Genomic DNA, 57,671 nt, shown 5'->3' with positions numbered 1-57,671 from the left:
GACGCGCCGGCGGATCACCTCGCCGCGCGCGCCATCGCGGGTCGGCATGGGCGACTGGAACGGCAGCAGGATCTGCTGGCTCGCGCCCTTCAGGTAGGCACGCCAGAAATCTTCCTGGCGGCGCGCTTCGGGAGACGCGAGGAAGCGCTGCTGCCAGGCGACGTAATCGAGGTAGCCCAGCTGTGGCGCACCGGTCCCGGCGATCGTGCCGGTGCCGGCCGCCAGGACGTCGTAGGCGTCCATCAGTTGGTCGAAGAACAGCACCAGCGACCAGCCGTCCGCAATGATGTGATGGATACTGACCTGGACCACGCAGGTGTCGTCCCCGTCCTGCGCCACCAGCAGCGACACCAGCGGCAGGCGGCCGGTATCGAACGGTCTCGCACCGTGTTCGCGCAGCAGGGAAGCCAGCGCGACGTCGGCGTGGGGCCGGCCGCGCAGGTCGTGCCATGCAATTTCGCACACCGGCTCCGGCTGTACCTGCTGGCGCACCGCATCTTCGTACACTTCGATCACGGTGCGCAGGATGTCGTGGCGGCGCGCCAGCACGTCGAACGCGGCGCGCGTCAAGCCGGGTTCGATGCGGCGTGCCATGCGCACCGCCCCGACGATATTGTTGTCCGCCGCATCCTCCTGTATCTGGCCTGCGAGCCAGATGCGCTGCTGCGCAGCCGACAGCGGCGCCGGCCCGGCGCTGGCCTCGTGCCGGAGCCGGTCGCCCGCGCCGCCCGCGTCGAGAGCCGCGGCCAGGCCTGCGATGGTCGGGTTGGCGAATACCTGGCGCACGCCAATGACGAGGCCGGCCCGCTGCGCGGCCAGATGGATCATCTGGGTCAGCAGCAGCGAGTGGCCGCCGATGTGGAAGAAGTTCGCCTCCGTGCTGACGCGCTCGCAACCGAGCAGCTGCTGCCAGATCGCGGCCAGCGCGCGCTCGGTCGGCGTTGCCGGGGCGACGAAGGTTCCCGTTTCCTGCATGTCCGGCTCGGGCAGCGCGCGCTTGTCGATCTTCCCGTTCGGCGACAGCGGCAGCGCATCCATGACGACGAATACGCCCGGCACCATGTAGTCGGCCAGCGTCTCGGACAGCGCCGCGCGCAGGCGCGCCCCCAGCGCCGCGCCGTCGGCGCCGGCCTCGCGCGCCGCCACGTAGGCCACCAGCCTACGCCCGCCTTCCTCGCCGTGCGCGACCACCACCGCCTCGGCGACCCCGGGCTGGGCCGACAGCCGGGTTTCGATTTCTCCTAGTTCGATGCGGAAGCCGCGGATCTTGACCTGGTCGTCGGCGCGGCCGAGGAAGGCCAGGGTGCCGTCGTCCAGCCAGCGCACCATGTCGCCGGTGCGGTACAGGCGCTCGCCCGGCATGAAGGGATCGTCGACGAATTTCAGGGCCGTCAGCTCGGCGCGGTTCAGGTAACCGCGCGCCAGCCCGGCGCCGCCGATGTACAGCTCGCCCACCGCGCCCACCGGCAGCAGCCTGCCGCTGGCGGACAGCACGTGCAGCCGGGTATGCGACACCGCCCGCCCGATGCCGGGGATGCCCTCGACCGGACCGGTGAACATGGCGCCGGTCGAATAGGTCGTGTCTTCCGACGGACCGTACAGGTTCCACACTTTCCTGCAGCCGGTGCCCGCGAACAGGCCGTTGAGCAGCTTTTGCGGCAGCGGTTCGCCGGCCAGGTTGATCACTTCGGCCGAACGCGGCACCCTACCCCGCTCCAGCAGCATCTTCATTGCCGACGGCACCGTGTTGACCAGGCTGACGTCGCAATCCTCCTCGAGCAGGGCCAGCGCGTCGCGCACCACCACGCAGCGGTGGCCGAAACTGAGCGGCACGAAGACTTCGAACACCGACAGGTCGAAATTGAGCGAAGTGCTCGCCAGCACCGCGCGCAGCTCGGCCGCGCTGAAATGCGCGTGCGCCCAGTCCAGCAGCGCCACCGTGTTGCGGTGCTCGATCATCACGCCCTTGGGCACCCCGGTCGAACCCGAGGTGTAGATCAGGTAGGCCAGGTGCGCCGGCGTGACGCCCACCGCCGCGGCGTCCGGATCGGCTTCGCTCCGGCCGGCGAAGTCGTCGTCGCGGTCCACGCACAGGGCCAGCGCGCCGCCCAGCGGCAGCGTGTCCAGCAGCCGCGCCTGGGTCAGCACGACGGGTGCGTTACTGTCGCGTACCATGAATTCGAGACGCGCGCGCGGATAGGCCGGGTCCAGCGGCACATAGGCGCCGCCGGCCTTCAGGATGCCGAGCATGCCCGCCACCATGTCGGCCGAGCGCTCGACGCACAGGCCGACCAGGGTGTCCGGCCCCACGCCCTCGGCACGCAGCCGGTGCGCGATGCGGTTGGCCCGTGCATTGAGGGCGCCGTAGCTCAGCGCCTCGCCCTCGCACACCACCGCCACCGTCGCGGGCGCGCGTCTGGCCTGCTCCTCGAACAACTGGTGGATGCACTGCGCCGGCGGCGCGGCGCCGCCAGCGGCGTTCCAGCCGCGCAGGCGGTCGCGGTCGGCCGCGGTCAGCATCGCCAGTTCGCCGACCGGCATGGCCGGTGCGTCGGCAATCGCCTGGAGCAGGACCGTGAAGCTGGCGGCCATGCGGACAATGGTCGCGGGGTCGAACAGGCTGGCCGCGGAGTTCCAGGCCAGCACCAGACCCTCCGCGGATTCGGCGGCGGTCAGCTCCAAGTCGAACTTGGCCGGCACGTGCTCCACGGGCAGTGCCTTGACCTCCAGTCCCGGCATACGCAGCGCCGCGGCATCGTCGTCGCGCATCGAGAACATGACCTGGAACAGCGGCGCGTGCGAGGGGCTGCGCTCGGGCTGGAGCGCATCGACCAGTTGCTCGAACGGCAGGTCCTGGTTGGCGTGGGCATCCAGCAGGGTCGCGCGCGCCTGCCGCAGCAGCGCGCCGAAATCCTCGCCCGGAGCGATCGCGGTGCGCAGTACCAGCGTATTCACGAACAGCCCGACCAGGCCCTCGGTGTCCTTGTGCGTACGCCCGGCAACGGGGCTGCCCATGACGATATCGGTTTCGTTGCTCCACCTTCCGAGCAGCAGGGCGAACGCGCCCTGGAGCACCATGAACAGCGTGGCGTCGTTCGCCTTGCCGAGCGCTTTCAGGCGCGCCAGCATGGCGGGACCGACATGCTCGACGTGCTGCTGGCCGCGGAAGTCCTGCTGCGCCGGGCGCGGCTTGTCGAGCGGAAGGTTGTGCACCCGCGGCAGCCCGTCCAGGCGCGCGCGCAAGTGTGCCAGTTGCGATGCCATGCGCGTACCCCGTGCCTGGCTACGCTGCCATTGGGCATAGTCGGCATACTGGACCGGCAGCGGCGGCAGCGGGTCGGTGCCGCCCGCGCAGTGCGCGGCGTACAGCACGCGCAGTTCGCGCACGATGACGCCGACCGACCATCCGTCGGCCGCAATGTGATGCAACGTCACCAGCAGCACGTGCTCGCCGGGCCCCAGCCGCAACAGGCTGGTACGCAGCATCGGGCCGCTCGCCAGGTCGAACGGGCGCGCCGCCTCGCAGCGTGCCAGCCGCGCCGCTTCTGCGGCGGGGTCGGTGCAGGCCGAAAGGTCGTGCATGTCGAGTGCGACCGGATGCGGCTGCAGGACTCGCTGCGCCAGCCCCGTTGCGCCATCGTCGTAGACGGTACGCAGCACCTCGTGGCGGCCGACGATGCCGTCCAGCGCCCGCCGCAGCGCACGCACGTCGAGCGCCCCCTCCAGGCGCAGTGCGGCGGGCATGTTGTAATGGCCCACGTCGGGCGCCAGTCCATGCAGGAAGTGCATGCGCTGCTGCATGGGCGACAGGGCCAGCGGCACCTCGCGTCCTGCAAGCGGGATCGTCTCGTGCGCGTCCTTCCGGCTGCCGTCGATGAAGGCGGCCAGCCGGTCCAGCCGGGGATGCTCGAATACGGCGCGCAGCGCCAGCCGTACATGCAGCTGGCCGGCGACCGCCGCCGTCATGCGGGTGGCCAGCAGCGAGTGGCCGCCGATGTGGAAGAAGTTCGCCTCCGTGCTGACGCGCTCGCAACCGAGCAGCTGCTGCCAGATCGCGGCCAGCGCGCGCTCGGTCGGCGTTGCCGGGGCGACGAAGGTTCCCGCTCCCTGCATGTCCGGCTCGGGCAGCGCGCGCTTGTCGATCTTCCCGTTCGGCGACAGCGGCAGCGCATCCATGACGACGAATACGCCCGGCACCATATAGTCGGCCAGCGTCTCGGACAGCGCCGCGCGCAGGCGCGCCCCCAGCGCCGCGCCGTCGGCGTCGGCCTCGCGCGCCGCCACGTAGGCCACCAGCCTGCGCCCGCCTTCCTCGCCGTGCGCGACCACCACCGCCTCGGCGACCCCGGGCTGGGCCGACAGCCGGGTTTCGATTTCTCCTAGTTCGATGCGGAAGCCGCGGATCTTGACCTGGTCGTCGGCGCGGCCGAGGAAGGCCAGGGTGCCGTCGTCCAGCCAGCGCACCATGTCGCCGGTGCGGTACAGGCGCTCGCCCGGCACGAAGGGATCGTCGACGAATTTCAGGGCCGTCAGCTCGGCGCGGTTCAGGTAACCGCGCGCCAGCCCGGCGCCGCCGATGTACAGCTCGCCCACCGCGCCCACCGGCAGCAGCCTGCCGCTGGCGGACAGCACGTGCAGCCGGGTATGCGACACCGCCCGGCCGATGCCGGGGATGCCCTCGACCGGACCGGTGAACATGGCGCCGGTCGAATAGGTCGTGTCTTCCGACGGACCGTACAGGTTCCACACTTTCCTGCAGCCGGTGCCCGCGAACAGGCCGTTGAGCAGCTTTTGCGGCAGCGGTTCGCCGGCCAGGTTGATCACTTCGGCCGAACGCGGCACCCTACCCCGCTCCAGCAGCATCTTCATTGCCGACGGCACCGTGTTGACCAGGCTGACGTCGCAATCCTCCTCGAGCAGGGCCAGCGCATCGCGCACCACCACGCAGCGGTGGCCGAAACTGAGCGGCACGAAGACTTCGAACACCGACAGGTCGAAATTGAGCGAAGTGCTCGCCAGCACCGCGCGCAGCTCGGCCGCGCTGAAATGCGCGTGCGCCCAGTCCAGCAGCGCCACCGTGTTGCGGTGCTCGATCATCACGCCCTTGGGCACCCCGGTCGAACCCGAGGTGTAGATCAGGTAGGCCAGGTGCGCCGGCGTGACGCCCACCGCCGCGGCGTCCGGATCGGCTTCGCTCCGGCCGGCGAAGTCGTCGTCGCGGTCCACGCACAGGGCCAGCGCGCCGCCCAGCGGCAGCGTGTCCAGCAGCCGCGCCTGGGTCAGCACGACGGGTGCGTTACTGTCGCGCACCATGAATTCGAGACGCGCGCGCGGATAGGCCGGGTCCAGCGGCACATAGGCGCCGCCGGCCTTCAGGATGCCGAGCATGCCCGCCACCATGTCGGCCGAGCGCTCGACGCACAGGCCGACCAGGGTGTCCGGTCCCACGCCCTCGGCACGCAGCCGGTGCGCGATGCGGTTGGCCCGTGCATTGAGGGCGCCGTAGCTCAGCGCCTCGCCCTCGCACACCACCGCCACCGTCGCGGGCGCGCGTCTGGCCTGCTCCTCGAACAACTGGTGGATGCACTGCGCCGGCGGGGGTGCGGAGGCCGGGTTGAAACGGTCGAGCAGGCACGCGCGCTCTTCCGGCGGCATGACCTCGATGGTGCCGAGCGGCGCGTCGGCCATGGCGGGCAGCATGTCGAGCATGTGCGACAGGCGCTCCGCGGCCAGTGCGATATCGGCGGCGCTGAAGTAGCCGAGATTGTAGTCGAGCTGGATCTCGGATTCGGCCTGGTCGCCGTATTCCCAGATGGTCGCCATGAGAGGCGTCGGCTCGTGGTTGTGGCTGAGGTAGACCAGCGTGGCCGGGACCCCGTCGATCGCCAGCTTGCTGTCGAGCTTGAGGTAATTGAAGCCGATGTCGTACAGCGCCCGGCTGCCTCCCTGCAGCCCGAGGTCGCGCACGATGTGACCCAGCGGATAGCGCTGGTGGCGCAGGTCGCGCCGCAGGCGTTCGGACAATGCGCCTACCAGTGCGCCGAAACTCGCCTGCGGGTCGGCCTGCACGCGCACCGGGCTGATACTGGTGAACACGCCGATCATCTGTTTGTACGCATGCGCCGGGCGGTTATGCACCGGCATGCCCAGCACGAAGTCGCTACGATCGCAGCAGCCGTACAGGTAGGCGGACAGCAGCCCGGCGAATACCGGCGCGCGCCCGACGCCGAGCCGGTGCGCCATCGCGTCCACGGCATCCGACTGGGAAGCGGACAGTGTCAGCACGTGACGCGCGCTGGTATCGGCGGCGGCGCCCGGCAAGGGCGACAGCAGTCGTTCGGGCACGCCGGCCAGGCAAGCCTGCCAGTGCGCCCGGTCGGATGCGCAGCGCTCGCCGTTGACGTAGTCCTGGTCGGCCGCGGCCACCGCGGGCCACGCCAGCGGATCGGCTGCTTCCAGGGCGCCGTCGCTGTAATACTTGCCCAACTGGCGCGCCCAGTTGGCGAAGCCCCACCCATCCATCGCCAGGTGGTGTGCGAAACCCACATACCAGTATTCCGCCGCGCCGATCTTCAGCAGTGCGGCGCGGAACAACTCGGCGTTCTCGAACGGGACGGGGGTTTCGAACAGGTCCGCCAGCCATTGCCTTGCCGTCGCGGCCGGATCAATGGCGCAGCTGAAGTCCGTCAGCGGCAGGCCGGTGCTGCGTTCCGCGCTGAGGATCTGGACCGGCTCGCCGCCGTCGCTGAGGATACGGATTCCGAACGCGTCGTGCCCCAGTACCAGGCGGCGATGGGCCTCGGCCATGCGCGCCGCGTCCACCCGGCCGAAGCGGATGAAACCCCCCACGTTGTACAGCGGGCTGGCCGGATGATGCAGTTGGTCGAAATAGATGTCCGCCTGGCTCAGCGTCAGCGGAAAACGGGCATGTGTAGTGGTCATGCAAACCTCGAAGTCTGATGAAGTTGATGCGATTGATGGAAAGCGGCGCGCCGGACGGCGCGCCCGGCGGCACTCGCTCAGGCGGCGGCCGACACGCTGCCGGCTAGCGCGGCCTTGGTGCGCGTGGCGCCGGAAACCAGTTCGACCCGCGCCAGCCTGCCGTCTTCCATGACCAGTACCTTGTCGGCAACGTCGAAATAGCGGTCGTCATGGCTGATGACCACCACGGCCTTGTTGCGCGCCCGTAGTTCGGGCAACAGGGTCTGATAGAACACCTGCTTGAACACGGGATCCTGGTCGGCGGCCCATTCGTCGAACAGGTACAGGCTCTTGTCCTCGAGCAGCGAAACCAGCAGCGCCAGGCGCTTCTTCTGCCCGTCCGACAGCGCCAGCGTGGAGAAACGGCCGTCCTTGATCGTCACCTTGTGGTCCAGCTGAAGCGCCGACAGGTAGCCCATGACGCGCTCTTGCACCTGGGCGCCGCCGAGGCCCAGCAGGCGGTCGAACAGGTAGTAGTCGGTGAAGATCGCGCCGATCTGCTGGCGGCAGCTGACCAGTGTGCGCGGATCGACCTCGACGTCGCCGAAGCGGATGCTGCCCGACTGCGGCAGGTAATGCAGCGTCATCAGCTTGCTCAGCGTGGACTTGCCGGAACCGTTGCCGCCGACGATGAAGGTGACCTGCCCCCGTTCCAGCTCCAGGCTGACCGGCCCCACCTGGAAGCCGCTTCCCTCGCCCGCATGCGGGTGCTGGTAACACACGTCCTTGAAGACGATCGACTGCCAGTCGAAATCCAGCACCGGGTGCTGCTCGGCCTCTTCCTCGGGCAACTCGTCGAGGATCTGGGTCACCTTGTTGAGCGAGACGCGGGCCACGATCACCTGCGGGATGAAGTTCAGGATGCTGGTGACCGGGCCGGTCACATACAGCAGGGCCATGATCACGCCCAGCAGCTCGGTGCTGCTGACGCTGTGATAATTGACGAACACGAAGGTCACTGCACCGATCACGAAAAAGCTGATCAGGTCACCATAGTTCATCGCGGCGCGCACGATGGTGAAGCCGCGCTTGTCATACTGGAGGATCTTGCGTTCGTGCTCGATCAGCAGTTCGTCGAAGAAGCTGGCGCGCTTGTTCTGGTTCAGCTTGAGCTCCTTGGCGCCGTAGATCAGCGCACGGATCGACTCCTGCAAATCATCGGCAACATGGCGCGAGCGCACGAAGTAGCGGTTACCGAAGTACATCGGAATCTGGTAGCTCACGACGCCGAACACGATCGCCCCCATCACGAACCAGAACACCGCCGCGTTCATGTACAGCAGGAAGCCGAGCATGCCGACCAGAGTGACGATGCTGATCAACAGGTCGGGCAGCATGCGCGCCCCCATGACGATGCGGGCGACGTCGGTAGTCAGCGCGGCGATCAGCTTCGGCGACCCCATGCGTTCGAGTTGGACGATGGGCGCGCTCGCGATCCGGTGGTAGATCCTGATGCGCAGGCTGGTGGCGACGTCCATCGACACGCGCAGCAGCATGATCTGCGAGAACGAGCGCGCGAACAGGATGAATGCGCAGGTCAACAGGAATACCGCCGCCAGCCGGTAATGGGCGACCTCGACCCCGGCTATGGTCTCGACGCTGCTGCCGGCCGTGGCGTAGCGCCCGGGATCAGGCGCCAGGCTGTCGAGCACGGTAGGTATCAGGAAGGCGTAGCAGACGCCGGCAAGGGCGCCCAGCACGATCGAGAAGAACACCTTGTTGGGTGCTTTCTGGCTGAAAGCATCGAACAGCTTCATATCGGTTCCTTGTTCAGCGCAGCGGCGCCAGTGTCAGCACGGCTTGCGCGCCCGCTGATGCGCTGCCGCCCAGATTGAAGTAGCGGCCCTGCCCGAACGGTTCCACCATGTCGTCGTAATGCGCGCTCAGCGGATGGCCGGACTGGCCAGTCGAATTGATGTACAGGTGGCGGCCGGTCCCGGGCTGGATAATCTGGCGGAAAGCGGCGCCGAAGCCCTGTACATAGCCCTTCGATTCCTCGAAGTTGGCATTGGCCGCGTTGACCGTTGCCGGAGCGCCGCCGCTGGCCATCTTGCGGGTGAATACCATGTCGAGCAGCTTGACGTCGCTGAACGGCGTGTGCCTGAACCACGTGGTGTGCAGCGCACCCCAGCGCCAGCCGTCCATGTCGCTGCCTTTCAGGCGGGTGAGTTCGTCCAGCGCCGTGTCGAGCGAGGCGGAGAGCGCGGCGGCGCAGGACGGTGCCGCCCCGGCCTGCCCGCACCATTGGCGGCGCCCGTCGGTCAAGGCGGTGCGCAGCGTCTCGGCGCTGGCGTTGGCCACCACCGCGCTGAGATAGCTCTCCCTGCCTTCCTGGTTCCAGTAACCGGCCAGGTGCGCGCCGAACAGTTCGCGTCGCAGGTGCCGCGTCCACGACATGTAGATCGACGCGGCCTGGCTGTCCAGCCCCATGCTGCCGTCCCATGCGGCCAGGTAGCGCAGCGCGTCGCGCTGGCGCTGGGTGCGCGGCTGGTACGCAGTCAGGATCGGCAGCAGTTGCTGCGCCTCGCGGTTCTGCTGGTCCGACTGCATCTTTTCCATGTAGGCCAGGCTGATCGGGCGGCCGGTGGCGATCTCCTGGTCCAGCATCTGCTCGATGCGCTCGGCGCGCGCCGGCGGCGCCCAGTCGTTCGAGATGAAGTATGGGTAATCCGGGCCGACCACTTTGTTATTGGCCGAGACGATGTAGCCGCGCTCCGGGTTGAAGCTCTGCGGCATGGCGGCGGCCGGGATGAAGCCGGTCCAGCCATGCGCGCCGGCGTCGGCCACCGGCAGGGAGCCGTTGCCGGTGGCGCGCACCGGAACGTGCCCGGCCCCGACGTAGCCGATGTTGCCGGACTGGTCGGCATACAGTATGTTCAGCGTCGGCGCCACGTGCAGTGCGAGGGCCGCCTTGAAGGAAGTCCAGTCGCTCGCGTAGCTGAGGCGGAAAAAGGATTCATAGGTGGTGTCGCCGGCGTCGAGTGCGGTCCAGCGCAGTGCGACCGGCTGGTCGAACACATTCAGCATGTCGCTGACGATCGGCCCGTGCTCGGACTCGCGCACCTGGATCTTGAGCGGCGCCAGCGCCTCATGCAGGCTTACCGGGAAGTCGGCCTTGACCTTCACGATCTCCTCACGGGCGGCGAAGCGCTTCCAGCCTCCGGCGCTGCGATAGCGGCCCGGGTCACCCACGTCCACCTGTTCGACGAACAGATCCTGGACGTCGGCCATCATGTTGGTACCGCCCCACGTGATGCGCTGGTTCTTGCCGAACAGGACGATGGGAAGGCCGACCAGCGACATGCCGCTCGCCTGCAAGCGCCCGCCCTGCTGGCTGACGGCATACCACAGCGACGGCATCTGCAATCCGAGGTGGGGATCGTTGGCGAGGATCGGCTTGCCGCCCTCGGACAGGCGGCCGGCAGTGACCCAGGCGTTGCTGCCGACAAAGCGGCCGCCGATCTGGATATCCTGCTCCATGCGCTGCCGCAGGTCGAGCAGACCGGCCAGCGCCTTGCTGGTGCGCGCCTTACCCTCTGCGCCGAAGGGATCGGGTACGGTGGTCGGCGCGCCCTCGGGATACGGGCCGAACAGCGCCTGCATCTGGCTGGCGTCGAGCGCCTGGCCGGCCAGGTAGCGTTCGATCTCCTGGTTCAGGTTGCCGCCGAGGTTCAATGCGAACACCTTGATCCAGGCCAGCGAATCGATCGGCCGCCATCGTTCGGGACGGGCACCCAGTAATGCGAACTCGGGCGGCAGCGGCGCCCCCGAGTCGAGCAGTGCGTTGATGCCGTCGGCGTAGGCGGTCAACGAGGCGCGTGCCTCTTCGCTGAGAGCGGGCCAGGCGGTTTCGGCGGCGCGGTAGAGGCCCAGCGTGCGCAGCCAGATGTCCTGGCGCACCGCCTTGCGTCCGAACAGTTCGCTCAAGCGTCCCTGTGCAATGTGGCGCTGGAACTCCAGTTGCCACAAGCGGTCCTGCGCATGCGCATAGCCCATCGCGAAGTACACATCGCGTTCCGAACCGGCCTTGATGTGAACCACGCCATGGGCGTCGCGCGTCATGGTGACCGGCGCGGCCAGCCCCTTCGTCCACACGGTACCCCTGACCTGCGGTTTACTGGATTGGAAATACCACGCCGCGGCGGCACCCAGCGCAAGTATGGGCAAAAGCACCCAAGCAAGAAATCGAAAGAGCAGCGGATAAGCACGAAACACGTTCAATCCTCGTTCAAGTGGCATGCGTGGAGCACGGCGCGGAGATGCGGCTGGGCGGCGTGCGGTGGTGTCGAGATGAAGTCCTGCTGCCGACGGCATGTCGGCGCGGCCGGCGATCAGTGTTGCTGCTGTTCGACTTCGATCCAGCATGCGAAGATCGGGTGCCCGTCGATGATCATTGGCGGCCCGGCGCGGTGGCAGTGGAAACCCGCGCGGCGCAGCAGGCGCTCGATGCCGACCGGCGACACCGTGATCAGGCGCTTGGCACCGTGCGCCGCGGCGCAGGCGATCGACTCGCGTAGCAAGTTGACCGCAATTTCGGACGAGAACTGCGACAGCGCCGAGGTAGCGGTGCGGCTATTGAAATCGACAGCGGCAAAGCGCGACAGTTCCCAGACCTCGTCGTTGCAGGGCAACGGCATACCGTTCAACAGTTGCGGGAAAATATCGCCGAGCAGGTAGGGGCTGCTGGTCGGCAGCAGGCGGGCGCAGCCGTTGACCGCCCCTTGATCGTCTTGCGATACAACGTAGACCGTATCGGGGCGATCGAACTGGTCGAGCTCTTCACCGTACTTGGTCTGCAGTTCCCAGCCAAGGGTCTCGATAAAGACCTTGTAGCGGTAGCTGGCCATTTGGGAAAACATGGTTTCAGGAAAAGCCTTGCTATTACCTGCGATAACGTTCATTGCGGCTCTGCTCCGGTTGGCACTAGGGTTTGTTGATGGGAGCATTAGACGTTTTTATTGTTTTTGAAAAAACTGTCATGTTTGTCAGTCTCTGTCGCGGCAACGCGCTTGTGCGGATCGGCGGTCAGGCCGGATGCCTCGGGGGGACCGGCGGCGCCTCCACGAGAAAGCCTTCGAAGCCGGCGCCCCCTCCTGCTCCGCCGCCCCGCCCCAAACCCGATCCGGTAAAGCGCCAGAGCCGGGGAAGAACACGAAAGTGCAGGAGGTTGCCGATGCGACCGCGCTCGCCGACCGCGAGCGCATCACGCAACTGTCCAAAGCAGGCGACATTGAAGGAGCTCAAAAAATTCTAAAGCCCCATGTTGATGCAGCATAAAATGCCAAGACAGTCGCGGAAAAGCGGTCAGCACTCGATGAGATCGTTGCGCGGCTCGACGTAACATCGGACAAGGAGAAAATGTTCTGGTTCGGCCGCAAGGAACTGGCACGGCAAATTGCGAAGGATACCGACAAGACCATTCTGGAAGAAACAGCGGGTGGCAAGGTGATCGATGGTTGGAAAGACATCAACGACGTCTTTTCTTGGGATCTGAAAGACCTCGGGCCGCACGGCTGGGACCTGTGGGGCGAAAGTGTCCGAGAACTACGCGAAGGACGCCAAAGGCACCATCGATATCATTCAATCACCTGATAAATTCCCGAAAGGTGGACAGACCTGGATGGACCGAGAATACCAGGCGATATTAAAGGCAAAAAAAGTTACTTCGATAAACGTATTCAGCATGGGCGAAGGCGGTAAAACTCTAGGCCAGATGAAGATCGACCCACAAAGTGACGCAGCCAAAACGCTGTTCGGAGTAAAAAAATGACCGCCGCCTACGACATGTTCATGAAGCAGTACCATGCGACCGGCAGTGAAAAAGCCGATGGCTACAGTCGCGAAGCATTCATTGGGTTGACACCTCATGAACGGGATGAGGTATTCCGGTTGCTGGTGACTGAACTTCCGTGGTCTGTCGAGTGGCTGTTTTTCGTGAATGCAGAACGGGCTTTGCCCATCGTCAAGGAAGCGGAACAGAAAAGCCGCAACGACCCATATGGCGATACCTACAAGCTCCAGACAGCCATCGTCGATCACACGGGTGACCTGACCTACCAAAATCACATGATCGAAGACTATCCCGCGTACCACAAGCGCAAGAAACCGTTGGTCGTCGATGCGATTAACAGGACGCCGGCGAACGAAACCACGGTCGATTTCTTCAAGGAGCTGGTCCTAACCGAAACGAACGAAGATGCCGCTGCGGGCGCCAGCATGTACTTCCTAGACTCCTTGAACGTCGCCAACGCTACGCAGCATGACAGGGTCATATATGACCGTTTGCTCGACGAGTTGCGTAGTGACGACACCTCGGCGAAGCGCCGCGCCATCGTTCAAGCCGAAAGCACTGCCGGATTGACTGACAGCTGAGTCAGGCGATATGGCTGCGATGACAGTCCATGTAGCTCGATACATCCGCCTTTTGCTCGAGTTGTGCGCTGTAGCCGCGTCATTTTTCGCCACACCAATGCCAGACAGCAATGGTCGGCTGTTGCGGAAGTTTTCTGAAGAAGGCTGAAAGCTGCTCTGAAATAGTGCTGAATGGAGGCGAGGACGGGAGTCGAACCCGTCTACACGGCTTTGCAGGCCGTTTTTACTCTTAAGAATCAATGGGTTAGCTTAGAACCACACTTTAGCACCACATCAGTTCGCTTGCAGCTTCGTCGCACAGTGCACGGCGTCCGATCACCTTCTGAATTCAAGGCCCCAGCATTGCTCTGTCGGGATGGCCGGGCTGACAGGTCGGATGTAAAAGGGCAGTAGCTAAACCTTTTCAACTCATGACCGCTTGACAGCTGCTTCCTATGCAAGGCTGGCGGGCACGTACAAGGCCCACTTGTCGTCGTAGGATGGCTGGCTCATCTGGTGGGCAACATAGAACCTGCACAGCTTAGGCAGCGTAGCGATTAGTTCAAGTGCTGCCAATGGGTAACCCGCTTTGTCCATGTACCAGCCGATCGCTTGGTGATATGGATAGACATGCCCGAGCTGTGCGAGTGTGTGCATCAGCAGATCGTTATCGACTTTGTCCCGCGCTTTACGAAAAGCAGAAAGAACGGTTTCTACGCCGCCGGCGTACGACGGGCGTACAACAATATCGATCAGTGTCCGCTCCAAGCCTGTGACTCTGATCGTTGCTGATCGGGATTGGTGCAGCCTTGTAGCGGCGGTAATAACCCCAAGCTGTCCTGTGTGCATACCGTTCAGCATGCAGATCTCTGTACCACCCAGGTTAATTGCGTTGCTGGAAACCCTTGCCTTGGTCTTGAACGCCGCGTCGATCCTTGGCTGATCCGCAAGTTCCCCTCTTATATGAGGTCTTTGTTCATGATTTATGTAGATTGTCCGTCGTTCTGTTTCTGTTCCGATTAGACCATGTACTACTGCTGCGGTGGCATGCGTGTAATAAGAGTTTGGCTTGAGAGACTGTAGCACTTCGAGCATGGGCACCTGCGGCAATGCGTAGCGCTTTTCCGAACGATATGGAAAAGGAAACTCGAATTTATCGAGGATGCCTGCGTCAATAAGCTTTTCAAGAAATGAAGTGAAGGCCTGCTTTTGGCCAATTTCCAATTGTCTCGTTGTTTGCTAAATACCTTAGACACATCACTTGCTTTCCAGATATCTTGTTGCGATTTCGAAAAGTAATAGGCAATGTTGTTCTTAGCGATGTCGAACGAGCTTTTTGCCATTGGATGCTCTCCTCGAATTGGCTCATCCCAGCCATGGTACTGGAGTATATATACTCCAGTAACATGGCTGGATTTCAACGTAATAAAATTAAAGTTTCATTTTCTCCCGTCCTCGCCTGAAGTATATATACCTCAGGTGAGGACGGATGGTAATGCCAATCGGAAACTAATCTACAACGTTTAAGTTGTAATCTAGATTTACAACGAAAAGGTTGTTGGTTGCTCGGGTGCTTTCATGACGGCTTGACGAACGTCAACAGTGATTACACCTTATGGGTTGTAATATGCAAATACAACTTATATACTGTAGCTTACTATCCCGGCTCCAACATGACATACCCTCTCAAAACGTTGCAACAGCTTCGCCCTATCCTTGTTGGTTTTCGCAAGGACGCTGGTCTTTCACAGGCTGCAGTCGCCGCACTACTTGGAATTACCCAGCAAAGCTATGCCAAGATCGAAGTCAATCCCTCGACAACCAGCGTGGAAAGACTGTTCACCATCTTGCGACTACTCGGTGCAGAGATCATCTTGGACCGGCACGCGGTGCCTACATCTGCGGGTCAGTCAAACGGCATTGGGCTCCAAGATACGGTATCGCCATCCCCACCAGTACCGGTCGAGAAACCTGCGTCAGCCAAGCCCCGCAAGATGCTCCCCCCGAACATGAAAAAAGAGAACTGGTAAATGGGAAGACGGGCACATACCCAACGTCTGGTTCTCTGGCTCAATGGCACCCCTGCAGCGTATTGGGATGCGTCTTCACGCCAGAACGTACTTGGCTACTATGACGATTGGCTGAACGACGAACAAGGACGGCCACTATCCCTGTCCCTGCCTTTCAGGCCCGATAACGCCCCCTACCGTGGACAACTGGTCGAAAACTACTTCGACAACCTGCTGCCGGACAGCGAGGCAATCAGACGCCGACTCGCGACGCATTTCCGATGCGAAGGCATCGCACCCTACCAGCTGCTGACAGCTGTAGGCCGCGACTGTGTAGGCGCCATCCAGCTTTTACCAGAGGGCGAGGAACCGGCCGACCTGTTCACGATCAGGGGCGAACCCATGAGCGAAAGCCAAGTCGCATCGCTTCTGCGAAACACTACGTCGGGCCGATTGCCCGGACAAGCGGATGACGATACCGATCTTCGTCTGTCCATCGCGGGAGCCCAGGAGAAAAGCGCCCTCTTGTGGCATGCGGAGCAGTGGCACAAGCCAGTTGGCAGCACGCCGACCACGCACATCCTCAAAATGCCGATGGGTCTGGTGGGCGCCATGCAGGCGGACATGCGCACATCGGTCGAAAACGAATGGCTCTGTTCTCGACTCATACGTGAATTGGGGGTGCCGACAGCAAACTGCGACATTGCGCGGTTCGAAGACATGAAAGTCCTAGTGGTTGAACGCTTCGACAGGAGGTTGTCCAGAGACGGAACCTGGATCGTGCGCCTGCCGCAGGAGGATTTTTGCCAAGCCACTGGCACGTCGCCACTGCACAAGTACCAGGCCGACGGGGGGCCGGGGATCTCGACGATCATGGAAATCCTGCTAGGGTCCGAGCAGGCTGCCATCGATCGCATTAATTTTTTCAAAACCCAGCTTTTGTTCTGGCTCCTGGCCGCAACGGATGGGCACGCAAAGAACTTCAGCCTGTTTCTTCTGCCGGGAAGTCGGTTCCAGTCCACGCCGGCCTACGACGTCCTGTCCGCACACCCCGTCATCGGCACGGGGGCAAACAGCCTGGCACCACAAAAGGCCAAGCTCGCCATGGCGGTGAGAGGAACCCAGAACCACTACAACCTGGGCAGCATCCAGAGACGCCATTGGCTGAGTCACGCCCGCCTGTCGGGCTTGGGCAGCCAGGCGGCAGAGCAGATCATTGCCGACGTGCTGGGTCGCGTCGACGGCGCCATCGATTCGGTTGGCAAACAGCTGCCCGATAACTTTCCTACAGATCTGGCCAATACGATTTTCCAAGGAATGTTGGCGCAGTGCGATCGCCTGCGGCGTATGGAAGCGACGTGATGCCTCACGGACCAAGCCAACAGGCATGGCGCCACCCTGCGCTGCAGGGCAGATGCCACGCCCGGACGCTGCCAAGCGAAGTGTCATCACTCCCCCTTACACCGGCCGCTGCCATTCACGACTGCCATCACGGCCGATCAGCCACACCTGCCTGATAGACCCACGGTCTTCATCGCGCGCACGACCGGGTCGCGGGTTGCAGGGCAACACGAACGTATCTCTGGTCGAGAAGTACAGACGCCCGAGGGATGGCATCGACAAAGACGGCACGCATCCAGGCGCGGACTCTGTATCCGCACTGCTTCCGTGCATCATCACAATAACGCTCACCTGCACGATGCCGATCAGTTCGCAGGCAGCGGCTGGTGGCGCCCGCGCTACATCCGTTCCAGGGCGTGACAACCGCGGCCCGACTTGCCAGGTCACGCGCGTTGTTGGCTGCTATGCTGTCGGTTCTCCCAGGTGTTACGGAGGCAGGCGATGTCCGACGGCCACGACACGGCGATTCGAGATCGGCTACTGCGGGCAGCGGTCACGTGTGTACAGCGGCTGGCGGTCGGCCGGGGGAACGCACTGCCTTTGCTGCGCCAAGTCGCGGCCTTGCGATGGAGGATCGATCCGGCGTCCAGGTTATTTACCCCGGCCGAGGTCGAAGAGCACCTCGGGCTGCCCATCGAAGAATGGCTCGATCCGTCGGTACGAGGCGATTACACAGGGCCGCTGCAGGTCGCGGGGTTTCCGTCCACGACCTGCCTGGAGATTGCGCTCGAGGTCGACGAGCTTGCCTACATCGAAGACGTGCAAGGCATGATCAAGCGGGTGCGTGACCTGTGCCGGCTGCAGGACGGCGGCGAGGAGACCTACCGCAGGTTCCGCCTGTACGTAATCGAACATCCTCTCGTGGACAGCACGTCAGGCATCCAGGAACTGCTTGTCCCCTTGGGTATTGGGGTGCGCGACATGTACATGTCCATTCCCGAACATCTGAAACGCAACGGTGAGATATATCCGTGCCCGGTGTGCGGCTGGCCGATGACGATCACGGCGCCCGCCGTCGCTTGCCAGTCGAGCTGGTGCGTAAACAAAATCGGCGCATGGAGCTGGGTGAGCGCCAGGCTCGTCAACAACGGATCGGCAAAAGAGCTGGTCGGACACGCTCCAGGTGATGCGCTGATGTTGCGGCCGCCCATCTGGAAGTTCACCCTCATACCAGGTTTGCTGGAACTGTCCCTCGCAAGACGCATCGAAGCCTTAGGCTTGCCGGCCGACCTATGGCCGGGAGTGGATGCGTCCGACATCGAAACCGTCGTGAACGGCACGGTGGTGACCATCGACGCCAAGGCCTGGCGCTCCGCGACGCGCCTAGCTACGCACCTGAAGACGCTGGATGCAGCGCGACCCACGTGGATCGTGGTACCGGACTATATGGAGAAACATGTCCGTTTTCTTTCCGAACAAAGTCCAGCCTCCGTGAGCGTCCATAGCGAGACCGGTTGCATCAGGAAACTGAAAAGCCTATGCAAACACTGATGGCAAAGTGCACCGCCTTGGCGCTATCGATCACTGCACGCTACATCGCCAAGCAGCCGACGTTTGCGGATGCGGCCGCGATCTCGGCTGGAAGACTCCGGCTGTGGTCCGGCTGGGCGCAGCTGCCACACGACGACATGCTGGTCATTGCACGATTCCTGCGTTACCGGCCCGATGAATTGGCGCAGCCAAATGCATTCATGCAGGAAGCGCAGTTGCTCATCGATACGCCCTTGGCCTGGTTCGAGCTGGTGACACATGCCCATGCAGGGCATGTGACCATCCATGAGACGGATCGATATCGGATTGCCGCACCGCTGGACCCTGACCGCCTGATCAGGGAACTGCTTGGCGATGTCATGCATTGGAAAAGCGATCGGCGCGTCGGGGGGATGAACGAAAGCGGCGACATTGTGCTGAAACAGTTCACCTCGGAACGCACGCGTGTCTTCTCGATCCCGGACGACATGCGCAGCTACCTAAGCTCACGTTCAAGCTTGCCGCTCGATGATGCCCCTGGTACAGGACCAGTGCGCTGGAACGCGCGCGACCTTGAACAAATCGCCATCGTGCTCGACGCAGCGGACGAGCTCCACAACAGCCACGTATCATCACTGAAGCACTTGCTCGGCAGGTCTCTCGCCATCGAGACCGAACCAGGGGCATTTTATCGAGTCAACGCGCCCACGGGTGCCGGCAAAAGCGTGGTCATGCTGCTGATGGCACTCGACGCGGCCAGGCGTGGGTTAAAGATGACCATTGCCGTCCCCCACCTACTCGATGTGCGTCACATGGCATCGGCCCTGCATGCATCCGCCCAGGCCCTCGGACTGGCCACGACAGTGGCACCGCTGCACTCCCAGTCGCGCATTCCCGAAATGGCGGAAAACCACTTCGTCGATCGCGTGCATCAACACCCGTACCACTACGCGTGCCTGCTCGACGCCTTTTCCAGCGACGACAGCTGGAGCCAACCGGGGCTGGAACCCTGCTTCACCCTGCATCTGTCCACTGCAACGGCGCGCGGTGGGGAGCGGACAAAGCGGCTCGAAACATGCCCACTGCTCCCCCGATGCGGAATGGTACACATGCTGGCGCAGGCGATCGAGGCCGATATCGTCGTCGTGAACCACCACGCGCTGCTGGCGGGGACCACGCGCATCCCGATCGCAGGCGGTCCCGCCGAGCCAGCTCCCCTGCATACGGTTGAGCTGTTGCTCAGGAAATCGCAAGTCTTTCTTGTCGACGAAATCGACGGTTTGCTGCAGTCGGCCATCAGTTCCAGCGTCTTCGAGCTCGAGCTCGGCAGCCGGCAAACGACGACGCTGCTCGGCAAGTTGCGGCACGAAGTCGAATTCCCGGCGACCCCGATCCACGACATGAAGCCGTCGAACATCATCCGGGCCAGCTGGGCGCTGACCTACTGTACGCTCACCGTCAACGAACTGCTCGATTTGCACAGGGCCGGCCACTTCGAATGGCCGAAGAAGGAAACCACCTGGCCGACCGCGGACGATGGCGTCCTTACGGACAAGCTGCAGCTGTCGCGCGAGCTCCTCGACGACTTGTTCGACCAGCGCAAGCTGGTGCCGTCCGCGCTGCGCGGCCTGCAAGGCAACCTGGCCTACTGGGCGCGCAATGACGGCACCCGGGCACCAGAGGCAATGGCGCGTGAACTGCAGGTCCTGATCGATGAACTCGCGGCCGCCAGCCGCTTGGCGAAAGGCACAAAGCCAAAGGAGCACGAGAAGCTCAAGGCATCCCTATTGTTGCGCGGCCGGCTGGCGTTCCTGGAGCAGCAGCTACGCGACCTGCAGCACGACCTGCCGGCCCTGATCCGGGCGAACGTCGACCATGCCCGCGAGGTGCAGCAATCGCTGAAAGGTGCGGAACCGGTCAGTCCGACGCCAAACGGACCGCTGCACCGGACCGTCTACGGTTTCAAGCGCAAGGAATCCGATGCCGGGGAGTCAACGCTGCACGTGGTGGCGATGCGCGGCGACCCGCACGGCACATTGCTGGCACTGCCTCAGCTGACCGCGCTGGCTTATGCGGGCGTCGAACGCATCTTCGTGGGGTTTTCGGCGACCGCCTACTTCCCGGGCGCGAGCAACTTCGACTTGCCGGCAACGGACCTGGTCGACGTGCCGGATTCGCCTGGGCACATCAACTTCGAACACGTCGGCACCACGGTCGCCGTGTCGGGCGCGCCCATGCAGCAGCGGGCAAGCCGAGTACGCTCCCTGGCTATCGAATTGTGGCCATGGCTGGATGCGCGCTTGGCACACTTGCGCTCCAGCCCCGTCACTGCGCAACGTGCGCGGCTGCTCTTGGTGACAAACAGCGACGATGATGCTGAAGAGCTGGCAGCGGCATTGTTCGCACTGCCCGAAGGACCTGGCCGGGACGTGTTACTTGTGCGCAGTTCCGGCACCGACGTCGGCGCCCAGCGCCTGCCACGAGACCAGAAAATGGCCTTCGCCGAGTTGGCTTCATTTGCTACCGGACCGCATGCCGGCGCAACGATTCTGGTCAGCTCGATCTTCCCCATGGCGCGCGGACACAACATCGTGAATACCAACGGCGAGTCCGCCATCGGTGGCATCGTCGTGTGTGTACGCCCCCTGCCATCGTCCGACCGCCCTGGGAACAACCTTGCCCATGTTTGCTACGAGACGGGCAATACGGTCCTGCCCTCGGAGGCCCCGGGCGAAGCCATGCTGGAGGAACGCAAACGCGCCAACGCTTTGCTGTACACGATCCGGAACTCGTCGCCCGCCTTCAGCCAGCAGCCTGCGAATATCCGGCACTACACGGTGATGAACATCTTGGTGACGCTGACCCAGCTCCTGGGCCGGGCTCGCCGCGGCGGTACCGCAGTTACCTGCTACCTTGCGGATGCCGCCTTCTACGACAGCAAGACGACGTGGGCCGACCTGCTGGACGAGACAGTGCGCATTCTCCGTACCAGCGGCAAATGGCCGCAGTTTGCCCGCCACCACGCGGCGCTTGCGACCGCGCTGGTCAACTACATCGCCACCCACAAGCCAGAGGCCGCATGAGACATGGTCAGCTTCGTACCAACCTGTTCCGGTTCACGCCGGCCGCACTTCCCTGCGCGTACGCCTACCAGGCAACACGAGCCTACCAGGCTGCGTGGTCCCTGCTCAAGGGCAGCTGGAGCCGGACCAACCTGCCCACGAGCGGCCTGGCGGAAATGCTGGCTATCCTGTCCAGGGGCCCCGTCTGGATCAATATCGACCCATCCCAAGAGCGCTCGGTACCGGCCATCGTGACGCTGCATCCGCTGCCGGTCGAGGTGATCAACCGCGCACTGCATCTGTGGGCATTGGACACGCTCCGGGTTGCAGGTGCGGCGCCAACGATCGCCGCGGACAGGCTGGAAGTCGGGGCACCCTACGCGTTGTCGGCTGAAATGATCCTGGGAACGCGCAGTCCAATAGCGTCGATGGCGTATGAAGTGATTCCGTGGCTGGTCGCCGCGGCGATGTCGGTTGCGCCGATGACGTCTACCATCCCCTTGTCCTTGCACCTAACGTCGGAAGGCGAGTTGCTGGCCTGGGACCATCCGATTGTCTCGGCGTTTGGGGACAGACGGGCGGTGGCATTGCACGGCATCCGCCCCAAGCTGGTCCTCATCCACGGTGAAACGACGCCGTATATCGCCATACGCGTACACCTGAGTCACATATTGACCCAGTGGAAACATAAAACCCGGCATGCCCTGGTTCGTACCAACGGTAGTATCGCGAAACTGGCCATCTTCACCAAACGCCATGACGATGGACACTACGAGACGAATTATCTCCACCAAGCAGACCGGCTGCTCGGACATTTCGAGTTGGCATCTTTCCCCAGGCTCGGCATCGACAACCTCTCGGCCCACAGCGACCTGCGTCCGCTCCACGCCATTGCCCCGTCGGCGCCGTTGATCGCCTCCGGTGCCGGGCCGCTGTTTCTCGACCAGGCATGCTGGCACCTGCGCAGCACGGTCGCCGGAACGGAGCCGGTGCTGGCAGAACGTGTTGTTGGATCGCTGCGCAAGGACACGTGGACGGGAGCCGACGGCAGTGCGGGAACGACGCGAGCAGCGAACGCAGCGGTCAACGCCGGCAGCCTGCCGATCCTCGTCGTCACCGCCCATGCCCAGACGGCAATGCGATTGGACAAGGTTAATCGCTTGATAGGTGAGCATGAACAGCGCCTGGACGCGTTGGCGCTGCAGCGCCCGACCTTGCATCACACGTGTCCGCCGGACGCCGAAGGTATGCTGTGCCGCCCGGTCGATGCGAGGCAGCTCGAAGGCTGGTTCCGGCAACACTTGGCGCCGGCATTAATGGACACGCGCGCCCGTACGGCGATCATCGAGACCTCGCTTGACGCCGCCCAGGGAAAACCTGAACTCGATCCGAAGTTCCAACTGCGGCGGCTGTTCGCGGAAAGCGGTGCGACTAGCCAGTTCATCTTCACGGACGATCCTGAACAGCCGGACTACGCAGCCAGCGCCAGCCTCCTCGAGGCGATTCGACAGGCAGGCATCCTGCGCTCGCGGACGCGCGTCCGTACCCTGCCTGACGAGACCGTTGTCGTATGCCTGTACCTGGAACGGATCAGGGCCAAGGGGACGGCGGTATTCCTGCCCGTCGTCACGAGGATGCGGCTGGACGATGGCGTTCCCAAAATCTTCTGGCTCGATCCCCGGACGAACAAGTCGCACTGGCTGGATTACCAGTCGGGAATCACCCAGATCCACGCCCACTCGACGCTCATGACCGCCGAGGAAGTACGGCACCATGTTGCGCGCGCCTTGCTCGCGCCGACAGACGTGGCCGACACGCCCCTTATCGTGTTTTGCCACAGCGCGCTGCGTTCCATTTTCGACGGACTGCGCGACAGCGGCGGGCAATACTATCCCGACCTAGCGAATACCAACGCCTGGATAGTTCGGGTCCGGGCTGACGCCGACGTGGCCCAGATGAGCGGCGACAACGTGCGGCATCGTGTTGCTCCCGGCTACATCGGCGCCCGGATCGGGCTGTACCAGGCGAGCTGCGGACGTGGCGTGTATTACTTCGTTTCACCATCCAACCACTACTCGCGCGTCATCTCACAGCGTTTCAATACGCGCTACGACATCGACGGGCGATTCTTGCGTGATCCTTGGCGGCAACTGGGCGTAACCGAGATCGCCATCCTGCGTGCAGGCCGCTTCGCGAGCGAAAGCGAAATTGCTCATCAGGCCGCGCTGTTTTGCCGGAACTCCCCGGTGTGGGAAGGCACCCTGCGCCTTCCCGCTCCGATGCACCTTGGGAAGCAGGTAGCGCATGACCATCCCGCCATCGGGATCAGCCGACGTCTATACGCGAACGATTGAAGTTCTGCCGCTGACGTCGGCACCCAAGGGCTGCACGCCAGGCGCCGACGTCGGTGGCGTGGAGCAGCGCGCGACGTAAACGAAGAACGTCCCATGTCTGACTCAATTTACTCTTGTGAAAGTCACACCCGCGCGCATGCCATGGTATCCAAATCGTCGGCCAGTCGATGTCCTCGTGTGCTTTCAATGACCGTCAGCCGGTTGCCACAGCTCGACCTTGTTATCCTCCGGGTCGAGGACCCAGGCAAACTTGCCGAATTCGTTGTCGTCGATCCGGTCGAGCACCTTGCACCCCTCGGCCTTCAGCGCACCGACGAGCGCATGCAGGTCGTCGATCCGGTAGTTGATCATGAATGGCGCGACGCTTTGGGCGAACTGTCCGCCATCGTGCGGAGCGATGGACCATATCGTCGATCCGGCGCCGGGCTTGCCATTCGCTTCGTCCCAGGTAAAGGCCGTGCCGCCCCACGACTGGACATCGATACCCAGATGGCGCTGGTACCAGGAGCGTAGCGCGGGTGCATCCTTCGCCTTGAAAAAAATACCGCCGATACCTGTCACTCGTTTCATCCCGTCCTCCCGATCATCATCACAAGCCTGCACGCCGCGGCGCTGCATTCTTTACTTCGTCAAATCGACCGGCGTGAGCCGATCGTCCAGGCGCTATCATAGGAAGGAAAATCGACGCCGGCTTGCCAAATCTTGCGAACACAACCGAGATATCATGTCCACTTACCCATCAGACCACGTTGAGCGCGTCAACCGCGCCATCGATCACATCGTCCGTGATCTTGCCAGGCCCGCCAGGCTTGAGGATGTCGCCAAGGTGGCGGGCTTTTCGCCCTTCCACTTCCATCGCATCTTCAAGTCGACACTGGGCGAGACCCTGAACCAGTTCTGCATGCGCTTGCGCCTGGAACGCGCGCTCTACCTGATGTCGCACGCACCCGCGCGCTCGCTGACCGAAGTGGCGTTGCATAGCGGTTTTTCCTCGTCCTCGGACTTTTCACGCAGTTTCCGGCGGCAGTATGGCGTCGCCCCAAGTACCTTCGAGCTGGAGCGATTCCGACGCGACCGGCACCACGAACTTCCACATGCCATGCGAACCAAGGATGGCGAGTCGGTATTTGCCACGCCGCTTCCTGGCGAAAATCCGGACGGCTTCGTCGCGCACATACGCGATCTTCCAGCCCGTACCGTTGCCTACATCAGGGTTCTCGAGCCCTACCGTCAAGGCATCGTACAGGCCGCGTACGAGCGATTGCTGCGCTGGGCGCTCGCACGGGGCGTGGCCGATGGCAAGTGGCTTGGCTATTCATGGGACGAACCGGAGGTCGTCGGCATCGCTGCCTGCCGCTACGACATCGCACTCGTGGTCGACGACGTCGCACTGGATGGCGAGATCGGCCGCTTCGACTTTCCACCGATGCGAGTGGCCGAGGTCGACGTTGACGGTGACCTGGCACTCGAGTCTCGGGCCATCGACTGGCTCTATGCGACCTGGCTACCGCAGAGCGGCTACATGCCCGACGAGCAACCCATGTTCGAGGCTTGGCACGGCAGGCCTTACGCGCACGGGTCGGAGCATTTCGCGCTTGCCTGTCAACTCGCTGTCACACGTATGTGATGGCTCACTACGTCAAGCATTCACTATGGGTATTTGTGATGCATTAAATGGGATGATGGCGCTAGGGCTAGAATTGCTACGTCCAGTTTCAAAAAACTTACGAGCCAAGATTGCAGAACTTGTTCTAAATGAGAAATACGATTTGACCTGAACCAAAACTATGTGCGGGACAAAAAGACAGGATGGAGGCGAGGACGGGAGTCGAACCCGTCTACACGGCTTTGCAGGCCGCTGCATAACCGCTTTGCTACCTCGCCCGAGGTGACGCTGACGATGCCGACCTGACCGGTTATGAACCAGACCGACACGGAAAGTGGACACTTTCCTGAAATTGGAGCGGGAGAAGAGTCTCGAACTCTCGACCTCAACCTTGGCAAGGTTGCGCTCTACCAACTGAGCTACTCCCGCGTGGAGTGTACGACCAAACTGTTTATACCGTTACCGCTCTACTGCTTGGAGCGGGAGAAGAGTCTCGAACTCTCGACCTCAACCTTGGCAAGGTTGCGCTCTACCAACTGAGCTACTCCCGCATCTGCACTACTACCTTACTACCGAAACCTGGAGCGGGAGAAGAGTCTCGAACTCTCGACCTCAACCTTGGCAAGGTTGCGCTCTACCAACTGAGCTACTCCCGCATGGAGTCTTTCAAACTGCTTGTACTGCTGCACCAGCTTTTACTGGAGCGGGAGAAGAGTCTCGAACTCTCGACCTCAACCTTGGCAAGGTTGCGCTCTACCAACTGAGCTACTCCCGCGTCGCTGGAACTTGCGATTATCTCAGATTTTCGACTGCTTTCCAAGAGAACCGTTTGCTGCGTTATTGCTTTCGACCTGCAAACGCTGGAGCGGGAGAAGAGTCTCGAACTCTCGACCTCAACCTTGGCAAGGTTGCGCTCTACCAACTGAGCTACTCCCGCTTCGTTTCGTTTGCTGCGCTGTTTTGACAACGTTTCGTTCGCAACAGGCAGGCATTATAGAGATGCTGAGCACCCTGTCAAGGATGACTCGTTAGAAAGTTTTCTACTCGCCCTATTGCGGACCCGACTTTTCCTTGATGAGCGGCCATGCGCGGCGCAGGTAGTAGAACATCGACCACACCGTCAGCACGCCGGCGATCCACAGCAGGATCTCGCCCGCCAGGTGCATGTCGAGGAAGCCGAACAGCGCATCGTGGAACAGCAGCATCGGAATGGCGACCATCTGCGCGGCGGTCTTGATCTTGCCGAGCGAATTCACCGCCACCGACTTGCGTGCGCCGATCTCGGCCATCCATTCGCGCAACGCGGAAATCGTGATTTCTCGGCCGATGATGATGAAGGCGATGATCGCGTTCACGCGGCCCAGCTGCACCAGCACCAGCAGCGCGCCGGCCACCATCAGCTTGTCGGCCACCGGGTCGAGGAAGGCGCCGAAGGCCGAGGTCTGGTTCCAGCGGCGCGCCAGGTAGCCGTCGAACCAGTCGGTGACGGCGGCGACGATGAACACCAGCGTCGCCGCCAAGTTGCGGTCCGCCAGCGGCAGCCAGTGGGCGGGGAGATAGTATACGCCGACAACCAGGGGAATCAGTGCGACGCGTAACCAGGTCAGGAGAATCGGGATGTTGAAAGGCATGTGATGAGTCGAGGATCTTGATCTGGTCTTGATTGACTTCGGAAATGCGCGCGGCGCGCGGTCGGCTGCTGCCGGCCGCGCGCCGCTAGTCTACATGGCTCTTGCCTTTTAAACCAGTTCGGCTGGGCGCAGGAATCCGCGTGTTTACGCGCCGGGTTAGTGCAGCTGGCGGTAGATTTCCTCGGCCAGCGTGCTGGAAATCCCTTCCACCGACATCAGGTCTTCCACACTGGCGTCGACCACGCCGCGCAAGCCGCCGAAGCGCGCCAGCAGCCGCTGCCTGCGCTTGGCGCCGATGCCTTCGATCTCTTCCAGGCGCGAGGCTTGCCGCGCCTTGGCGCGCTTGGCGCGCATGCCGGTGATGGCGAAGCGGTGCGCTTCGTCGCGGATCATGGCCACCAGCATCAGCGCCGCCGATTCCTTGCCCAGTTCCTGCGGCGGCCGGCCGTCGGCGAAGATCAGCGTTTCCAGGCCGACGCGGCGGCCCTCCCCCTTCGCCACGCCGACGATCGCGCTCACGTCCAGGCCCAGCTCGGAAAATACCTGGCGCGCCATCTCGACCTGGCCGCGGCCGCCGTCGATCAGGGCGATGTCCGGCATCACGCCGTCGCCGCCCGCCACCTTTTCGTAGCGCCGCGTCAGCACCTGGCGCATCGCCGCGTAGTCGTCGCCCGGCGTGATGCCGTTGATGTTGTAGCGGCGATACTCTCCGTTCTGCATCTGGTGATGGTGGAACACCACGCACGAGGCTTGCGTCGCTTCGCCGCCGGTGTGGCTGATGTCGAAGCATTCGATGCGGATCTGGTCGAGGTCTTCGCTGTCCAGCCCCAGCACCTCGGCCATCGCGCGCGTGCGCGACTGTTGCGAGCCCTGCTCGGACAGCAGGCGCGCCAGCGAGATCTCGGCGCCCTTGCAGGCCATCTCCAGCCACTGGCGGCGCTGGCCCTGCGGTTGGAACACCAGGTTGATGCGGTGGCCGCACTGCTCGGTCAGCGCCACGATCAGTTCCGGCATGTCGAAGTCAACGTTCAAGATCAGCGTGGCCGGGATGAACTTGTCGGCGTAGTGCTGGGCCAGGAAGGCGGCCAGCACCTCGACTTCGAGCGAACTCTCGCCCAGGTTCTCGCCGATGGCCTCGTTGACGTGAGAGGGGAAATAGGCGCGGTCGCCCAGGTGGCGGCCGCCGCGCACCATCGCCAGGTTGACGCAGGCGCGCCCGCCCTGCACCACCACGGCGATGACGTCGACGTCGGCGTCGCCGGTCGTCTCCATGCTTTGCGCGTGCAGCACGCGCGACAGCGCCTGGATCTGGTTGCGCACGCCGGCGGCGCGCTCGAACTTGAGCTCCATGGCGAAATCGAGCATCTTCTTTTCCAGCTCTTCCATCACCTCGTTCTGGCGTCCGCGCAGGAATTTCGAGGCGTTGTCGACGTCGCGCCGGTAATCCTCGGGCGCGATCAGGTCGACGCAGGGACCGCTGCAGCGGCCGATCTGGTGCAGCAGGCAGGGCCGCGTGCGGTTGGCGTACACGCTGTCCTCGCAGGTGCGCAGCATGAACACCTTCTGCAGCAGCTGCATCGATTCCTTGACCGCCCAGGCGCTCGGGAACGGGCCGAAGTACTGGTTTTTCTTGTCCAGCGCGCCGCGGTAATACGCCATGCGCGGCGCCTCGCCACCGCTGATTTTCAAATACGGATACGATTTATCATCGCGAAACAGGATGTTGTAGCGCGGCTTGAGCGTCTTGATCAGGTTGTTTTCCAGGATCAGCGCCTCGGCCTCGCTGCTGGTGACGGTGGTCTCCAGGCGCGCGATCTGCTGCACCATCATCGCGATACGCGGGCTCGACAGGTTTTTCTGGAAGTAGCTCGACACGCGGTTCTTGAGGTTGCGCGCCTTGCCGACGTACAGCACCTGGTCGGCGCCGTCGAAATAGCGGTACACGCCCGGCAGGCCGGGGAGTTTCGCGACCGTGGCCAGCACCTGCTCGCGCGCCGATGGACTGGCCTTGGCGCCGGCGTCGTTGGCCAGCGTCGCGGTCAGCTCTTCCTTCAGCACGCGGCGGGTGTCGGGGCGGACGCGCGCCGCCGCATCGGCCTCGGCGCCGGCATCATCGGCGGCACGCGCGGCGGCCTTGGGCCTGCCCCTGGCCTTGCCGGCGGGCGTGGCAGCCGCTGCGGCAGGCACCCCGGCTGCGGGAACAGATGCGCCGGCCGGATCAACGGATCCGGCCTGGGCGGCGCGTACGTAGGCCTGCGCGCCCAGGCCGGATGCGCTGTCGCGCACCTGCTCGTCGGGCGCCTGCTCGTCGGCCACCTGCTCATCGGCTGCCTGCTTGCCGGGTGCGTGCGAGTGCGGCGCAGCCGGGATGCCGTTCGTGGCGGAATCGATATGCGCGGGTACGGCAGGCTGCGTCGACGCCGCCTGCTCCGGTACGGACGCCGGCAGGCCCTGCTCCGCCTGGCCGGCTGCTGTTTGAACTTCCTTGGTCACGTGCGTTTTACCTGGTTGGTTCTGGTTCTGGCGGCGCCTGGGTGACGATGACGAAGGCGACGCCGTAGTCGGCTTCGTCGCTGATCGTCACCTGGGCGCTGAGCCGGTTGGCGCGCATGAATTCTTCCAGCGCGCCGCTGCAGACAATGGTCGGCTTGCCGCTCGGCGCATTCAGCATCTGCGCCGCGCGCCAGGTCATCGGCATGCGCATGCCCATGCCGATCGCCTTGGAAAACGCTTCCTTGGCCGAGAAGCGGGTGGCCAGGAAGCGCAGGCCGCGCACGGCGTTCTTGGCGCGCCGTGCGTGGTACTTTTCCAGTTCCTGCGGACCCAGGATCTTTTCGGCGAAGCGCTCGCCGCTGCGCGCCAGCGCCGCCTCGACGCGCGAGATCTGGACGATGTCGGTGCCGATGCCGTAGATCGTGCTCATTTGCCGCTCATTTGCCAATGTAGCGGGTGCCCAGGCGCGCCGCCACCATGATCGCCTTCATCTCGCGCACCGCGTTCTCGAAGCCGGCGAACAGCGCGTGGGCGACGATGGCGTGGCCGATGTTCAGCTCGTGGATGTCGGGAATGGCGGCGATCGGCTGCACGTTGGTGTAGTGCAGGCCGTGGCCGGCGTTCACGCGCAGGCCGTGCCGGACGCCGGCGCGCACGCCGGCCTCGATGCGCTCCAGCTCGTGCGCCAGCTCGGCTTCGCCTTCGGCCTCGGCATAGCGGCCGGTGTGCAGTTCGATCACCGGCGCGCCGGCGGCGGCGGCGGCGGCAATCTGCTGTTCGTCGGCATCGATGAACAGCGACACGCGGATGCCTTCTCCCTTCAGCTGGCGGATCGCGGCCTCGACTTCCTTCTGGTAGCGGATCACGTCCAGGCCGCCCTCGGTGGTGACTTCCTCGCGCCGCTCGGGCACCAGGCACACGTCCTGCGGCTTCACCTTGCAGGCGAAGTCGATCATTTCCTGGGTCACCGCGGCTTCCAGGTTCATGCGCGTGGCCAGCGCCGGGCGGATCGCCAGCACGTCGGCATCCTTGATGTGACGCCGGTCCTCGCGCAGGTGCAGCGTGATCAGGTCGGCGCCGGCCTGCTCGGCCAGCAGCGCGGCGCGCAGCGGGTCCGGGTAGACGGTGCCGCGCGCGTTGCGCACGGTGGCGATGTGGTCGATGTTCACGCCCAGGTCGATGACCGGGCCGGCGGGCTGCAGGAAGCTCATGGTTTTTTCTCTTAGTGTATCTACGACGGCAGTCTACAACTGCATCAGGTCGATCAGGATCTGACGCGTGTTCAGCGGCGCGCCGCCCAGGTGGTAGGCCAGCAGGAAGCGCATCAGCTGCTTGCTCTGGGCCTGGGTCTGCGCATCGCTGTAATCCTCGCGCTCCATGTCCATCAGGGTCTTGCCGGACACCACCGGCCAACTGTCCGACGCCAGGGCGCGGCGCGGTCCGCGCTCCGGATCCACCACGTACTGGCCGTCGGGCAGCACCCTGGCGCGCGTGTCGGTGGCGCGGGTCAGGTCGGCGGCGACGCCCGTTTCCTTAAGTAGGGCCCGCTCGAATTTTCGCAAGGCGATTTGTGCGGGTTCGCCGTGCGCCAGCTCGTTCAGCGTCGAGACGTAGTGGTCGAACAGTTTCGGATGGGGGTCGTCGCGCGCCAGCAGTTTCACCAGCAGCTCGTTCAGGTAAAAGCCGCACAGCAGCGCGGTCTTTTCCAGCGGCAGCATGCCGCCGACCCAATCGGCATCGATCAGCGTGCGCAGTTCGGACTTGCCGGAAAACGACAGCGACAGCGGCTGGAAGGTCTGCAGCACGCCGCGCAGCTTCGACAGCGGCCGTTTGGCGCCCTTGGCGACCACGCCGATGCGGCCGAAATCGCGCGTGAACGTGTCGACGATCAGGCTGGTTTCCTTGTAGGGATAGCTGTGCAGCACGAAGCCGGGCTGGCCGAGCACCTTGCCGCCCTGTACCGGCGGACGGCGGCGCGGCTCGGCGCGCGCGGGCGCCGCAACGGGAGCGGAGACCGGCGCCGGCATCGTTGTCGAAAGCGGCAAGGCCGTCGGCAGCGGCGTGGCGACCGATGCCGGCACGGCGGTGGACAGCGGCGCGTCGATCGGTGCCGCCGCGCTGGCGGGCGCTTCGACCGTGGGTGCCATGGCGGTGGCAGACGTATCGGCCGGCGCAGCGTCGGCTGCCGCAGCGTCGGCTGCCGCAGCATCGGCTGGCGCAGCGTCGGCTGCCGGCATCACGTCATACACGGCGCCGGCTTCTTGCGCGCCATCGGGAAGTTGGTCGTCGTGGCCGGGCATGCGTCAGCGTCGGAAGGGTGGCTTATTCGTAGCCGTAGGCGCGCAGCCCGGCTTCGTTGTCGGCCCAGCCGGATTTGACCTTGACCCAGATTTCCAAGTACACCGGACCACCGAACAATTTTTCCATGTCGATGCGCGACTGGGTCGAAATCTCCTTCAGGCGCGCGCCCTTGTTACCGATGATCATCGACTTATGCGTATCGCGCTCGACCAGGATGGCGGCGAAGATGCGGCGCAGGTTGCCCTCCTGCTGGAACTGCTCGATCAGCACGGTGCTGGTATAGGGCAGCTCGTCGCCCAGCAAGCGAAACACCTTTTCGCGCACGATCTCGGCCGCCAGGAATTTCTCGCTGCGGTCGGTGATGTCGTCCGGGCCGAACACCGGCGGATTCTGCGGCAGGTGGCGGCGGATCTCGCCTTCGAGCGCGTCGACCTGGAAGCGCAGCTTGGCCGACACCGGCACGATCGCGGTGAAATCGCGCAGCCCGGCCACCTTGGCGGCGAACGGCATCAATTCCGCCTTGTCCTTCATGCGGTCCGACTTGTTGATCACCAGGATCACCGGCACGTTTTTCGGCAGCATGTCGAGCACCTGCTGGTCGGCCGGACCGAAGGTGCCGGCCTCCACCAGGAACAGGATCACGTCGCTGGCGGTCAGCGTGTTCGACACCGTCTTGTTGAGGGTCTTGTTGAGCGCGTTCGCGTGGCGGGTCTGGAAACCGGGCGTATCGACGTAGATGAACTGGGCGTCGTCGCGGGTCTGGATGCCGGTGATGCGGTGGCGCGTGGTCTGCGCCTTGCGCGATGTGATCGAGACCTTGGCGCCGATCAGCACGTTCATCAGCGTCGACTTGCCGACGTTCGGACGGCCGACGATGGCGATGTAGCCGCAGCGGAAGTTGTCGTCGTGCGCGACGGCGGCATCGGCTTGCCCGGCAGCCTCGCCGGCATCGGCATTAGCGTCGGCAACAGCGTCGACATCGGCGCCAGCGCCCTCGTCCTGGTTGATCGGGAGATCGCGCTCGGTGTTCGGGAGGTCGAGATCGGTGTCGACGGGTTTCTGGGTGCTCATGCTTGCTTGCTTCCTGCCTGGTGTTGCTTGGATGGGTGTTCGTCTGCCTGCAAGGACAGCTCGCTCTGGGCGCCGGCCTGGGCGCCACGCCGGTCGATGCTTTGTTCCGCGCTTTGGTCCGTCGCAATGCCGGCCAGCTTCAGTTGCGCCGCACGCGGCTTGGACTTGCGCGCGCCCGCCGGGTTCTTGTGCGCCGCCTGTTCGGCCACTTCCAGCGCCAGGCGCGCCGCGGCCTGCTCGCCGGCGCGCCGGCTGCCGCCGCGGCCGTAGACTTGGATACCGAGCTTGGGCACCAGGCACTCGATCTCGAATTCCTGGCTATGGGCGGCGCCGTGGGTGGCCACCACGTTATAGGTCGGCAGCGAAATCTTTTTGCTCTGCAAAAATTCCTGCAACAAGGTCTTGGCATCCTTGCCCAGGGTGCGCGGGTCGACCGAGTCCAGCAGCGGAATGTAGAACGCGCGGATCACCGCGCGCGCGGATTCGAAGCCGCTGTCGAGGAAGATCGCGCCCAGCAGCGCTTCCAGCGTGTCGGCCAGGATCGACGGGCGGCGGAAACCGCCCGACTTGAGTTCGCCTTCGCCGAGGCGCAGGAACTGCGACAATTCCAGCTTCTGGGCGATCTCGAACAGCGATTGCTGCTTGACCAGGTTGGCGCGCAGGCGCGACAGGTCGCCTTCGGGCAGCGCCGCGAAGCGCTCGTAGAGCACCGAGGCGACCACGCAGTTCAGGATCGAATCGCCGAGGAACTCGAGGCGCTCGTTATGCAGGCTGCTGTGGCTACGGTGGGTCAGCGCCTGCTGCAGCAGGCCGGGATCCTGGAAGGTGTAACCGAGGCGTGTCTGCAATAACTGAAGATTCATTGTCGTATCAATCTGGTTGGGCCGGCGCGAGCCGGTATCCCTACCCGCCCTGCACGGCTGGTTACTTGGTGCCGTCGGCCGTGGCGACCACACCGCTGGGGTCGGTGGTGCCGGCGAAGTCGAGCAGCAGGCTGGCGTTGCCGGCCAGCGGAATACGCTTTTCGTAGGCGAAACCGACTTCGGTCGTGCCGTTCTCGCGGCTGATCAAGAGATCGCGCCCGCTGACGGACGTGACGCTGTTGATGCCGGCGTTGCGGTCGAACGCCGCTTGTATCTCGCGCACGGTGCCGCCGGCGGCCTTGGCCTGGACGATCGCCCCCTTGATGGCGCGATATTCCAGGTAAGCCGGGGTGACCTTGATCGCCAGCAGCGCCAGGGCGCCCAGCACGACCAGCACCACGATCAGCCCGGACAGCGACACGCCGGCCTCGGCGTTGATCCGGTACTTGCCGCCGGGCCGCACGCACGTCCCGGTGTTCACTGCATTGTTGCCGCTTGCACGTTGGATTGCGCGCATCTGCCTCTCCAGGTTAGTGGATACCGCCGATGCGCTTCAAGTTGCCGAAGTTCATCCAAACGAATACAGCCTTGCCGACGATGTTCTGGTCCGGCACGAAGCCCCAGTAGCGGCTGTCTGCACTGTTGTCGCGGTTATCGCCCATCATGAAATAGTTGCCTTCCGGTACGATACAGGTAAATTTATCGTAGGAATAGGTACAACTTTCGTGATGTGGGAAATCCTCCACCGCGCCCAGGTTGATCGGCCGCACCGCATCCATGTTGAGGATGCGGTGCGGCGCGTTCGGCAGCTTTTCCAGGAACTGCTTGTTGTACGCCAGGTGCTCGTCGTCGAGGTAATCGTCCAGCGGCTCGTAGGCAACCGGCTGGCCGTTCACGGTCAGGCGCTTGTTCTCGTACGTGATTTTATCACCCGGTACGCCGATGACGCGCTTGATGTAGTCCTGGCTCATGTCCTTCGGGTATTTGAACACCATGACGTCGCCGCGTTGCGGGTTGCCGACCTGGACGATCTTCTTGTTCAGCACCGGCAGGCGGATGCCGTAGTCGAACTTGTTCACCAGGATCAGGTCGCCCACCAGCAGGGTCGGCACCATCGACGACGACGGGATCTTGAACGGCTCGAACAGGAACGAGCGCAGGACGAACACCAGCGCGATCACCGGGAAGAAGCTGCCCGAGTACTCGACCCAGGTCGGCTGGCGCAGGATCGACGCTTCCAGCGCGGCGCGGCCGCCATGGTTGTTGTCGGCCTTGATACCGTCGGCGCTCAGCTTGGCGTAGCGCGCGTCGTACTCGGCCAGGGCGGCATTCGCACGCGCGCGGCGCTGTTTCGCCAGGACGAACACGTCCAGGCACCAGATCACGCCCGTGATCACCATCGCCACGAACAGGATCAGCGCGAAATTCCCGAGGATCAGTTGCATATTCATGTTGTTATTTGTCTTCCACTTGGAGGATGGCGAGGAAGGCTTCCTGCGGGATTTCCACCGAGCCCACCTGCTTCATGCGCTTCTTGCCGGCCTTTTGCTTTTCCAGCAGCTTCTTCTTGCGCGAGACGTCGCCGCCATAGCACTTGGCCAGCACGTTCTTGCGCAGCGCCTTGACGTTTTCGCGCGAGATGATGGTCGCGCCGATGGCGGCCTGGATCGCCACGTCGAACATCTGGCGCGGGATCAGCTCGCGCATCTTGGCGGCCACCTGGCGCCCGCGGTACGGCGCGTTGGCGCGGTGCACGATGATCGCCAGCGCATCGACCTTTTCGCTGTTGATCAGCATGTCCACCTTGACCACGTCGGCGGCGCGGTTTTCCTTGAACTCGTAGTCCATCGAGGCATAGCCGCGCGAGGTCGATTTCAGGCGGTCGAAGAAGTCGAGCACGATCTCGGCCATCGGAATCTCATAGTGCAGCTTGACCTGGCGGCCGTGGTAGGCCATGTCCATCTGCACGCCGCGCTTGCCGTTACACAGCGTCATCACCGAGCCGACGTATTCCTGCGGCATGTACAGGTTGACGTCGACGATCGGTTCGCGCACCTCGTTGATCTTGGACGGCTCCGGCATCTTGGACGGATTGTCGACGCGGACGATGCTGCCGTCGCGCATCTCGACCTCGTACACCACGGTCGGCGCGGTGGTGATCAGGTCCATGTCGAATTCGCGCTCCAGGCGCTCCTGCACGATCTCCATGTGCAGCAGGCCCAGGAAGCCGCAGCGGAAGCCGAAGCCGAGCGCCTGTGACACTTCCGGTTCGTACATCAGGGCGGCGTCGTTCAACTTGAGCTTTTCCAGCGAATCGCGCAGCGCGTCGTACTGGTTGGCCTCCACCGGGAACAGGCCGGCGAACACCTGCGGCTGGACTTCCTTGAAGCCCGGCAGCGGCGCCGGCGCCGGTTTGTTGGCCAGGGTGACGGTATCGCCGACCTTGGCCGCCGTCAATTCCTTGATGCCGGCGATGATGAAGCCGACTTGCCCCGCCTTCAGTTCCGGCAGCGACACCGAGCGCGGCGTGAAGACGCCGATGTTCTCGACCAGGTTCACCGATTCGGTGGCCATCAGGAGGATCTTGTCTTTCGGACGCAGGGTGCCGTTGACCACGCGCACCAGCATCACCACGCCCACGTACGGGTCGTACCACGAGTCGACGATCAGCGCCTGCAGCGGCGCGTCCGGGTCGCCCTCGGGCGGCGGCACCCTGGCGATCAGGGTTTCCAGCACGTCTTCCACGCCCAGGCCGGTCTTGGCCGAGCAGGTGGTGGCGTCGCTGGCGTCGATGCCGATGACGTCCTCGATCTCTTTCTTGGCATTGTCCGGGTCGGCGTGCGGCAGGTCGATCTTGTTCAGGATCGGCACCACTTCCACGCCCAGGTCGAGCGCGGTGTAGCAGTTGGCCACCGTTTGCGCTTCCACGCCCTGGGAGGCGTCGACCACCAGCAGCGCGCCTTCGCAGGCCGACAGCGAACGCGAGACTTCATAGCTGAAGTCGACGTGGCCGGGGGTATCGATCAGGTTCAGGTTGTAGACCTCGCCGTCACGCGCCTTGTATTGCAGGGCCGCGGTCTGGGCCTTGATGGTGATGCCGCGCTCGCGCTCCAGGTCCATCGAGTCGAGCACCTGCGCGTCCATTTCGCGCTCGGACAAGCCACCGCACAGCTGGATGATGCGGTCCGCCAGGGTCGATTTGCCGTGGTCGATGTGGGCGATGATGGAAAAGTTACGTATGTTTTTCATTAACAAAACTCAAAACCAAAAAGAGCGGCACGCGGCCAGGCCGGCACGCAGGCGGCCGGCGACTATCTGAAAGAGCGCGAAGAACGCGAAAAAAGCGCTGCTGCGGGCGAGCCCGGGCAAGCGCCTGTGGAGAGCGGTGTAGCGGCGGTGCTGTTTTACGCCAGCACGTTTTACGCCTGCAAATACGCTCCCAAGCTTTCCATTTTAACGGATTTCGAAGCAGAAAGCCCGGAATGTGGGCGGCGATCGCCGTAGGCGGCCGTGTCGGTTCATTCCTCGAACGCAGGCGGCGCTGTATGGAAGACTATTGCACAGTGCCAAGACCATCCGGGATGGGGAGAGGTGGCCTCAATGCGACACATGGTGCCGCTCATGCGCCGGCGGGCAGGCCCAGATGACGGCGCAGCGCGGCTTCGTCGAGGAAGTAGTGGCAGATTTCCGGGCCGGCCGGATCGCCGTACAGCACCGGCACCAGTTCGTCGAAGCGCGCCGCCAGGGCCGGATCGGCATCGATGTCGATCACGTCGACCGTACAGGGCCGGTCCCGGCGCGCCATGAAGGCGTGCAGCGCGGCCAGCATGTCGTCGCACAGGTGGCACCAGTTGCGCGAATACAGCGTGAACGCCGCCGCGGCGCCACCGTGTGCAGCGCCGCCCTCCCCGGCCACGGTGTCGCGCAGAGGCACCCCCACCGCGTCAGGAACGCGGCTTGATGACCAGGTACTGCGACGCGTTTTCGCGCCGCACCAGCAGGGCCACCGGCTTCTTCGGATCGAGCCTGGCCACCAGGCCGTTGAACTGGGCCGCGCCGGTGATCTCGACATTGTTCATCTGCAGCACCATATCGCCCTGGCGGATGCCGGCCGAGGCTGCGCGGCCTTCGGCGGCGTCGACCATCACGCCGGCGTCGATCTTCAAATCGCGCTTCTGCGCCGCCGACAGGTCGGACACGTGCAGGCCGAGCGCGTTGGGCGCCTGCTCGGGCGCCGGCTTCTTCGGCGTCGGGCGCGCGCCCGGCGATTTTTCTTCCTGCAGCTCGACGATGGTCACCGGCAGTTCGATCTGGCTGCCGCGGCGCCACACGCTGACGTTGGCGCGGCTGCCGACGGCCGAAGCGCCCACCTGGCGCGGCAGGTCGGTGCTCTTCTCGATATCGGCGCCGTTGAACTTCAGGATGATGTCGCCGACCTTGACGCCGGCCTTGTCGGCCGGGCCGCCCGGCTCGACCATCGCCACCTCGGCGCCGCGCGCGCGGCCCAGGCCGAGCGATTCGGCGACGTCGCGCGTGACTTCGCTGATCTGCACGCCCAGGCGCCCGCGCGTGACCTTGCCGGTCTTGCGGATCTGGTCGGACACGCGCAGCACCTCGTCGATCGGCACGGCGAACGAGATGCCGTTGTAGGCGCCGGACAGGGTCGCGATCTGCGAATTGATGCCGATGACCTCGCCGCGCATATTGATCAGCGGGCCGCCCGAGTTGCCGGGGTTGACCGCGACGTCGCTCTGGATCAGCGGCAGGTATTCGCCGGTATCGCGCTGCTTGGCCGAGATGATGCCGGCGGTGACCGTATTTTCCAGGTTGAACGGCGAACCGATCGCAATCACCCATTCGCCGACGCGGATCTTATTGGAATCGCCGGTGCGCACGAACGGCAGGTTGCGGCCCTCGACCTTCAGCAGGGCCACGTCGCTGCGGCGGTCGGCGCCCAGCACCTTGGCCTTGAATTCGCGGCGGTCGGTCAGCGTCACAGTGACTTCGTCGGCGCCTTCGACCACGTGGGCATTGGTCAGCACGTAGCCGTCCTCGGAAATGATGAAGCCGGAACCGACGCCGCGCTGCACCTGTTCTTCTTCCTGTTGCTGCTGGGGCGCGCCGCGGCGCCCGCGCGGCGCCATCTGGCCGCCGAAGAAGCGGCGCAGGAATTCCTGCATTTCCTCATCACCACCTGCGCCGGCGCCGCCCTGGCCCAGGCGCACGCGCTCGGTGGTGCGGATGTTGACCACCGCCGGGCCGACCCGGTCGACCAGGTCGGCGAAATCCGGCAGGCCGGCGACGGTGCCGGTGGCGACGGGAGCGGCCAGGGCCGCCGGGGAAAACGCGAGGCCCGCGCCCGCGAACAGGAGGGCCGACAGGATGGTGCTGGCAGTTTTACTGGTCATGACTTAATCGGTAAGGGCAAGTTGAAGGCTGTAGTCACTCCATGGTAAGGCAAAAGAGCAATATTGTCGCGTTGGCACGGAACACGCGTGCGCCGCTCCGGCACCGGGTGGCCGGCGGCGCCGCGATATGCGGCGCAAGACGTCTGGGAAGATGTATGGCGGCGAGGCCGCCTGCCGGCAAGATCGCCAGGCCGCCGCATGGATGCGCAGCGCGCATCCGGCGCACCCGGCTGGAGATGGCAACGGCGCTCGCCCGCTCAGCGCTGCCCGGCGGCGGCGATGTCCGTCTGCTCCGCGGCCAGTCCGGACGCGGCTGCCGCTGCGCGCTTGCCCGGCAGCGGTTCGGCGGCCAGTTTTTCGGCCAGGCATGCACCGAAGCCGGAGGACAGGTCCGGCGTGGCCTGGGCGCGCAACACGTCGCCGATATGGTGGTACAACTCCCAGGCCTGGCGGCCCTCGGGCAGGTCGAGAGCCGCCAGCGCCAGCTCCAGGTCGGCAGCGCCGATCTCGCCGTCGCCGAAGGCCGAGATGTGTTCGCGATTCTTTTTGTTCGTGTCCATGGTCGTTCCATTACGTCGGGTCATCAAGGTATCATCCTGCTGCGGTGCTGGCGGAAATGCCGGAACCGGCGCCGCGCCCCATTCGGCGCGGCGGCGATTCCCGGATTGGCCGCTCCAGCCATCATCGCCAGCGCTTGCCACGGTTTTCCTCGATCCCTGTCAATATCGATCATTGCCGGCGTACGCACGCAGTCCAGCCATGCTGCGCCTTCCCCCACCGGCGGCCCGCGCCCGACGTCCTGCCTTCTCAGCGGCGTTTTTCCGCCGAGATGTCGAGCAAGGGCCGCAATTTTTCGGCAATGACTTCACGCGCCCGGAAAATCCGACTGCGCACTGTACCGATTGGACACGCCATCACTTCAGATATTTCTTCGTAACTCAAACCTTCGATCTCGCGCAGGACGATTGCCGTCCGCAATTCCAGCGGCAATGCCTCCATCGCGGCATTGACCGTGTACGCGATCTGCTTGCTCGCCAATACGGACTCGGGTGTATTAATGTCGCGCAAGCTGTCCGCATCGTCAAATCCTTCCGCGCGTTCGGCATCGGTTTCGGTCGACGTCGGTGCGCGCCGGCCCTGCGTGACCAGGAAATTCTTCGCTGTGTTGATGCCGATCCGGTACAACCAGGTATAGAACGCGGAATCGCCGCGGAAGTGGCGCAGTGCGCGGAACGCCTTGATGAAGGTTTCCTGCACCACGTCTTCCGCCTCGGCCGGATCGTGCACGAGGCGCGACACCAGCCGCATCAGGCGGCGCTGGTACTTCGCCACCAGCAGATCGAACGCCCGGCGCTCGCCAGCCTGGACGCGCTCGACCAACAATTGATCACACTCGCGTTCGGTCGTCACTGAACAGGTCCCGTTGGCTGCGTCGTTGGCGAGGCGCCCTATTACCCTAAGAGTCGGCCCGCTACATAAGTTCATCGTATTTTGTCGGACGCCATCCCGGCATCGGTACGGCGTCCGATTACGGCGAGCGCGACCGCCAGCGCACGCCAGCCCGCCGCATCGACGCTGTCGCGCCACACCGGCAAGGTCGACGCCGGTGCGCCGGGGACGCCGTAGCGCAGCACGACCAGCACCGGCCACACGACCGAGCCCGGCAGCAAGCTTGCCGCGGCGCCGTCCACGCTCGCTGCGCCCACGTCCTGTTGTACCGTCACGCGTAGGTCGCCGGTTCCAGAAATATCAATCCGGTGCGTCTTTGGACGGCGCGCCACGGCCAACGCAAACAGCGCCGCCCCGAGCGAAGGCAACAGGGCAATCCAGGGTGCACCCAGCACCTTCCCGGAGGCCAACGGCCCCGTGGCGAAGGCCGTTCCCAGCTGCACCAGGGCACAGCCGCCGAGCAACAGGCGATGGATGCGCGAAGGCGCGACAACGACGGAAACCGCGATCGACATGGGAGATCCTGATGAAAGGAAGCGAGGCCGCAGCGCGGTGAAGCGCGGCGAAAACAAGGCTGTAAATCAGGGCTGCAAACCAGGGCTGCAAAGCAGGGCTGCAAAAACGGCCGTAGAAAAACAAACGCCCGCTCCTTTGACAGGAGCGGGCGTTGCGTAGTTCAGACCTACAAGTCGTCGCTTGATTCAGATCTTGGCGAAGACCAGGGTACCGTTGGTGCCGCCGAAGCCGAACGAGTTCTTGACCGCGTAATCGATCTTCAGGTCACGCGCCGTGTTGGCGCAGAAGTCCAGGTCGCATTCCGGGTCCTGGTTGAAGATGTTGATGGTCGGCGGCGACACCTGATTGTGGATCGCCAGCACCGTGAACACCGATTCCAAGCCGCCGGCGCCGCCCAGCAGGTGGCCGGTCATCGACTTGGTGGAATTGACGATCAGCTTGTTCGCATGGTCGCCGAAGGTGCGCTTGATGCCCTTCACTTCCGCCGCATCGCCCACCGGGGTCGAAGTGCCGTGCGCGTTCACGTACTGCACCTGGTCCGGATTAATGCCGGCATATTGCATCGCCGACACCATGCAGCGCGAGGCGCCGCTGCCGTCTTCCAGCGGTGCGGTGATGTGGTTGGCGTCCGCACTCATGCCGAAGCCGACGACTTCCGCATAGATCTTGGCGCCGCGCGCCTTGGCGTGCTCGTACTCTTCCAGCACCATCACGCCGGCGCCCTCGCCCAGCACGAAGCCGTCGCGGTCGCGGTCCCACGGACGCGATGCGGTGGCCGGATCGTCGTTGCGTGCCGACAGGGCGCGCGCCGAGGCGAAGCCGCCCAGGCCCAGCGGCGACACGGTCGATTCCGCGCCGCCGGCGATCATCACGTCGGCGTCGCCGTATTCGATCAGGCGCGCCGCCTGGCCGATGCAGTGCAGGCCGGTGGTACAGGCCGTCACGATCGCCAGGTTGGGGCCGCGCAGGCCGAACTTGATCGACAGGTCGCCCGAGATCATGTTGATGATCGAGGCCGGCACGAAGAACGGCGAGATGCGGCGCGGGCCGCGGCTGTCGTACTCCGCCTTGGTCTCTTCGATCATCGGCAGGCCGCCGATGCCCGAGCCCACGACCACGCCGATACGGTCGGCATTGTCCTCGGTGACGACCAGTCCCGAATCCTGCAACGCCTGGATGCCGGCGGCCATGCCGTAATGGATGAACGCATCCATGTGGCGGCCTTCCTTGCCCGGCAGGTAATCCTCGACGTTGAAGTTCTTCACTTCGCCCGCGAAGCGGGTCGAAAAGGACGAGGCGTCAAACTTGGTGATGTTGGCAATGCCCGACTTGCCAGCCAGTGCTGCTTCCCACGCCTCGGCAATGGTATTGCCGATCGGAGAAATGCAACCCAGGCCGGTGACGACGACACGGCGGTTGCGTGAACTCAAGCGGTTCTCCTGAAATCCTTGGAACTTAAGCCTTGACGTGCGCTTGTGCGTACTCGATGGCTTGACGAACGGTGGTGATCTTCTCGGCCTGCTCGTCCGGGATTTCCATTTCGAATTCGTCTTCCAGTGCCATCACCAGTTCAACGGTGTCCAGCGAATCTGCGCCGAGATCGTCAACGAACGAGGAGTCGATTTTGATGTCTGCTTCTGCAACACCCAGTTGCTCAGCGACGATTTTTTTAACGCGTTGTTCGATATCCGACATGTTATGGCTCCATTAGGTATGTGTTGCGGAAAGTGCGCGCATTTTATCAGGGTTTGCGCGATGAAAAACTATTTTCAGCGTCTGACGCTAACTCGGCTGAAACGGTTGCTAAAAGCCGAGATTTTATTCCGAAGGGGGCAGCACCGCCATCAATTCATGTACATGCCGCCGTTGACGTGCAGCTCGGTACCGGTGATGTAGGCGGCCTGCGGACCGGCCAGGAAGGCCACCGCGTGGGCGATGTCTTCCGGCTGGCCGAGACGGCCCAGCGGGATCTGGGTCAGCAGCGCTTCGTGCTGGCCTTCGCCCAGGCCGCGGGTCATGTCGGTGTCGATGAAGCCCGGTGCCACGCAATTGACGGTGATGTTGCGGCTGCCGATCTCGCGCGCCAGCGCGCGCGTCATGCCGGCCACGCCGGCCTTGGCGGCGGCATAGTTCATCTGGCCCGGATTGCCGCTGGCGCCGACCACCGAGGTGATGTTGATGATGCGGCCCTGCTTCGCCTTCATCATGCCGCGCAGCACGGCGCGCGACAGGCGGCCGACGGCGGTGAGGTTGGTGGCGATCACGTTGTCCCACTCCTCGTCCTTCATGCGCATCGCCAGCTGGTCTTGCGTGATGCCGGCATTGTTGACCAGGATGCCGATGGCGCCGGCACTCTTGGCGATCTCGTCGATCACGGCCGCGCACTGGGCGGCGTCGGTAACGTTCAATACCACGCCCTTGCCGCCGAACTCGGCGAGGTAGGCGCCGATCGCTTCGGCGCCGGCTGCGCTGGTGGCGGTGCCGACCACTTTGGCGCCCTGGCGCGCCAGTTCCAGTGCGATGGCCTTGCCGATGCCGCGCGAGGCGCCGGTGACGAGGGCGACTTGGTTTTGCAGGTTCATTGTTGTTCCTTACTTGTATCTGGGATCTGTTCGGATCTGTCAGGCCTTGACGGCGGCCAGCACGCGCTCCAGCGCCGCCTGGTCGACCAGCGCCTCGCCCACCAACACCGGATCGATGCGCTTGGCCATGCCGATCAGGGTCTTGCTGGGCGCGCATTCGATGACCTGGGTGACGCCCTCGCGCGCCATCTTCTGCATCGTCTCGACCCAGCGCACCGGACCGGCGGCCTGGCGCACCAGCGCGTCCTTGATCGCGGCCGGATCGTTCAGGATAGCCACGTCGACGTTGTTGATCAAGCCGATCTGCGGCGCGGAAAATTCGAGGCCGGCCATGTAGTCGCACAGGCGGTCCGATGCCGGCTTCAGCAGCGACGAGTGGAACGGTGCCGATACCGCCAGCTTCATGGCGCGCTTGGCGCCCCTGGCCTTGGCCAGCTCGCAGGCGCGGTCGACGGCACCGGCGTGGCCGGCGATGACGATCTGGGTCGGCTCGTTGAAGTTGACCGCTTCCACCACCTCGCCCTGCGCCGCATCGAGACACACGGCGCGCACGTCGTCGGCCTGCAGGCCGAGGATGACGGCCATGCCGCCCTGCCCGACCGGCACCGCGTCCTGCATCGCCTGGGCGCGGAAGCGCACCAGCGGCACCGCATCCTTGAAGGCGATCGCGCCGGCCGCGACCAGCGCCGAATATTCGCCCAGGCTGTGGCCGGCCACCAGGCTCGGCGCCGGGCCGCCGGCGGCGATCCAGGCGCGGTACACGGCCACGGCCGCGGTCAGCATCACGGGCTGGGTGTTGGTGGTCAGGTCCAGCGCTTCCTTCGGGCCTTCGGCAATCAGCTTGCCGATATCCTGGCCGAGTGCGTCCGAGGCTTCCTGCACGGTCTGCTCGACCACCGGGTTGCCGGCGAAGCCGTTCAGCATGCCGACCGCCTGCGCGCCCTGGCCGGTGAAGACGAATGCGAATTTATTCATCGGGATTCCTTCTCTTCCTTTTATTCTTGTGAATCACATGCGCGCCAGCACGGCGCCCCAGGTGAAGCCGCCGCCGACGCCTTCCATCAGGATGTTTTGCCCCGGCCGGATGCGGCCGTCGCGCACCGCCAGGTCGAGTGCCAGCGGGATCGAGGCGGCGGAGGTGTTGCCGTGCTCCTGCACGGTCACCACCATCTTTTCCGCCGGCAGGCCGAGCTTCTTGGCGGTGCCGTTCATGATGCGCAGGTTAGCCTGGTGCGGGATCAGCCAGTCGATCTCGGACGACGCCATGCCGGCATGCTCGAGGGCTTCGTTGGCGACCTTTTCCAGCACGGACACCGCCAGCTTGAACACCGCCGGACCGTCCATGTACAGGTAGCTGCCGCCGGCCACCGCCACCGCCGCGTTGGCCGGGTTGCGCGGGCCGCACAGGATGTCGCCGTGGCTGCCGTCGGCATGCAGCTTGACCGCCAGCACGCCCGGTTCGTCCGACGCCGTCATGACCACCGCGCCGGCGCCGTCGCCGAACAGCACGCAGGTGCTGCGGTCGTCGAAGTCGAGGATGCGCGAAAACACTTCGGTGCCGATCACCAGCACGTTCTTCGCATTGCCGGCCTTGATGAAGGCATCGGCGGTCGACATCGCGTACACGAAGCCGCTGCACACCGCGCCCAGGTCGAAGGCGGCGCAATTGTTGCGCAGGCCGAGCTTGTTCTGCACCACGCAGGCGGTGCTGGGGAAATTGCCGTGGTAATCCGGGGTCGAGGTGGCGACCACGATCAGGTCGATCTGCTCTGCCTCCAGGCCGGCCGCTTCCAGCGCGCGGCGCGCGGCGTGCACGGCCAGGTCGGACGCGTTTTCCGCGGGTGCAGCGTAATGGCGCGCCGAGATGCCGCTGCGGCTGACGATCCACTCGTCCGAGGTCTCGATGCCCTTGGCGCCGAGCTGCGCCGCCAAGTCGTGGTTGGTGACGCGCTGCTGCGGCAGGTAGCTGCCGGTGCCGATGATTTTGCTGTACACAGTCATTGCTTGACCTGCTGGATGGTGGGGGCCGGCGCTTCCCGGTCGGCGCTAGGCGGCATCAACTCGTGGATCAGGGTCGAGAGTTGGTCTTGCACGTTGTATTTGGCGGCGTCGAAGGCGCGCCGGATCGCCCATTCGTAGGCATAGGCCTGGGCGCCGCCGTGGCTCTTGAATACCAGGCCTTTCAGGCCCAGCAGGCCGGCGCCGTTGTAGCTTTCCGGATTCAGCTTCTTCAGCGATTTCATCGCCAGCAGCGCGCCCAGCTTGGACAGCGTGGTCTCCATCAGCGTCGCCTTGAAGAAGCGCGACAAGCCTTCGACCGCCTTCAGCGTGACGTTGCCGACGAAACCGTCGCAGACGACCACGTCGACGGTGCCCTTGAAGATGTCGTTGCCTTCGACATTGCCGTGGAAATTCAGCACGCCGCGCTCGTGGTCGGCGCGCAGCAGCGCGGCGGTGGCCTTGACCGCTTCGGTGCCCTTGATTTCCTCGGTGCCCACGTTGAGCAGGCCGATGCTGGGGCGGCGGTGTTCCATCGCCTCGAACAGCACCGCGCCCATGATGGCGAACTGGTGCAGGTGATGCGGCTCGCAGTCGACGTTGGCGCCGAGGTCGAGCATGTAGGTCGGGCCGCCCTTCTGGTTCGGCAGGATCGAGCAGATCGCCGGACGGTCGACGTCGGCCATGGTCTTCAGGACATAGCGCGAAATCGCCATCAGGGCGCCGGTATTGCCGGCCGAGACGCAGACGGCGGCGCTGCCGTCCTTGACCTGCTCGATGGCGACGCGCATCGAGGAATCCTTCTTGCGCCGCAGGGCGACCTCGACCGGATCGTCCATGGCGACGACCTCGGCGGCGTGCTTGACGCTCAGGCGCGGATTGTCGGCGGCGTGGTGTTTCTTGAGTTCAGCACGAATCTGGTCTTCCAGGCCGACCAGGATCAGTTCGGCTTCGGGTTCGTGCTTGAGGAATGCGAGGGCTGCCGGGATGGTCACTGCGGGGCCGTGATCGCCACCCATGCAGTCGATGGAAATTTTGATTGTCATTTGTCGGGATGGGCCGCGGCGTCAGAACGTGCCGGCGGCGGCCTGGCCTCGGCGCGCTGCAGGGGAGCGGCCAGAGTCAGCGAGATGGAAAATGACGGTGTGCAAGTGGTGGTTGCAGCCGGTGCGAAAGACAAATAAAAAGCGGCGCCACGCATTCGACATACGCAACACCGCTTTCATCGAACAAGACAGCAAGACGTCGATTACTCGTCGTTCTTGGTCTTCAGCACTTTACGGCCACGGTAGAAACCGTTCGGGCTGATGTGGTGACGCAGGTGGGTTTCGCCGGTGGTCGGCTCGACTGCCAGGTTCGGTGCAACCAGGAAATCGTGCGAACGGTGCATGCCGCGCTTCGACGGGGACTTCTTATTCTGCTGAACTGCCATGATGACTCCTAAACATAAGTTCTAAAATTCTAACACATTCGATTCGCAAAAACATGCGCATCGAGTATCCCAGCGGCAATCACTCATTTGACCGCGCGCCGACATGTTTTAACGCTGCCTACAACTCACTACACCTGCCATACTCGATTGCTGCACGCGTTTGACACGTTCTTGACACGCCCGCGATCGGCATGAAACCGGATCACGCGGCGCAAATTCTTTCGATGAATTCTTTGGCGTCCACACCTGGACGCGCTTTATGCATCGGCCGCGGCGCAGGACGCCGCTGCCGAAACTCATTCCGGCTTGAGGCTTTTCAACGCCGCGAACGGCGATACCTTCTCGGACTTCAGGCCGTCCATCAATTTGGTATCGGGGCATACCTCGTGCTTCGGTGCCTGCGGCAGGGCCAGCAGGGCTTCGTCCTCGAGCAGGTCGCGGATGTCGCAGGCGTGGCTGCCAACGATCACGTCGATGCTTTCATCGTCGAGGATTTCCTCGATCTCGTCGGCGTCCGCATCGTCCTTGCCCAGCACCAGCATGGTGGACGAATCGATGTCGTGGCCGAACGGCTGCAGGCAACGCTGGCATACCAGCTGCACGGTACCGGCCACCGCCAGGGTCAGCGACGGGTAGCCCTGCTTGGTCTTGCCGCCCTGGATCGTCCAGCTGATCGAACCCGACTTGTCGGCGCAATCGGCCGCCAGGCGGGACATTTCCGCCACCGGCGTGACGCCTTCGCGATGGCCGTCATTTCGACAGAATTCGAAGGCGTCGATGACAAAAGCGCTCATTTGGAAAAACTTCCCCGGAAAACCTGCGATAATAACAGGCTTCTCCCCGGCCAGTCAAAAACTTGCTGCATTTTGTGGATTGTGCTGTGGCTTGCCCTGCAGCGCGCCGCCGATGCCGTCGCGCGGTTGCCGTACCGGCCCGCCCGGGCGTCTGCCCGGCCCATCGGCCTTCCCCGTTGGGATACTTGCCGGGAACAATCGCCTCTGTTTTGCTTATGAATATTCGACCGGACGACATCATACCAAGTTCCACCGTGCCGCGCCTGATCCTTGCGTCCAGTTCAGCCTACCGCCGCGAACTGCTGGCGCGCCTGGGCCTGCCCTTTACCGCCCAGGCGCCCGATATCGACGAGACGCCCCTGCCCGGCGAAGCCCCGCATGCCACCGCACTGCGCCTGGCGCGCGCCAAGGCAGCGGCGATCGCGCACCTGCGTCCGGGCGCGCTAGTGATCGGCTCGGACCAGGTCGCCACGCTGGACGGCGAACAGATCGGCAAGCCGGGCGACCATGCGCGCGCCCTGGCCCAGCTGCAGCGAATGCGCGGCCGGCGCGTGCTGTTCCATACCGCGCTGTGCCTGTGGGACGGCCGCCATGCCGATGGCAAGGCGCAAGTCGAGGACGTGCAGACCGCCGTCACCTTCCGCGATTTGCCGGACGCCGAACTGGATGCCTACCTGCGCATCGAGCAGCCCTACGACTGCGCCGGCAGCGCCAAGAACGAAGGACTCGGCATCGCCATCCTGGAACGCATCGACAGCGTCGACCCGACCGCGCTGACGGGCCTGCCGCTGATCGCGCTGTGCGGCATGCTGCGCCGCGCCGGCGTGCCCTTCTTCGGCGCGGCCGCCGTGTCGCCCGGACAGTAACGGCAATACCCTTGCAATCACCAAGAACGAAAACCAATGACCGGTACCCTCTACCTGATCCCGAATACCCTCGGCGCCACCGACGCCGCGCCGCGCGCCCTGTCCCACGTCCTGCCCGAGCAGGTGCAGGACATCGCCTCGAAGCTCGATTATTTCGTCGCCGAGAATGCCAAGACGGCGCGCGCCTTTTTAAAACTGGTCGGGATCGACCATCCGCTGGCGCGCCCGCTGCAGGAAATCCAGATCGCTGAACTCAATGTGAACACGCCGGCGCAGGCGTTGGACGCCCTGCTGGCGCCGCTGCTGGCCGGACGCGATGCCGGCCTGGTGTCGGAAGCCGGCGTGCCGGCGGTGGCCGACCCCGGCGCCGACCTGGTGCGGCTGGCGCACCAGCACGGCATCACGGTGCGGCCGCTGGTGGGGCCTTCCTCGCTGCTGCTGGCGGTGATGGCGAGCGGCCTGAACGGCCAGAGCTTCGCCTTCAACGGCTACCTGCCCACCGACGCCGCCCAGCGCGCCAAGCGCATTGGGCAGCTGGAAGCGCGTTCGCGCAGCGAAAAGCAGACGCAACTGCTGATCGAGACGCCCTACCGCAACGGCGCGATGCTGGAAGCGCTGGTGGCGAACTGCCAGCCGGGCACCTTGCTGTGCGTGGCCACCGACCTGTCGCTGCCGAGCGAGTCGGTGACGACCCTGAGCGCGGCCAAGTGGAAGGCGCGCCTGGCGGCCGGCAAGGGGCCGGATTTCCACAAGAAGCCGACCGTGTTCCTGTTCCTGGCGCAATAAATCTATAGCACGTCAACGCCGTTGCGTGGCGTGCGGCCGTACGCATGGCCGCTATCCTGCCATGCAGCGGGCTTAGGGTGGACGGCTATACCGCCGTCGCGTGCACGGATGCGGCGCGGATGCCGTCCACCCCACGCATCAACCCACGTCGGCGCCGCTGAGCTCGCGCACCCAGTCGAAGGCGGCCAATTCGATCTCGCGCAGGCGCTTGGCCGACAGGCCGAGCGCCGCCAGCGCCTGCGACAGGGTCCGGTTGCACTGCACGCCCTCGAGCTGCTCGGCGATGCGCAGCATGGTGCCGTACTTCCCGCCGCGCTCCAGCAGCGCGGCGCGCACCTCGGGCGACACCTCGACCTTGCCCAGCAGCTCGCCCATCGACACCGAGAACAACGCGTCCATCAGCGACATGATGCCGACCGTGAAGGCGGTATTCGCGCCCTCGACATCGCCCGGGTGCAGCGTCAGCGCCATCAATTCCAGCAGGCGACCGCGCGTGGTGGCCATCTGCAGCAGCGGCGAATTCAGTTCGACGTGGCCGTCGGGGCCGCTGTACAGCAGGATCTGCACCCAGCGCTGCAGCTGGCTGCGTCCGAGTTGCGCCAGCGCCTGCGACACCGATTCGATGTGGCCGCCGCCGGTACCGGTCAGGTGGCTGTTCACCAGGCGCAGCAGGTTCAGGCTGAGCAAGGCGTCGCGCTTGACCACCGCTTCGATCGCCGCATTGTCGGCATTCGAGTTGATCAGGTCGAGCAGGCGCAGCAGCACCATCTCGGACGGCGAGATCTTCTTGCCGGAAAGGATCGCGGGGCGCGCAAAATAATATCCCTGGAAATACTCGAAGCCGAGTTCCAGGCACAGCTCGAATTCCTCGACGGTCTCGACCTTTTCGGCCAGCAGCTTCTGGTGTGGACTGCGCAGCGAATGGGCCAGCTCGATCAGTTCGGCGCGGCTGACGCCCTTCAGGTCGATCTTGATGACGTCGACCAGGTCCATCAGCTTGCTCACCTGCTCGGAATGGCCTATAACGTCATCGAGGGCGAAGCGGAACCCGAGCTCCTTCAATTCCCTCACGCGCGCCGTGACCTCGGGCGTGGCTTGCACGGTCTCCAGGATTTCTAGAATGACCTTGTCAGGAGGCAGGAAGCGCACGAAGTCGCTTTTCAGCACGACCTCGTCGACGTTGACGAAGGCGATCTGCTCGCCCACGACCTGCTTCATGCCGAGCTGGGATGCATGCGAGATCACGGCGGCGGTGGCGGCGGCATAGTCGGTCAGCTGCGCGTCCTCGTGCTCGGCGGCGGCGCGAAACAGCAGTTCGAACGCCACCAGTTTCTGGTCGCGCCCGAGTATGGGCTGGCGCGCCAGAAAAAAATCATCCGACGGCATGGACGTGACTGCCGTTGCATCCGCATGCATGTAACACTCCTGAAAACGATTGCGGCACGCAACACGCGAACCGGGTCCCGGTCGAGCGGGACACGGGGGCGACTATACTACAGACTCGCCGTCTTTACATTTCGACATCGTATCAAAACGTTACCATTCCGGCGCGCATGGCCATTGGTGCGCGCCGCAATGGGCACGCACCGGTCGTTCGAAACGCGAAATTGGAATTTGGCTGCGCGGAGTTTGGCTGCTCGGGACTCGGCTGCACAACCCCCCGATGAGCCAGACTCAACCGCGGCCGGAACCGCCCCCGCGCTTGCCGGCGGGACGCGCCGGGCCGGGCCGGTCGCCATTGCCGCGCGCTGCGGTGGAACGTGGCGAACCGGCGCGCGGCGAACCGGCGCCGGCTGCATCGGCCGCGCCCACCGTCGAGCGCGGCTTGCCGGCGTTGCGCGGAACGTTGGTGCGATTATCGGTACGGGCATCGGCGCGCCCGGCGCCACGCTCGGCGCCGCCTTCGCGGGCCGGACGCGGCGCGCGCTCGCCTTCGGCGCCATCGCGCGCGCGCGGACCGTCGCCGAAGGCCTGGCCCGGCAGGCGCAGGCTGCCGGCGCCCGACAGCGGGCTGGCGCGGCGCGCATTGCCGACCGGCGCGCGCGGACCGGCCGCCGCCATGGCGCCGGTGACCTGGGTGCCGCGCTCGATGCGGAAGGTGGCGCCGCCGTCCTGGCCCAGCACCTGCACTAGGTAAGGCAGCACCTGGCGCAGCGTCGGTTCCAGCGTGTAGGGCGGATTCAGGATGAACATGCCGCTGCTGTGCAGGCCGGTGCCGTCCGGGCCGGGCGTGGCGACCGTCAGGGTCACGTGCAGCCATTCCTTGGCCGGCAGGCGCTTCAGGCGGTCGGCGAACTGGCGCGATTCCATGCGCTGCAGCACCGGGTACCAGACCGCGTACATGCCGCCCGGGAAGCGCTTGAGCGCCTCTTCCAGCGCGTCGCGCACGTGCTTGTAGTCGAGCTTGACCTCGTACGGCGGGTCGATCAGCACCAGCGCGCGGCGCGACGGCGGCGGCAGCAGCGCCTTCAGCCCCTGGAAACCATCCTTGTAGTCGATCAGCACGCGGCGGCCGCGTGCCCGTTCGCCCTGCTCGGCTTGGTGCGCTTCCAGCTTGCGGAAGTTGTCGACCAGGATCTTGATGTCGGACGGGTGCAGTTCGAACAGGCGCAGCCGGTCTTCCGGACGCGCCACCTGCTCGGCCACGTAGGGCGAGCCGGGGTAGTAGCGCAGCTTGCCGCTCGGGTTCAGGGCCCGCACCACGTCCACGTACTCGGCCAGGGCCGGCGGCAGGTCGTCGCGGTTCCACAGGCGCGCGATGCCGTCCTCGAACTCGCCGCTCCTGCTCGCCTGGGCACTGTCGAGCGCATACACGCCGGCACCGGAATGGGTGTCGATATAGGTGTAGGCAGTGTCCTTCTGGTTCATGTATTGGTGCAACTGAACCTGGATAAAGTGCTTCAGGACATCAGCGTGATTCCCCGCGTGGTAGGCGTGGCGGTAACTAAACATAGTGGATTCCGGATAAGTGAGTGCGGCGGGCGCGTACTTTGGCCCATCCGTCATTATCGCCCATCTATGCGCATCGCCCAAAAAAGAAAAGCCGCGGCGGGTGGCTGCGGCTTATGTCAGACGACTGTCGTTCGGCTCGAATTGCCCTTGGCTTCCCGGTTTCTTGGGGATGGATGCGGGGTATGGGTCCCCGTCAAGGGGGCCGCCTAGGCCGGGGACGACGCAGGTGCTACGCCACTTTCTTGGTATCGAAGAACTGCTCGTCCTCGGTCGAGCCGTGCAAGGCCGTGGTCGAGCTCTGGCCCTGCTGGATCGCCTGGGTCACCGCATCGAAGTAGCCGGTGCCGACTTCGCGCTGGTGCTTGACCGCGGTAAAACCCTTGTCGGCGGCGGTGAATTCGGCTTCCTGCAGTTCGACGAAGGCCGACATGCCGTTGCGCGCGTAGCCGTGCGCCAGGTTGAACATGCTGTAGTTCAGCGCATGGAAGCCGGCCAGGGTGATGAACTGGAACTTGTAGCCCATCGCGCCCAGTTCTTTCTGGAACTTGGCAATGGTGGCGTCGTCCAGGTTCTTCTTCCAGTTGAACGAGGGCGAGCAGTTATAGGCCAGCATCTTGCCCGGGAACCTGGCGTGGATGGCTTCGGCGAAGCGCTTGGCGAAGGCCAGGTCCGGCTTGCCGGTCTCGCACCAGACCAAGTCGGCGAACGGCGCGTAGGCGAGGCCGCGCGAGATCGCCTGCTCGACGCCGGGACGGACGCGGAAGAAGCCTTCGACGGTGCGCTCGCCGGTGCAGAACGGGGCGTCGTTGGCGTCCACGTCCGAGGTCAGCAGGTCGGCCGCCTCGGCATCGGTGCGGGCGATCACCAGCGTCGGCGTGCCCATCACGTCGGCCGCCAGGCGCGCCGCGGTCAGCTTCTCGACCGCCTCGCGGGTCGGCACCAGCACCTTGCCGCCCATGTGGCCGCACTTCTTGACCGATGCCAGCTGATCTTCGAAGTGCACGCCGGCGGCGCCGGCCTCGATCATCGCCTTCATCAGCTCGTACGCATTCAGTACGCCGCCGAAGCCGGCCTCGGCGTCGGCCACGATCGGCGCGAAGTAATCGATGTCGTCCTTGCCTTCCGACCACTGGATCTGGTCGGCGCGCTGGAAGGTGTTGTTGATGCGGCGCACCACCAGCGGCACCGAGTTGGCCGGGTACAGCGACTGGTCCGGATACATCTCGCCGGCAACGTTGGCGTCGCCCGCCACCTGCCAGCCCGACAAATATATCGCCTTCAGGCCGGCCTTGACCTGCTGCATGGCCTGGTTGCCGGTCAGGGCGCCCAGCGCATTCACGTAGGGTTCGTCGTTGACCAGGCCCCACAGCTTTTCCGCGCCGCGGCGCGCCAGCGTGTGCTCGACCTGGACCGAGCCGCGCAGGCGCACGACGTCGTCGGCGCTGTAGTTGCGCGTCACGTCCTTCCAGCGCGGATTGCTGTCCCAGTCCTGTTGCAGAGCGGCGATTTGCTGTTCACGGGTTGCCATGTTGTTCTCCTGAATGAAAAACGAAGTTGATGAGTGGATCGGAAAGCGGTGGACGGTGGATCGCCCTTGGAAACAATGATAGGCCTTTTGTGCGCAGCAGCGGAACTCTTATATAAGACACAGGACTATTTTTATGCTTATAAAAATCAACCACTTGCGCTACGCATATCATGATGCGAAAACAAATTTCTCAAAATGGAACGGCTGGGCAGCGTGGCATGCTGCGCTGTTTCCATTGGCGAAACCGCTTTTCGCAATACGAAAACGACGCCGATGGCAGCCGGCGTTGGGATCATGCACGCAAGCCTGACGCGGACGATTGATATACGTAGGAAATTGATGATTTCAGGCAACAACAAGGCGGTGTACTGGAGACGGACCGATTCAACTCGCGGCGTGCAGCACCATGGGACGAAAAAAAGCCCCACCCGGCAAGGCCGGATGGGGCTCAATCCTCGCGCCGACCCATGCCGGCGCCGGCTACCGCATTACTTGGCCAGCTCGACCGCCGGCGCCGCGCCGAACGTCAGCTGGCCACCCTGCACGCCGACATGGATCGTGTCCTTCGGACCGAAGCGCCCGGACAGGATCGCCTTCGACAGCGGATTCTCGATCTGCTGCTGGATCGCGCGCTTGAGCGGGCGCGCGCCATAGATCGGATCGAAGCCGGCCTCGGCGATCTTCTGCAGCGCCTCCTCGCTCAGGTCCAGCGCCATCTCCATCTTTTCCAGGCGTCCTTCCAGGTTGCGCAGCTGGATCCTGGCGATCGAACCGATGTTCTTCTCGTCGAGCGCATGGAACACCACGATCTCGTCGATGCGGTTGATGAACTCGGGGCGGAAGTGACCGCGCACCTCGGCCATCACCGCCAGCTTGACCACTTCCGGCTCGCTGCCTTCCATCGACTGGATGCGGTTCGAACCCAGGTTGGAGGTCATCACGATCACCGTGTTCTTGAAATCCACGGTGCGTCCCTGGCCGTCGGTCATGCGGCCGTCGTCGAGCGCCTGCAGCAGCACGTTGAACACGTCCGGGTGCGCCTTCTCGATCTCGTCGAGCAGGATCACGCTGTACGGCTTCCTGCGCACGGCCTCGGTCAGGTATCCGCCCTCCTCGTAGCCGACGTAGCCCGGCGGCGCGCCGATCAGGCGGGCCACCGAGTGCTTCTCCATGAATTCGCTCATGTCGATGCGGATCAGCGATTCCTCGGTATCGAACAGGAACGAAGCCAGCGCCTTGCACAGCTCCGTCTTGCCGACGCCGGTCGGGCCCAGGAACATGAACGAGCCGTACGGGCGGTCCGGATCGGCCAGGCCGGCGCGCGAGCGGCGGATCGCATCCGACACCGCCTCGATCGCCTCGTCCTGCCCGACCACGCGCTTGTGCAGCTCTTCCTCGATGTGCAGCAGCTTGTCGCGCTCGCCCTGCATCATGCGCGCCACCGGAATGCCGGTCGCGCGCGCCACCACCTCGGCGATCTCCTCGGCGCCGACCTGGGTGCGCAGCAGTTTCGGCTTGCCGTCGGCATCCAGCGGCTGCTCGCCCGCCGCTTCCGCCTCCTTGAGCTGCTTTTCCAGTTCCGGCAGGCGGCCGTACTGCAGCTCGGACATGCGGCCGTAGTCGCTGTTGCGATGCGCTTCCTGGATCTGCAGGCGCACCTGCTCGATTTCTTCCTTGATGTGGGCCGAGCCCTGCACCGCCGCCTTCTCGGCCTTCAGGGTTTCCTCGTAATCGTTGTACTCGCGCTCCAGGCGGCCGATCTCGTCGCCGAGCAGTTCCAGGCGGCGCTGCGAGGCTTCGTCGGTTTCCTTCCTGACCGCTTCGCGCTCGATCTTCAGCTGGATCAGGCGGCGGTCCAGCTTGTCCATGACTTCCGGCTTGGAATCGATCTCGATCTTGATCTTGGCGGCGGCTTCGTCGATCAGGTCGATCGCCTTGTCCGGCAGGAAGCGGTCGGTGATGTAGCGGTGCGACAGCTCGGCCGCGGCGATGATCGCCGGGTCGGTGATCTCGACCTTGTGGTGCAGCTCGTACTTTTCCTGCAGCCCGCGCAGGATGGCGATGGTCGCTTCCACGCTCGGTTCGTCGACCAGGATCTTCTGGAAGCGGCGCTCCAGCGCGGCATCCTTTTCCACGTACTTGCGGTATTCGTCGAGCGTGGTCGCGCCGACGCAGTGCAGCTCGCCGCGCGCCAGGGCGGGTTTCAGCATGTTGCCGGCGTCCATCGCGCCCTCGGCCTTGCCGGCGCCGACCATGGTGTGGATCTCGTCGATGAAGACGATGGTCATGCCTTCGTCCTGGGCCAGTTCCTTCAGCACCGCCTTCAGGCGCTCCTCGAACTCGCCGCGGAACTTGGCGCCAGCCAGCAGCGCCGCCATGTCGAGCGACAGCACGCGCTTGCCCTTGAGCGAATCCGGCACCTCGCCGTTGACGATGCGCTGCGCCAGTCCCTCGACGATGGCGGTCTTGCCCACGCCCGGCTCGCCGATCAGCACCGGGTTGTTCTTCGAGCGGCGCTGCAGCACCTGGATGGCGCGGCGGATCTCGTCGTCGCGGCCGATCACCGGGTCGAGCTTGCCCAGGCGCGCGCGTTCGGTCAGGTCGAGCGTGTATTTCTTCAGCGCCTCGCGCTGTCCTTCGGCATCCTGCGAGTTCACCGACTCGCCGCCGCGCACGGCGGCAATCGCCGATTCCAGCGCCTTGCGGCTCAAGCCGTGCTCGCGCGCCAGGCGGCCGGCGTCGGATTTGTCGTCGGTCAGCGCCAGCAACACCATTTCGCTGGACAGGAACTGGTCGCCGCGTTTCTGCGATTCGCGGTCGGCCAGGTTCAGCAGGCCGACCAGTTCGCGCCCGACCTGCACGTCGCCGCCGGTGCCGGACACCTTGGCCAGGCGCTCGACGGCGCCGCGCAGCGCGTTCTGCAGGCCGCCGACGTTGACGCCGGCGCGCTGCAGTAGCGAACGCGCGCCGCCGTCGTCCTGGCTCAGCAGCGCGCTCAGCAGGTGGGCCGGTTCGATGTACTGGTTGTCGTTGCCGACCGCCAGGCTCTGGGCATCCGCCAGCGCTTCCTGGAGCTTGGTCGTCAATTTGTCTTGCCGCATGGGGTGGTCCTCAATGGTTGGTGTTCAAGTTGAAACGCAATTAAGGGTGCGGCGCCGGCTTTTCAAGATGCGAAATGGCGACCTTGCTTAAAAACCACTTAACCGTGACGAAGGGCTGCCCTGGCATGCGCCGCCGCGCTGCGCTAGAATGCCTGCGGGAGATGGCATTCCTCCCGTGTTCCGCACGAACCGCCCACAGGGCTGATGATGCCTGCACGATTCCCTCCGGCTTGCCGGCTGCGTGGACGTGCGGGCGCCTGCATCGTGTGGTGACGCCTGCATGTCCGGGGAAAGCGTCTTATCGAACCCGACAAGGACATGCATGACACCTTCGCTTCCGCCTTCCCGCCTGCAGCGCTTGCGCCTGCAACGCTTTCGCCTGCTGCCCTACATGGCCAAGTGGATCGTGCTGGCCGTGCTGGCCGGCGCGCTGGCCGGCTCCGCCTCCGCCCTGTTCCTGTTCGCGCTCGACCGCGCCACGGCGAGCCGCCTGGCCCACCCATGGCTGTTGTGGCTGCTGCCATTGGGCGGCTTCGCCGTGTCCTGGGTTTACCTGCGATGCGGGCGCCAGGTCGAGCCCGGCAACAACCTGCTGATCGACGAGATCCACGACCCGAAACAGGTGATCCCGCTGCGCATGGCGCCGCTGGTGATGGGCGGCACGGT

The 57,671-nt window shown here is 64.4% G+C and carries 45 protein-coding genes, 6 tRNA genes and 1 riboswitch (2 of these 52 only partly in view); of the genes, 12 read left to right on the top strand and 39 right to left on the bottom strand.

Annotated features, from left to right (window positions below):
• The 4 genes from HH212_RS17045 to HH212_RS17030 form a co-directional block, all read right to left on the bottom strand.
• A protein-coding gene (locus HH212_RS17045; RefSeq protein ID WP_170203545.1) for a non-ribosomal peptide synthetase crosses the window boundary here: on the bottom strand, nucleotides 1–6,942 show its 5' portion. Its footprint begins 2,559 nt before the window's first position; only the first 6,942 of its 9,501 coding nucleotides appear in the window; it begins with the start codon at nucleotides 6,940–6,942; its stop codon lies beyond the left edge, outside the window.
• 77 nt (nucleotides 6,943–7,019) lie between these two features.
• On the bottom strand, nucleotides 7,020–8,738 hold the full coding sequence (locus HH212_RS17040) for a cyclic peptide export ABC transporter (RefSeq protein ID WP_170203544.1): 1,719 nt from the start codon (nucleotides 8,736–8,738) through the stop codon (nucleotides 7,020–7,022).
• A gap of 13 nt (nucleotides 8,739–8,751) precedes the next feature.
• Nucleotides 8,752–11,076: a penicillin acylase family protein gene (locus tag HH212_RS17035; protein ID WP_170203543.1), complete on the bottom strand. Its 2,325-nt coding sequence runs from the start codon at nucleotides 11,074–11,076 to the stop codon at nucleotides 8,752–8,754.
• A 236-nt stretch (nucleotides 11,077–11,312) separates the two neighbouring features.
• The gene (locus HH212_RS17030; protein ID WP_170203542.1) at nucleotides 11,313–11,882 is read right to left on the bottom strand and encodes an acyl-homoserine-lactone synthase; all 570 of its coding nucleotides are present in this window, start codon (nucleotides 11,880–11,882) and stop codon (nucleotides 11,313–11,315) included.
• Nucleotides 11,883–12,339: 457 nt separating this feature from the next.
• Between HH212_RS17030 and HH212_RS17025 the strand changes: the two genes are divergently transcribed.
• From HH212_RS17025 to HH212_RS17015, 3 genes are read left to right on the top strand one after another with little or no spacing between them, the layout of a single operon-like run.
• The gene (locus HH212_RS17025; RefSeq protein ID WP_170203541.1) at nucleotides 12,340–12,573 is read left to right on the top strand and encodes a hypothetical protein; all 234 of its coding nucleotides are present in this window, start codon (nucleotides 12,340–12,342) and stop codon (nucleotides 12,571–12,573) included.
• Nucleotides 12,515–12,751 carry a hypothetical protein gene (locus HH212_RS17020; protein WP_170203540.1) on the top strand — a complete coding sequence of 79 codons (237 nt, stop codon included), beginning with the start codon at nucleotides 12,515–12,517 and terminating at the stop codon, nucleotides 12,749–12,751. Before HH212_RS17025 ends, HH212_RS17020 begins: the two co-directional genes overlap by 59 nt.
• The gene (locus HH212_RS17015; RefSeq protein WP_170203539.1) at nucleotides 12,748–13,353 is read left to right on the top strand and encodes a hypothetical protein; all 606 of its coding nucleotides are present in this window, start codon (nucleotides 12,748–12,750) and stop codon (nucleotides 13,351–13,353) included. Before HH212_RS17020 ends, HH212_RS17015 begins: the two co-directional genes overlap by 4 nt.
• A 432-nt stretch (nucleotides 13,354–13,785) precedes the next feature.
• Here the strand turns inward: HH212_RS17015 and HH212_RS17010 are convergent, their stop codons facing one another.
• Nucleotides 13,786–14,556, bottom strand: a complete 771-nt coding sequence (locus HH212_RS17010) for a type IV toxin-antitoxin system AbiEi family antitoxin domain-containing protein (RefSeq protein ID WP_170203538.1) — start codon at nucleotides 14,554–14,556, stop codon at nucleotides 13,786–13,788.
• Nucleotides 14,557–15,005: 449 nt separating this feature from the next.
• Between HH212_RS17010 and HH212_RS17005 the strand changes: the two genes are divergently transcribed.
• The 5 genes from HH212_RS17005 (at nucleotide 15,006) to HH212_RS16985 (ending at nucleotide 23,628) form a co-directional block, all read left to right on the top strand.
• Complete coding sequence (locus HH212_RS17005; protein ID WP_170203537.1) at nucleotides 15,006–15,362, top strand: helix-turn-helix transcriptional regulator; 357 nt, start codon at nucleotides 15,006–15,008, stop codon at nucleotides 15,360–15,362.
• Nucleotides 15,363–16,703: a type II toxin-antitoxin system HipA family toxin gene (locus HH212_RS17000; protein ID WP_170203536.1), complete on the top strand. Its 1,341-nt coding sequence runs from the start codon at nucleotides 15,363–15,365 to the stop codon at nucleotides 16,701–16,703.
• A gap of 480 nt (nucleotides 16,704–17,183) precedes the next feature.
• The gene (locus HH212_RS16995) at nucleotides 17,184–18,233 is read left to right on the top strand and encodes a restriction endonuclease-related protein (protein ID WP_170203535.1); all 1,050 of its coding nucleotides are present in this window, start codon (nucleotides 17,184–17,186) and stop codon (nucleotides 18,231–18,233) included.
• Nucleotides 18,221–21,295 (top strand): ATP-dependent DNA helicase, encoded by a 3,075-nt coding sequence (locus HH212_RS16990; RefSeq protein WP_170203534.1) that lies wholly within the window; start codon nucleotides 18,221–18,223, stop codon nucleotides 21,293–21,295. The genes HH212_RS16995 and HH212_RS16990 overlap by 13 nt, the downstream gene beginning before the upstream one ends.
• The gene (locus tag HH212_RS16985) at nucleotides 21,292–23,628 is read left to right on the top strand and encodes an RNaseH domain-containing protein (protein ID WP_170203533.1); all 2,337 of its coding nucleotides are present in this window, start codon (nucleotides 21,292–21,294) and stop codon (nucleotides 23,626–23,628) included. Before HH212_RS16990 ends, HH212_RS16985 begins: the two co-directional genes overlap by 4 nt.
• A 183-nt stretch (nucleotides 23,629–23,811) precedes the next feature.
• Here the strand turns inward: HH212_RS16985 and HH212_RS16980 are convergent, their stop codons facing one another.
• A complete protein-coding gene (locus HH212_RS16980) occupies nucleotides 23,812–24,246 on the bottom strand; it encodes a VOC family protein (protein ID WP_229217318.1) in 435 nt (144 codons plus the stop codon).
• 106 nt (nucleotides 24,247–24,352) lie between these two features.
• Here HH212_RS16980 and HH212_RS16975 point away from each other — a divergent pair, with 106 nt between their 5' ends.
• Entirely contained in the window at nucleotides 24,353–25,255 is a 903-nt protein-coding gene (locus HH212_RS16975; protein ID WP_170203532.1) for an AraC family transcriptional regulator, read from the top strand.
• 183 nt (nucleotides 25,256–25,438) lie between these two features.
• On the opposite strand, the gene HH212_RS16970 is transcribed toward HH212_RS16975, so the two are convergent.
• The 29 genes from HH212_RS16970 to HH212_RS16830 all read right to left on the bottom strand — a co-directional run bounded on the left by HH212_RS16970 (nucleotide 25,439) and on the right by HH212_RS16830 (nucleotide 47,772).
• A tRNA-Cys gene (locus tag HH212_RS16970) sits at nucleotides 25,439–25,512 on the bottom strand.
• A 75-nt stretch (nucleotides 25,513–25,587) separates the two neighbouring features.
• Nucleotides 25,588–25,663, bottom strand: a tRNA-Gly gene (locus tag HH212_RS16965).
• Nucleotides 25,664–25,709: 46 nt separating this feature from the next.
• Nucleotides 25,710–25,785, bottom strand: a tRNA-Gly gene (locus HH212_RS16960).
• A gap of 29 nt (nucleotides 25,786–25,814) precedes the next feature.
• Nucleotides 25,815–25,890 (bottom strand) — tRNA-Gly (locus HH212_RS16955).
• 43 nt (nucleotides 25,891–25,933) lie between these two features.
• A tRNA-Gly gene (locus HH212_RS16950) sits at nucleotides 25,934–26,009 on the bottom strand.
• Between the two features lie 86 nt (nucleotides 26,010–26,095).
• Nucleotides 26,096–26,171 (bottom strand) — tRNA-Gly (locus tag HH212_RS16945).
• A gap of 112 nt (nucleotides 26,172–26,283) precedes the next feature.
• Nucleotides 26,284–26,865: a CDP-diacylglycerol--glycerol-3-phosphate 3-phosphatidyltransferase gene (gene pgsA, locus HH212_RS16940; RefSeq protein ID WP_170203531.1), complete on the bottom strand. Its 582-nt coding sequence runs from the start codon at nucleotides 26,863–26,865 to the stop codon at nucleotides 26,284–26,286.
• Nucleotides 26,866–27,021: 156 nt separating this feature from the next.
• The gene (gene uvrC, locus HH212_RS16935) at nucleotides 27,022–28,896 is read right to left on the bottom strand and encodes an excinuclease ABC subunit UvrC (RefSeq protein ID WP_170205492.1); all 1,875 of its coding nucleotides are present in this window, start codon (nucleotides 28,894–28,896) and stop codon (nucleotides 27,022–27,024) included.
• A 469-nt stretch (nucleotides 28,897–29,365) separates the two neighbouring features.
• Entirely contained in the window at nucleotides 29,366–29,788 is a 423-nt protein-coding gene (gene acpS / locus HH212_RS16930; RefSeq protein ID WP_170203530.1) for a holo-ACP synthase, read from the bottom strand.
• 7 nt (nucleotides 29,789–29,795) lie between these two features.
• The gene (gene pdxJ, locus HH212_RS16925; RefSeq protein ID WP_170203529.1) at nucleotides 29,796–30,569 is read right to left on the bottom strand and encodes a pyridoxine 5'-phosphate synthase; all 774 of its coding nucleotides are present in this window, start codon (nucleotides 30,567–30,569) and stop codon (nucleotides 29,796–29,798) included.
• 33 nt (nucleotides 30,570–30,602) lie between these two features.
• Entirely contained in the window at nucleotides 30,603–31,505 is a 903-nt protein-coding gene (gene recO, locus HH212_RS16920; RefSeq protein ID WP_370663937.1) for a DNA repair protein RecO, read from the bottom strand.
• Nucleotides 31,506–31,680: 175 nt separating this feature from the next.
• A complete protein-coding gene (era, locus tag HH212_RS16915) occupies nucleotides 31,681–32,730 on the bottom strand; it encodes a GTPase Era (protein WP_229217317.1) in 1,050 nt (349 codons plus the stop codon).
• On the bottom strand, nucleotides 32,727–33,593 hold the full coding sequence (gene rnc / locus HH212_RS16910) for a ribonuclease III (protein ID WP_229217316.1): 867 nt from the start codon (nucleotides 33,591–33,593) through the stop codon (nucleotides 32,727–32,729). Before rnc ends, era begins: the two co-directional genes overlap by 4 nt.
• Before the next feature lie 61 nt (nucleotides 33,594–33,654).
• Nucleotides 33,655–34,110 carry a DUF4845 domain-containing protein gene (locus HH212_RS16905; RefSeq protein ID WP_170203528.1) on the bottom strand — a complete coding sequence of 152 codons (456 nt, stop codon included), beginning with the start codon at nucleotides 34,108–34,110 and terminating at the stop codon, nucleotides 33,655–33,657.
• A 13-nt stretch (nucleotides 34,111–34,123) separates the two neighbouring features.
• A complete protein-coding gene (gene lepB / locus HH212_RS16900; protein ID WP_170203527.1) occupies nucleotides 34,124–35,044 on the bottom strand; it encodes a signal peptidase I in 921 nt (306 codons plus the stop codon).
• A 4-nt stretch (nucleotides 35,045–35,048) separates the two neighbouring features.
• Nucleotides 35,049–36,842, bottom strand: coding sequence for a translation elongation factor 4 (gene lepA, locus HH212_RS16895; RefSeq protein ID WP_170203526.1), 1,794 nt, complete (start codon nucleotides 36,840–36,842; stop codon nucleotides 35,049–35,051).
• A 370-nt stretch (nucleotides 36,843–37,212) separates the two neighbouring features.
• Nucleotides 37,213–37,521: a glutaredoxin family protein gene (locus HH212_RS16890; RefSeq protein WP_229217747.1), complete on the bottom strand. Its 309-nt coding sequence runs from the start codon at nucleotides 37,519–37,521 to the stop codon at nucleotides 37,213–37,215.
• A gap of 16 nt (nucleotides 37,522–37,537) precedes the next feature.
• Nucleotides 37,538–39,001: a Do family serine endopeptidase gene (locus HH212_RS16885; protein ID WP_170203525.1), complete on the bottom strand. Its 1,464-nt coding sequence runs from the start codon at nucleotides 38,999–39,001 to the stop codon at nucleotides 37,538–37,540.
• 257 nt (nucleotides 39,002–39,258) lie between these two features.
• A complete protein-coding gene (locus tag HH212_RS16880) occupies nucleotides 39,259–39,561 on the bottom strand; it encodes a sigma-E factor negative regulatory protein (protein WP_170203524.1) in 303 nt (100 codons plus the stop codon).
• A 247-nt stretch (nucleotides 39,562–39,808) separates the two neighbouring features.
• Nucleotides 39,809–40,411, bottom strand: a complete 603-nt coding sequence (rpoE, locus tag HH212_RS16875) for an RNA polymerase sigma factor RpoE (RefSeq protein WP_170203523.1) — start codon at nucleotides 40,409–40,411, stop codon at nucleotides 39,809–39,811.
• Between the two features lie 71 nt (nucleotides 40,412–40,482).
• A complete protein-coding gene (locus HH212_RS16870; protein ID WP_170203522.1) occupies nucleotides 40,483–40,965 on the bottom strand; it encodes a hypothetical protein in 483 nt (160 codons plus the stop codon).
• Nucleotides 40,966–41,151: 186 nt separating this feature from the next.
• Nucleotides 41,152–42,396, bottom strand: a complete 1,245-nt coding sequence (gene fabF, locus HH212_RS16865; RefSeq protein WP_170203521.1) for a beta-ketoacyl-ACP synthase II — start codon at nucleotides 42,394–42,396, stop codon at nucleotides 41,152–41,154.
• A 25-nt stretch (nucleotides 42,397–42,421) separates the two neighbouring features.
• Entirely contained in the window at nucleotides 42,422–42,661 is a 240-nt protein-coding gene (gene acpP / locus HH212_RS16860; RefSeq protein WP_036168404.1) for an acyl carrier protein, read from the bottom strand.
• 149 nt (nucleotides 42,662–42,810) lie between these two features.
• The gene (fabG, locus tag HH212_RS16855; protein ID WP_170203520.1) at nucleotides 42,811–43,548 is read right to left on the bottom strand and encodes a 3-oxoacyl-ACP reductase FabG; all 738 of its coding nucleotides are present in this window, start codon (nucleotides 43,546–43,548) and stop codon (nucleotides 42,811–42,813) included.
• Nucleotides 43,549–43,587: 39 nt separating this feature from the next.
• Nucleotides 43,588–44,523, bottom strand: a complete 936-nt coding sequence (gene fabD / locus HH212_RS16850) for an ACP S-malonyltransferase (RefSeq protein WP_170203519.1) — start codon at nucleotides 44,521–44,523, stop codon at nucleotides 43,588–43,590.
• A gap of 33 nt (nucleotides 44,524–44,556) precedes the next feature.
• Nucleotides 44,557–45,549 carry a beta-ketoacyl-ACP synthase III gene (locus HH212_RS16845; protein WP_170203518.1) on the bottom strand — a complete coding sequence of 331 codons (993 nt, stop codon included), beginning with the start codon at nucleotides 45,547–45,549 and terminating at the stop codon, nucleotides 44,557–44,559.
• Nucleotides 45,546–46,592, bottom strand: coding sequence for a phosphate acyltransferase PlsX (gene plsX / locus HH212_RS16840; RefSeq protein WP_170203517.1), 1,047 nt, complete (start codon nucleotides 46,590–46,592; stop codon nucleotides 45,546–45,548). The genes HH212_RS16845 and plsX overlap by 4 nt, the downstream gene beginning before the upstream one ends.
• Nucleotides 46,593–46,795: 203 nt before the next feature.
• Nucleotides 46,796–46,978, bottom strand: a complete 183-nt coding sequence (gene rpmF / locus HH212_RS16835) for a 50S ribosomal protein L32 (RefSeq protein WP_028104096.1) — start codon at nucleotides 46,976–46,978, stop codon at nucleotides 46,796–46,798.
• Nucleotides 46,979–47,274: 296 nt separating this feature from the next.
• On the bottom strand, nucleotides 47,275–47,772 hold the full coding sequence (locus HH212_RS16830) for a YceD family protein (protein WP_211172354.1): 498 nt from the start codon (nucleotides 47,770–47,772) through the stop codon (nucleotides 47,275–47,277).
• Nucleotides 47,773–47,987: 215 nt separating this feature from the next.
• Here HH212_RS16830 and HH212_RS16825 point away from each other — a divergent pair, with 215 nt between their 5' ends.
• Together HH212_RS16825 and HH212_RS16820 are read left to right on the top strand one after the other, a co-directional pair.
• Complete coding sequence (locus HH212_RS16825; protein ID WP_308633213.1) at nucleotides 47,988–48,638, top strand: Maf-like protein; 651 nt, start codon at nucleotides 47,988–47,990, stop codon at nucleotides 48,636–48,638.
• A gap of 36 nt (nucleotides 48,639–48,674) precedes the next feature.
• On the top strand, nucleotides 48,675–49,424 hold the full coding sequence (locus HH212_RS16820) for an SAM-dependent methyltransferase (RefSeq protein WP_170203515.1): 750 nt from the start codon (nucleotides 48,675–48,677) through the stop codon (nucleotides 49,422–49,424).
• 138 nt (nucleotides 49,425–49,562) lie between these two features.
• On the opposite strand, the gene HH212_RS16815 is transcribed toward HH212_RS16820, so the two are convergent.
• The 4 genes from HH212_RS16815 to clpB form a co-directional block, all read right to left on the bottom strand.
• Entirely contained in the window at nucleotides 49,563–50,840 is a 1,278-nt protein-coding gene (locus HH212_RS16815; RefSeq protein ID WP_170203514.1) for an EAL and HDOD domain-containing protein, read from the bottom strand.
• Nucleotides 50,841–51,098: 258 nt separating this feature from the next.
• Nucleotides 51,099–52,292: a 23S rRNA (adenine(2030)-N(6))-methyltransferase RlmJ gene (locus tag HH212_RS16810; RefSeq protein ID WP_229217315.1), complete on the bottom strand. Its 1,194-nt coding sequence runs from the start codon at nucleotides 52,290–52,292 to the stop codon at nucleotides 51,099–51,101.
• 313 nt (nucleotides 52,293–52,605) lie between these two features.
• On the bottom strand, nucleotides 52,606–53,904 hold the full coding sequence (aceA, locus tag HH212_RS16805; protein ID WP_170203512.1) for an isocitrate lyase: 1,299 nt from the start codon (nucleotides 53,902–53,904) through the stop codon (nucleotides 52,606–52,608).
• Nucleotides 53,905–54,392: 488 nt separating this feature from the next.
• Complete coding sequence (clpB, locus tag HH212_RS16800; protein ID WP_170203511.1) at nucleotides 54,393–57,005, bottom strand: ATP-dependent chaperone ClpB; 2,613 nt, start codon at nucleotides 57,003–57,005, stop codon at nucleotides 54,393–54,395.
• Between the two features lie 148 nt (nucleotides 57,006–57,153).
• A riboswitch (Fluoride riboswitch) is annotated at nucleotides 57,154–57,226 on the top strand.
• Between the two features lie 101 nt (nucleotides 57,227–57,327).
• Here clpB and HH212_RS16795 point away from each other — a divergent pair.
• On the top strand, nucleotides 57,328–57,671 hold the 5' end (the start) of the coding sequence (locus tag HH212_RS16795) for a chloride channel protein (RefSeq protein WP_170203510.1). The gene runs 1,000 nt beyond the window's last position; 344 of the gene's 1,344 nt are visible here — the first part of the coding sequence; it begins with the start codon at nucleotides 57,328–57,330; the stop codon falls past the right edge of the window.

This window comes from Massilia forsythiae (assembly GCF_012849555.1).
In the GTDB taxonomy this organism is placed as follows: domain Bacteria; phylum Pseudomonadota; class Gammaproteobacteria; order Burkholderiales; family Burkholderiaceae_D; genus Telluria; species Telluria forsythiae.
This window is presented reverse-complemented; position numbering and strand designations above follow the sequence as displayed.

Coding starts and splice junctions, on each gene's coding strand:
- HH212_RS17040 (WP_170203544.1), bottom strand. CDS start 8,738: ATGAAGCTGTTCGATGCTTTCAGCCAGAAAGCACCCAACAAGGTGTTC.
- HH212_RS17030 (WP_170203542.1), bottom strand. CDS start 11,882: ATGAACGTTATCGCAGGTAATAGCAAGGCTTTTCCTGAAACCATGTTT.
- HH212_RS17025 (WP_170203541.1), top strand. CDS start 12,340: ATGTTCTGGTTCGGCCGCAAGGAACTGGCACGGCAAATTGCGAAGGAT.
- HH212_RS17015 (WP_170203539.1), top strand. CDS start 12,748: ATGACCGCCGCCTACGACATGTTCATGAAGCAGTACCATGCGACCGGC.
- HH212_RS17005 (WP_170203537.1), top strand. CDS start 15,006: ATGACATACCCTCTCAAAACGTTGCAACAGCTTCGCCCTATCCTTGTT.
- HH212_RS17000 (WP_170203536.1), top strand. CDS start 15,363: ATGGGAAGACGGGCACATACCCAACGTCTGGTTCTCTGGCTCAATGGC.
- HH212_RS16995 (WP_170203535.1), top strand. CDS start 17,184: ATGTCCGACGGCCACGACACGGCGATTCGAGATCGGCTACTGCGGGCA.
- HH212_RS16990 (WP_170203534.1), top strand. CDS start 18,221: ATGCAAACACTGATGGCAAAGTGCACCGCCTTGGCGCTATCGATCACT.
- HH212_RS16985 (WP_170203533.1), top strand. CDS start 21,292: ATGAGACATGGTCAGCTTCGTACCAACCTGTTCCGGTTCACGCCGGCC.
- HH212_RS16980 (WP_229217318.1), bottom strand. CDS start 24,246: ATGCAGCGCCGCGGCGTGCAGGCTTGTGATGATGATCGGGAGGACGGG.
- HH212_RS16975 (WP_170203532.1), top strand. CDS start 24,353: ATGTCCACTTACCCATCAGACCACGTTGAGCGCGTCAACCGCGCCATC.
- pgsA (WP_170203531.1), bottom strand. CDS start 26,865: ATGCCTTTCAACATCCCGATTCTCCTGACCTGGTTACGCGTCGCACTG.
- acpS (WP_170203530.1), bottom strand. CDS start 29,788: ATGAGCACGATCTACGGCATCGGCACCGACATCGTCCAGATCTCGCGC.
- pdxJ (WP_170203529.1), bottom strand. CDS start 30,569: ATGAGCTTCCTGCAGCCCGCCGGCCCGGTCATCGACCTGGGCGTGAAC.
- recO (WP_370663937.1), bottom strand. CDS start 31,505: ATGGCACCCACGGTCGAAGCGCCCGCCAGCGCGGCGGCACCGATCGAC.
- era (WP_229217317.1), bottom strand. CDS start 32,730: ATGAGCACCCAGAAACCCGTCGACACCGATCTCGACCTCCCGAACACC.
- rnc (WP_229217316.1), bottom strand. CDS start 33,593: ATGAATCTTCAGTTATTGCAGACACGCCTCGGTTACACCTTCCAGGAT.
- HH212_RS16905 (WP_170203528.1), bottom strand. CDS start 34,110: ATGCGCGCAATCCAACGTGCAAGCGGCAACAATGCAGTGAACACCGGG.
- lepB (WP_170203527.1), bottom strand. CDS start 35,044: ATGAATATGCAACTGATCCTCGGGAATTTCGCGCTGATCCTGTTCGTG.
- lepA (WP_170203526.1), bottom strand. CDS start 36,842: ATGAAAAACATACGTAACTTTTCCATCATCGCCCACATCGACCACGGC.
- HH212_RS16885 (WP_170203525.1), bottom strand. CDS start 39,001: ATGACCAGTAAAACTGCCAGCACCATCCTGTCGGCCCTCCTGTTCGCG.
- HH212_RS16880 (WP_170203524.1), bottom strand. CDS start 39,561: ATGGACACGAACAAAAAGAATCGCGAACACATCTCGGCCTTCGGCGAC.
- HH212_RS16870 (WP_170203522.1), bottom strand. CDS start 40,965: ATGTCGATCGCGGTTTCCGTCGTTGTCGCGCCTTCGCGCATCCATCGC.
- acpP (WP_036168404.1), bottom strand. CDS start 42,661: ATGTCGGATATCGAACAACGCGTTAAAAAAATCGTCGCTGAGCAACTG.
- fabG (WP_170203520.1), bottom strand. CDS start 43,548: ATGAACCTGCAAAACCAAGTCGCCCTCGTCACCGGCGCCTCGCGCGGC.
- fabD (WP_170203519.1), bottom strand. CDS start 44,523: ATGAATAAATTCGCATTCGTCTTCACCGGCCAGGGCGCGCAGGCGGTC.
- HH212_RS16845 (WP_170203518.1), bottom strand. CDS start 45,549: ATGACTGTGTACAGCAAAATCATCGGCACCGGCAGCTACCTGCCGCAG.
- plsX (WP_170203517.1), bottom strand. CDS start 46,592: ATGACAATCAAAATTTCCATCGACTGCATGGGTGGCGATCACGGCCCC.
- rpmF (WP_028104096.1), bottom strand. CDS start 46,978: ATGGCAGTTCAGCAGAATAAGAAGTCCCCGTCGAAGCGCGGCATGCAC.
- HH212_RS16830 (WP_211172354.1), bottom strand. CDS start 47,772: ATGAGCGCTTTTGTCATCGACGCCTTCGAATTCTGTCGAAATGACGGC.
- HH212_RS16825 (WP_308633213.1), top strand. CDS start 47,988: ATGAATATTCGACCGGACGACATCATACCAAGTTCCACCGTGCCGCGC.
- HH212_RS16820 (WP_170203515.1), top strand. CDS start 48,675: ATGACCGGTACCCTCTACCTGATCCCGAATACCCTCGGCGCCACCGAC.
- HH212_RS16815 (WP_170203514.1), bottom strand. CDS start 50,840: ATGCATGCGGATGCAACGGCAGTCACGTCCATGCCGTCGGATGATTTT.
- HH212_RS16810 (WP_229217315.1), bottom strand. CDS start 52,292: ATGAACCAGAAGGACACTGCCTACACCTATATCGACACCCATTCCGGT.
- aceA (WP_170203512.1), bottom strand. CDS start 53,904: ATGGCAACCCGTGAACAGCAAATCGCCGCTCTGCAACAGGACTGGGAC.
- clpB (WP_170203511.1), bottom strand. CDS start 57,005: ATGCGGCAAGACAAATTGACGACCAAGCTCCAGGAAGCGCTGGCGGAT.